At 73.1% G+C, this 57,671-nt stretch carries 38 protein-coding genes and 1 pseudogene (1 of these 39 cut by a window edge); 19 read left to right on the top strand and 20 right to left on the bottom strand.

Annotated features, from left to right (window positions below):
• Positions 1-453, bottom strand: the 5' portion of a protein-coding gene (locus ACWCPN_RS04070) for a DUF7544 domain-containing protein (RefSeq protein WP_451202251.1). It extends 933 nt beyond the left edge of the window; only the first 453 of its 1,386 coding nucleotides appear in the window; it begins with the start codon at positions 451-453; its stop codon lies beyond the left edge, outside the window.
• Positions 454-593: 140 nt separating this feature from the next.
• Here ACWCPN_RS04070 and mtnA point away from each other — a divergent pair, with 140 nt between their 5' ends.
• The 7 genes from mtnA to ACWCPN_RS04035 all read left to right on the top strand — a co-directional run bounded on the left by mtnA (position 594) and on the right by ACWCPN_RS04035 (position 9,501).
• Entirely contained in the window at positions 594-1,736 is a 1,143-nt protein-coding gene (gene mtnA / locus ACWCPN_RS04065; RefSeq protein WP_451202250.1) for an S-methyl-5-thioribose-1-phosphate isomerase, read from the top strand.
• A 215-nt stretch (positions 1,737-1,951) separates the two neighbouring features.
• A complete protein-coding gene (gene mtrA, locus ACWCPN_RS04060) occupies positions 1,952-2,641 on the top strand; it encodes a two-component system response regulator MtrA (RefSeq protein WP_199210776.1) in 690 nt (229 codons plus the stop codon).
• A 1-nt stretch (position 2,642) separates the two neighbouring features.
• On the top strand, positions 2,643-4,739 hold the full coding sequence (mtrB, locus tag ACWCPN_RS04055; RefSeq protein WP_451202248.1) for an MtrAB system histidine kinase MtrB: 2,097 nt from the start codon (positions 2,643-2,645) through the stop codon (positions 4,737-4,739).
• A complete protein-coding gene (locus ACWCPN_RS04050; RefSeq protein ID WP_451202247.1) occupies positions 4,729-6,573 on the top strand; it encodes an LpqB family beta-propeller domain-containing protein in 1,845 nt (614 codons plus the stop codon). Before mtrB ends, ACWCPN_RS04050 begins: the two co-directional genes overlap by 11 nt.
• Positions 6,574-6,674: 101 nt before the next feature.
• Positions 6,675-7,544, top strand: a complete 870-nt coding sequence (locus tag ACWCPN_RS04045; RefSeq protein ID WP_451202245.1) for a ComF family protein — start codon at positions 6,675-6,677, stop codon at positions 7,542-7,544.
• Positions 7,545-7,857: 313 nt separating this feature from the next.
• Complete coding sequence (gene hpf, locus ACWCPN_RS04040; RefSeq protein ID WP_143638300.1) at positions 7,858-8,550, top strand: ribosome hibernation-promoting factor, HPF/YfiA family; 693 nt, start codon at positions 7,858-7,860, stop codon at positions 8,548-8,550.
• Between the two features lie 204 nt (positions 8,551-8,754).
• Positions 8,755-9,501, top strand: coding sequence for a response regulator (locus ACWCPN_RS04035; RefSeq protein ID WP_199210773.1), 747 nt, complete (start codon positions 8,755-8,757; stop codon positions 9,499-9,501).
• Between the two features lie 6 nt (positions 9,502-9,507).
• On the opposite strand, the gene ACWCPN_RS04030 is transcribed toward ACWCPN_RS04035, so the two are convergent.
• Positions 9,508-10,707, bottom strand: coding sequence for a winged helix-turn-helix domain-containing protein (locus ACWCPN_RS04030; RefSeq protein ID WP_451202243.1), 1,200 nt, complete (start codon positions 10,705-10,707; stop codon positions 9,508-9,510).
• Positions 10,708-10,770: 63 nt separating this feature from the next.
• Positions 10,771-11,343, bottom strand: a complete 573-nt coding sequence (locus ACWCPN_RS04025; RefSeq protein ID WP_451202241.1) for a GNAT family N-acetyltransferase — start codon at positions 11,341-11,343, stop codon at positions 10,771-10,773.
• A gap of 253 nt (positions 11,344-11,596) precedes the next feature.
• On the opposite strand from ACWCPN_RS04025, the gene secA reads away from it, so the two are divergent.
• Positions 11,597-14,410, top strand: coding sequence for a preprotein translocase subunit SecA (secA, locus tag ACWCPN_RS04020; RefSeq protein WP_199210770.1), 2,814 nt, complete (start codon positions 11,597-11,599; stop codon positions 14,408-14,410).
• A gap of 315 nt (positions 14,411-14,725) precedes the next feature.
• Here secA and ACWCPN_RS04015 read toward each other — a convergent pair whose 3' ends face one another.
• Complete coding sequence (locus ACWCPN_RS04015) at positions 14,726-15,211, bottom strand: Rv3235 family protein (protein ID WP_451202239.1); 486 nt, start codon at positions 15,209-15,211, stop codon at positions 14,726-14,728.
• A 290-nt stretch (positions 15,212-15,501) separates the two neighbouring features.
• On the opposite strand from ACWCPN_RS04015, the gene ACWCPN_RS04010 reads away from it, so the two are divergent.
• The gene (locus ACWCPN_RS04010) at positions 15,502-16,014 is read left to right on the top strand and encodes a DUF6912 family protein (RefSeq protein WP_451202238.1); all 513 of its coding nucleotides are present in this window, start codon (positions 15,502-15,504) and stop codon (positions 16,012-16,014) included.
• A 43-nt stretch (positions 16,015-16,057) separates the two neighbouring features.
• Complete coding sequence (locus tag ACWCPN_RS04005; RefSeq protein WP_199210767.1) at positions 16,058-16,723, top strand: HAD family hydrolase; 666 nt, start codon at positions 16,058-16,060, stop codon at positions 16,721-16,723.
• 46 nt (positions 16,724-16,769) lie between these two features.
• On the opposite strand, the gene ACWCPN_RS04000 is transcribed toward ACWCPN_RS04005, so the two are convergent.
• A complete protein-coding gene (locus tag ACWCPN_RS04000) occupies positions 16,770-17,336 on the bottom strand; it encodes a DJ-1/PfpI family protein (protein ID WP_199210766.1) in 567 nt (188 codons plus the stop codon).
• Between the two features lie 643 nt (positions 17,337-17,979).
• On the opposite strand from ACWCPN_RS04000, the gene ACWCPN_RS03995 reads away from it, so the two are divergent.
• The gene (locus ACWCPN_RS03995) at positions 17,980-22,929 is read left to right on the top strand and encodes an NAD-glutamate dehydrogenase (protein ID WP_451202236.1); all 4,950 of its coding nucleotides are present in this window, start codon (positions 17,980-17,982) and stop codon (positions 22,927-22,929) included.
• A 251-nt stretch (positions 22,930-23,180) separates the two neighbouring features.
• The gene (locus ACWCPN_RS03990; protein ID WP_451202290.1) at positions 23,181-24,578 is read left to right on the top strand and encodes a hypothetical protein; all 1,398 of its coding nucleotides are present in this window, start codon (positions 23,181-23,183) and stop codon (positions 24,576-24,578) included.
• 91 nt (positions 24,579-24,669) lie between these two features.
• Here ACWCPN_RS03990 and ACWCPN_RS03985 read toward each other — a convergent pair whose 3' ends face one another.
• The 4 genes from ACWCPN_RS03985 to ACWCPN_RS03970 all read right to left on the bottom strand — a co-directional run bounded on the left by ACWCPN_RS03985 (position 24,670) and on the right by ACWCPN_RS03970 (position 30,439).
• Complete coding sequence (locus tag ACWCPN_RS03985; RefSeq protein WP_451202235.1) at positions 24,670-26,334, bottom strand: glycosyltransferase family 2 protein; 1,665 nt, start codon at positions 26,332-26,334, stop codon at positions 24,670-24,672.
• Positions 26,331-28,526, bottom strand: a complete 2,196-nt coding sequence (locus ACWCPN_RS03980) for a CDP-glycerol glycerophosphotransferase family protein (protein WP_451202234.1) — start codon at positions 28,524-28,526, stop codon at positions 26,331-26,333. The genes ACWCPN_RS03985 and ACWCPN_RS03980 overlap by 4 nt, the downstream gene beginning before the upstream one ends.
• Before the next feature lie 151 nt (positions 28,527-28,677).
• Positions 28,678-29,538 (bottom strand): ABC transporter ATP-binding protein, encoded by an 861-nt coding sequence (locus ACWCPN_RS03975; RefSeq protein WP_199210764.1) that lies wholly within the window; start codon positions 29,536-29,538, stop codon positions 28,678-28,680.
• Positions 29,531-30,439: an ABC transporter permease gene (locus ACWCPN_RS03970; protein ID WP_365126779.1), complete on the bottom strand. Its 909-nt coding sequence runs from the start codon at positions 30,437-30,439 to the stop codon at positions 29,531-29,533. The genes ACWCPN_RS03975 and ACWCPN_RS03970 overlap by 8 nt, the downstream gene beginning before the upstream one ends.
• Before the next feature lie 201 nt (positions 30,440-30,640).
• Between ACWCPN_RS03970 and ACWCPN_RS03965 the strand changes: the two genes are divergently transcribed.
• On the top strand, positions 30,641-31,267 hold the full coding sequence (locus ACWCPN_RS03965) for a TetR/AcrR family transcriptional regulator (RefSeq protein WP_365126781.1): 627 nt from the start codon (positions 30,641-30,643) through the stop codon (positions 31,265-31,267).
• A 79-nt stretch (positions 31,268-31,346) separates the two neighbouring features.
• On the opposite strand, the gene galE is transcribed toward ACWCPN_RS03965, so the two are convergent.
• From galE to ACWCPN_RS03950, 3 genes are all read right to left on the bottom strand, one after another.
• Complete coding sequence (galE, locus tag ACWCPN_RS03960; RefSeq protein WP_451202232.1) at positions 31,347-32,327, bottom strand: UDP-glucose 4-epimerase GalE; 981 nt, start codon at positions 32,325-32,327, stop codon at positions 31,347-31,349.
• A gap of 62 nt (positions 32,328-32,389) precedes the next feature.
• Complete coding sequence (locus tag ACWCPN_RS03955; protein ID WP_451202231.1) at positions 32,390-34,000, bottom strand: glycosyltransferase; 1,611 nt, start codon at positions 33,998-34,000, stop codon at positions 32,390-32,392.
• Positions 34,001-34,043: 43 nt separating this feature from the next.
• On the bottom strand, positions 34,044-35,315 hold the full coding sequence (locus ACWCPN_RS03950) for a glycosyltransferase 87 family protein (protein WP_451202230.1): 1,272 nt from the start codon (positions 35,313-35,315) through the stop codon (positions 34,044-34,046).
• A 91-nt stretch (positions 35,316-35,406) separates the two neighbouring features.
• Between ACWCPN_RS03950 and ACWCPN_RS03945 the strand changes: the two genes are divergently transcribed.
• Positions 35,407-37,005, top strand: coding sequence for a glycosyltransferase family 39 protein (locus ACWCPN_RS03945; protein WP_451202229.1), 1,599 nt, complete (start codon positions 35,407-35,409; stop codon positions 37,003-37,005).
• Here the strand turns inward: ACWCPN_RS03945 and ACWCPN_RS03940 are convergent.
• A complete protein-coding gene (locus ACWCPN_RS03940) occupies positions 36,953-37,462 on the bottom strand; it encodes a MarR family winged helix-turn-helix transcriptional regulator (protein WP_365126790.1) in 510 nt (169 codons plus the stop codon). The genes ACWCPN_RS03945 and ACWCPN_RS03940 overlap by 53 nt on opposite strands.
• 126 nt (positions 37,463-37,588) lie before the next feature.
• Between ACWCPN_RS03940 and ACWCPN_RS03935 the strand changes: the two genes are divergently transcribed.
• Positions 37,589-38,002 (top strand): organic hydroperoxide resistance protein, encoded by a 414-nt coding sequence (locus ACWCPN_RS03935; protein WP_199210759.1) that lies wholly within the window; start codon positions 37,589-37,591, stop codon positions 38,000-38,002.
• Between the two features lie 9 nt (positions 38,003-38,011).
• Here ACWCPN_RS03935 and ACWCPN_RS03930 read toward each other — a convergent pair whose 3' ends face one another.
• The 7 genes from ACWCPN_RS03930 to ACWCPN_RS03900 form a co-directional block, all read right to left on the bottom strand.
• Positions 38,012-40,252 (bottom strand): bifunctional glycosyltransferase/CDP-glycerol:glycerophosphate glycerophosphotransferase, encoded by a 2,241-nt coding sequence (locus tag ACWCPN_RS03930; protein WP_451202227.1) that lies wholly within the window; start codon positions 40,250-40,252, stop codon positions 38,012-38,014.
• A gap of 3 nt (positions 40,253-40,255) precedes the next feature.
• On the bottom strand, positions 40,256-42,457 hold the full coding sequence (locus ACWCPN_RS03925; RefSeq protein ID WP_451202225.1) for a bifunctional glycosyltransferase/CDP-glycerol:glycerophosphate glycerophosphotransferase: 2,202 nt from the start codon (positions 42,455-42,457) through the stop codon (positions 40,256-40,258).
• A gap of 161 nt (positions 42,458-42,618) precedes the next feature.
• A complete protein-coding gene (locus tag ACWCPN_RS03920) occupies positions 42,619-44,874 on the bottom strand; it encodes a bifunctional glycosyltransferase/CDP-glycerol:glycerophosphate glycerophosphotransferase (RefSeq protein WP_451202224.1) in 2,256 nt (751 codons plus the stop codon).
• Positions 44,875-45,039: 165 nt separating this feature from the next.
• On the bottom strand, positions 45,040-45,951 hold the full coding sequence (locus ACWCPN_RS03915; protein ID WP_451202223.1) for a carbohydrate ABC transporter permease: 912 nt from the start codon (positions 45,949-45,951) through the stop codon (positions 45,040-45,042).
• Positions 45,948-47,291, bottom strand: a complete 1,344-nt coding sequence (locus ACWCPN_RS03910; protein ID WP_365126802.1) for a carbohydrate ABC transporter permease — start codon at positions 47,289-47,291, stop codon at positions 45,948-45,950. The genes ACWCPN_RS03915 and ACWCPN_RS03910 overlap by 4 nt, the downstream gene beginning before the upstream one ends.
• A gap of 7 nt (positions 47,292-47,298) precedes the next feature.
• Positions 47,299-48,678, bottom strand: coding sequence for an ABC transporter substrate-binding protein (locus tag ACWCPN_RS03905; protein ID WP_451202221.1), 1,380 nt, complete (start codon positions 48,676-48,678; stop codon positions 47,299-47,301).
• Between the two features lie 184 nt (positions 48,679-48,862).
• On the bottom strand, positions 48,863-52,471 hold the full coding sequence (locus tag ACWCPN_RS03900; protein ID WP_451202220.1) for an FHA domain-containing protein: 3,609 nt from the start codon (positions 52,469-52,471) through the stop codon (positions 48,863-48,865).
• A 395-nt stretch (positions 52,472-52,866) separates the two neighbouring features.
• Here ACWCPN_RS03900 and ACWCPN_RS03895 point away from each other — a divergent pair, with 395 nt between their 5' ends.
• The 4 genes and pseudogenes from ACWCPN_RS03895 to ACWCPN_RS03880 form a co-directional block, all read left to right on the top strand.
• A complete protein-coding gene (locus tag ACWCPN_RS03895) occupies positions 52,867-54,552 on the top strand; it encodes a serine/threonine-protein kinase (RefSeq protein ID WP_451202219.1) in 1,686 nt (561 codons plus the stop codon).
• A 174-nt stretch (positions 54,553-54,726) separates the two neighbouring features.
• Positions 54,727-55,953: a serine/threonine-protein kinase gene (locus ACWCPN_RS03890; RefSeq protein WP_451202218.1), complete on the top strand. Its 1,227-nt coding sequence runs from the start codon at positions 54,727-54,729 to the stop codon at positions 55,951-55,953.
• 88 nt (positions 55,954-56,041) lie between these two features.
• Positions 56,042-57,148 (top strand): peptide chain release factor 2, encoded by a 1,107-nt coding sequence (gene prfB / locus ACWCPN_RS03885; RefSeq protein WP_451202216.1) that lies wholly within the window; start codon positions 56,042-56,044, stop codon positions 57,146-57,148.
• 290 nt (positions 57,149-57,438) lie between these two features.
• Positions 57,439-57,671: pseudogene (locus ACWCPN_RS03880) on the top strand (hypothetical protein); the annotation flags it as partial.

Raw genomic sequence — 57,671 nt, 5'->3', positions numbered from 1 at the left:
GGCGCCGTCGAGGATCTCGCCGACGCCGAGCGGGCGCAGCGGGATCACGCCGGGCTTGGCGGCGGGCGGAGGGCCGCCCCAGCCGCCGCCCCAGGGCGCGCCGTATCCGCCGGGGGCGCCGTGACCGCCGTATCCGCCGGGCGGGCCGCCGTAGGGGCCTCCCCCGGGGCCGCCGGACGGGCCGCCGCCCCAGCCCGTGCCGGGCGGCGGGGGCGGCGGTGCCTGGCCGGGGCTCGGCGCGCCCGTGGGCGCGGACCACTGGCCGGGCGGGGGCTGCTCGTCGGACCACTTCGCGCCGGGCGCCTGCGCGTCCGGGCCCGGCTGCGCGGCGGGCCCGGTGGGCTCGGCGGGGCCAGGGCGGTCGGCGGGTTCGGCGGGGCCGGACGCGCCGGGTTCGCGCCCGTCGGACGACGGGGCGGATCCGGGCGAGGCCCAGCCCGGAGTGTCAGTCATCGAAGCTCCTTCACGGTGCCCGTCCGCGGACGCGGCGGCAGGTTGGCAGACATCGTGCCATGGGGTGGTCATCGGATGACCTGCCGCGGTAGGCGCTGGACTCCTTCAATTGTCCGCCGGTTCCGGGGCAGACTGACCGCATGGCTGATCAGTACGCGCAATCCGGCGAGGACAAGCGGCCGGCCGAGATACCTGCGATCCGATGGGAGGAACCGCCTGAAGGCCCCGTGCTGGTCCTCCTCGACCAGACGAGGCTGCCGGCCGAGGAGGTCGAGCTGGTGTGCACGGACGCTCCGGCGCTGGTGGAGGCGATCCGCTCGCTCGCCGTGCGCGGGGCACCACTGCTGGGCATCGCCGGGGCGTACGGTGTCGCGCTCGCCGCCGCGCGGGGGTTCGACGTCGAGGAGGCCGCGGCGGCGCTGGAGAGCGCCCGGCCCACCGCCGTGAACCTCTCCCTCGGGGTGCACAGGGCGGCGGCCGCTCATCGCGAGGCGCTCGCCGGCACCGGTGACCCGACGGCGGCCGCGGTGGCGGCGCTGGCCGCTGCGCGGACCGTGCACCAGGAGGACGCCGAGGCCAGCGGGCGGATGGCGGTGCACGGGCTGGCGCTGCTGGACGAGCTGCTGCCGGGCGGCGGGCACCGCGTCCTGACCCACTGCAACACCGGGTCGCTGGTCTCGGGCGGGGAGGGGACGGCGTTCGCGGTGGCCCTCGCCGCGCACCGGGAGGGGCGGCTGCGCCGGCTGTGGGTGGACGAGACGCGTCCGCTGCTGCAGGGCGCGCGCCTGACGGCGTACGAGGCGGCGCGCCGCGGCATGGCGTACACGCTGCTCACCGACAACGCGGCGGGGTCGCTGTTCGCGGCGGGTGAGGTGGACGCGGTGCTGGTCGGCGCGGACCGGATCGCGGCCGACGGCTCGGTGGCCAACAAGGTGGGGAGCTATCCGCTCGCGGTGCTCGCCCGGTACCACCACGTTCCCTTCATCGTGGTGGCGCCGGTGACGACGGTGGACCCCGGCACTCCGGACGGGGCGTCCATCGAGGTCGAGCAGCGCCCCGGGTACGAGGTGACCGACGTCCTGGCCCCGCAGATGCCGGTGGCCGGGGCCGGCGGCGGTATCGCGGTGGCGCCCCTGGGAACCCAGGCGTACAACCCGGCGTTCGACGTGACACCGCCCGAGCTGGTGACGGCGATCGTCACCGAGGAGGGCGTGGTCTCCCCCGTGACGGCGGAGGCGCTCGCGGATCTGTGCGCCCGGTCGTCCCAGGTGACGTCCGGCTGAGAGGCGGAGCGACCACGGCGGCGGCCCTCCGCCCGCGCCACGCCGCAGGGCGGAGGGGCCGCGTTCGGAGGGGCCGCGGGGCGCGGGAGGCCCCGGCGAAGGCGTGATCGGCGGGCCTGGCGGCGCCGGGGGCAGACAGTGACGGCTCGGTACGACTATCGTCACAGGCCAGTGAGCTGCCTCACCTGCGCCTCTGTCGTCGTTACGAGAATGGGATGATGTCGTTTATGAAGGGACGAGTCCTTGTCGTCGACGACGACACCGCACTGGCCGAGATGCTCGGCATTGTGCTGCGTGGTGAAGGTTTTGAGCCGTCTTTCGTAGCCGACGGCGACAAGGCACTGGCCGCTTTCCGTGAGTCCAAGCCCGACCTGGTGCTGCTCGACCTGATGCTGCCCGGCCGGGACGGCATCGAGGTGTGCCGCCTGATCCGGGCCGAGTCCGGCGTGCCGATCGTGATGCTCACGGCCAAGAGCGACACCGTGGACGTCGTGGTGGGCCTGGAGTCGGGCGCCGACGACTACATCGTGAAGCCGTTCAAGCCGAAGGAGCTGGTGGCCCGCATCCGGGCGCGCCTGCGGAGGTCGGAGGAGCCGGCGCCGGAGCAGCTCACCATCGGTGACCTGGTGATCGACGTCGCCGGGCACTCGGTGAAGCGCGAGGGGCAGTCGATCGCGCTGACCCCGCTGGAGTTCGATCTGCTGGTCGCGCTCGCCCGCAAGCCGTGGCAGGTGTTCACCCGCGAGGTGCTGCTCGAGCAGGTGTGGGGCTACCGGCACGCCGCGGACACGCGGCTCGTCAACGTGCACGTCCAGCGGCTGCGCTCCAAGGTCGAGAAGGACCCGGAGCGGCCGGAGATCGTGGTGACCGTCCGTGGTGTCGGATACAAGGCCGGACCGAGCTGACATGTCCGAGGACAGTGCCGCTTCGGCCCCCGGCCGCTCCGGGGCCCGTCCGGAGCGGCCTGTCGGCCGTGGGACGGCGGGTTCGCGCTGGGGGCGCCTCTTCGAGGGCGGGTTGCTGCAGGGCGGGGTCCAGGGCAGCCCGGTGCTCCGTCTGTTCATGCGCTGGATACGACGTCCGCTGCTGCCCGTCATGCGGCTGTGGCGACGCAACATCCAGCTCAGGGTCGTCGCCACGACCCTGCTGATGTCGCTGGGCGTCGTCCTGCTGCTGGGCTTCGTCGTCATCGGGCAGGTGCGCAACGGTCTGCTGGACGCCAAGGTCAAGGCGTCGCAGAGCCAGGCCGGCGGCGGATTCGCCGTGGCCAAGCAGAAGGCGGACGAGGCCGCCGGAGGCACCGGCACGGCCCCGGTGTCCGGTGACGACACCGAGACCACCGACGGACGGCAGTCCCAGAACGTCATCCAGTGGATGAGCGACCTCGTGGAGTCCCTGGCCAGCGGCGGCGCCGGCGCGTTCGACGTCGTGACGCTGCCCGTGGGCGACGACAGCGGAGGCGGGCGCAGCCCGCGTGGCTCCGGGTACGTCAACCCGTCCTCCAGCGTGCCCGCCGAGCTGCGCGACCGCGTCAACAGCAGTACGACGGCCGCCCAGAGCTACACCCGGATCGTCTACTCCACAGCCAAGGAGTCCCAGCCGGCGCTGGTCATCGGCAAGCAGGTCAACGACCCCAACGGGCGCCCCTACGAGCTGTACTACCTCTTCCCGCTCACGCAGGAGGAGAAGTCCCTGAGCCTGGTCAAGGGCACGCTCGCGACCGCGGGACTCTTCGTCGTCGTACTCCTCGGGGCGATCGCCTGGCTGGTGGTGCGACAGGTGGTCACGCCGGTGCGGATGGCGGCCGGGATCGCGGAGCGGCTGTCCGCGGGGCGGCTGCAGGAGCGGATGAAGGTCACCGGCGAGGACGACATCGCCCGCCTCGGCGAGGCCTTCAACAAGATGGCGCAGAACCTGCAGGTGAAGATCCAGCAGATGGAGGACCTGTCGCGGATGCAGCGGCGGTTCGTCTCCGACGTCTCGCACGAGCTGCGCACACCGCTGACGACCGTGCGGATGGCGGCCGACGTCATCCACGAGGCGCGGGAGGACTTCGACCCGGTGACCGCCCGGTCGGCCGAGCTGCTCGCCGACCAGCTCGACCGGTTCGAGTCGCTGCTCGCGGACCTGCTGGAGATCAGCCGCTTCGACGCGGGTGCGGCGGCGCTGGAGGCCGAGCCGATAGACCTGCGGGACGTGGTGCGCCGGGTGGTCGGCGGTGCCGAGCCGCTCGCCGAGCGCAAGGGCACCCGCATCCGCGTGAAGGGCGACCAGCAGCCCGTCGTCGCCGAGGCCGACGCCCGGCGGGTGGAGCGCGTCCTGCGCAACCTCGTCGTCAACGCCGTCGAGCACGGCGAGGGCAGGGACGTCGTCGTCCGGCTGGCCGCCGCGGGCGGCGCCGTCGCCGTCGCGGTGCGCGACTACGGCGTGGGCCTCAAGCCCGGTGAGGCGACCCGGGTCTTCAGCCGCTTCTGGCGCGCCGACCCGGCACGCGCGCGTACCACCGGCGGTACCGGCCTCGGCCTGTCGATCGCCCTGGAGGACGCGCGTCTGCACGGCGGCTGGCTGCAGGCCTGGGGCGAGCCGGGCGGCGGCTCCCAGTTCCGGCTGACGCTGCCGCGCACCGCGGACGAACCCCTGCGGGGCTCGCCGATACCGCTGGAGCCGAAGGACTCGCGGCGCAACCGCGGACTCGACGACGCGGGCCTGTCCCGCGGGAGCGAGGAGAAGCGGGCGACCGTTCCGGTGCAGCCGGGCGGCGGCCAGGTGCCACCGCTGCCCGCGCGTGCCTCGGGCCTCGCCACGGTGACGCCCGCGGTCGACCCGAGCGCGCTGCCCGGCAACGGCAACGGCGCGCGCGTGGTGCCCCGGCCGGCCGGCGGCGCACGGCGTCCCGAGGACAGGCGTGGCCCGCAGCGGGCCGCCGACACAGACGCGGGCCGTCCGGAACCGGCCGGACCCGAGGACGCGACCGAGCCAGGGGAGGCATTTCGTGGGCGATGACCGCGAGGGGGGCGCCCGGCACCGTCCGGGACGCGCGGTGGCCTACGCAGTCTGCGGGGCCGTTCTGCTGTCCGGATGCGCGTCGATGCCCGACAGCGGGGACCTGCGGGACGTCGAGTCCACGCCGCGGCAGGACACCGCCGTCCGCGTGTTCGCCATGCCGCCCGCCGAGGACGCCGAGCCCAGCGAGATCATGCAGGGTTTCCTCGAGGCCCTGACCAGTGACGAGCCGCAGTACGACACCGCGCGCAAGTACCTGACGGCCGACGCCGCGCGCACCTGGCGGCCGGAGCGGTCGGCCACGGTCCTGGCGAACGGGCCGAGCGTCGTGCCCGACCACCAGCCGGCCGGCCGGGAGGCGCCCGACACGCTGACCTACGTCCTCGCGGGCACCCGGGTCGCCACCGTCGACGCACAGCAGGCCTACGCGCCCGCCGACGGGTCCTACCGCAACCGGGTGCACCTCGCGAAGGACGCCAAGAGCGGGCAGTGGCGCATCGACTCGCTGCCCCAGGGCGTCGTCATGGGCAAGACGGACTTCCAGCGCAACTACACGTCGGTCAGTAAGTACTACTTCGCCTCCAGCACGACGGTCAGGACGACCGGGCAGCCGGTCGCGGTCGCCGACCCGGTGTTCGTCCGCAGCAAGGTGGACCCGATGACCCAGGTGGTCCGGTCCCTGGTGGCCGGGCCCACCAGTTGGCTCAGGCCGGTGGTCAGGTCCAGCTTCCCGACCGGTACGGCGCTGCGGAAGGGCGTGTCGGGGCTCGTCCCGGACGATCAGAACAGGCTGACGGTGCCGCTGAACGCCAAGGCCTCCCGGGTCGGGTCCGCCCGGTGCACGGAGATGGCGACCCAGCTCCTCTTCACCCTGCGGAACCTGACGCCGACGCTGGAGTCGGTCGAGCTGGAGGGGCCCGGCGGCCACCGGCTGTGCGAACTGAACGAGGAGGGGGCCGAGGCGGCCGCCTGGCACGCCTCGGCACAACGCCCCGACAACCTGTACTTCCTCGACGGCAAGCACCGGCTGGTGCGGCTGCCCACCGGCAGCGCCGGCAGCACCGGGACCACCGCCCTGCCGGTGCCCGGCCCGCTGGGCCAGGGCGAGCGGCAGCTGCAATCGATGGCCGTCTCGCGGGACGAGCGCACCGTCGCCGGGATCGGGGCCGACGGCAGGAACCTGTACGTGTCCTCGCTGGAGCCGGACGGTTCGCTCGGGGGCCCGGTGGTCAGCAGCCAGGGAGTGGGCGTGGACGACCGGCTCACCACGCCGAGCTGGGACGCGGGCGGCAACCTGTGGGTGGCCGACCGGGACCCGCGCGATCCCAAGCTGTACGTCGTGGACCAGGGCGTCGGCAAACCCGTCCGGGTCACCGTCCCCGGGCTGCCCGGGCTGATCAGGGACGTGCGGGTGGCCGCCGACGGGGCGCGGGTCGCGCTGGTCGTGGAGAAGGACGGCAAGCAGTCGCTGCTCATCGGCCGGATCGCGCGCGACGAGGACTCCGGGGAGAGCCCCGCGGTCGTCGAACTGCGCCCCGCCGCGCCCGACCTGGAACAGATCACCGCCATGTCCTGGGCGGGGGACAGCCGGCTGGTCGCCGTCGGCCTCGAACAGGGCGGGGTGCACCAGATGCGGTACGTGCAGGTCGACGGCTCCACTCTGGACGGGCCCGCGCCGGCCGCGCTGTCCGGTGTGATGGCGATCGCCGCGTCCGAGGACGAGCGGGTGCCGCTGGTGGCCTACTCGGAGGACGACGGGGTCGTGCGGCTGCCGGCGGGGGCGCAGTGGCAGAAGGTGGACAAGGACGGTACGGCGCCGGTCTACCCGGGCTGACAGGGGCGCCGGGCCCGGGCCGGTCCTGGCCGGCCCGGGTTGTCCACAGGGCGTCGTCCACAGGGGTGGCGGAGCCTCCGGGACCTCGTCACAGTGGACGCATGCGGGGGTGGTGGCGGGACCTCACCGACCTGGTGCTGCCGACCGAGTGCGCGGGCTGCGGGGCACCTCGTACGCCGCTGTGCGCGCGCTGCCGGGCCGTCCTGGAGGCGGCCTCGCCACGCCGGGTGCGGCCGCTGCCGGAGCCGCCCGGGCTGCCCGTGGTGCACGCGGCCGCGCCCTACGGGGGAGCGGTACGGGAGTTGCTCCTCGCCCACAAGGAACGGGGCGCGCTGGCGCTCGCGGGAGTCCTGGGCGCCGCTCTGGCGGACGTCGTGCGCGCGGGTCTCGGACCGGCCGGTCCCCGCGCCGGGCCGTCGGTACGGCGCCGGCCGGGGACCGTGCTGCTCGTGCCCGTGCCCTCCGCCCGCTGGGCCGTGCGGGCACGGGGGCACGATCCGGTGCGGCGGATGGCGCTCGCGGCCGCCGGGGAGCTGCGACGGTCGGGGACACCGGCCCGGGTCGCCGCCGTGCTGCGGCAGCGGCGGGCGGTGGCGGACCAGTCGCGACTCGACGCGCGCGGGCGCCTGGAGAACCTCGCGGGCGCACTGGAGGTCGCGGCGGGCGGGGCGCCGCTGCTGTCCGGAGGCCGGTTGGTGCTCGTCGACGACCTGGTCACGACCGGAGCGAGTCTCGCGGAGGCGGCGCGGGCCCTGCGGGAGGTGGCCGTAATCCACCGCGATGGCGCAACCGCTGTGTACGCGGCCGCAACCCGGGAAGGAAGGGAGGAACGACGGATCGGAGCACGACCGGAGAAGGGGCAATGGGTGCATGGTGCACCGGAAAATGCGGTGCGGAACGCCGCCGGAGAGACGCTCCGGGCAGCCGTGATCGCCGCTCCTCAGGATTCTTTCGGAATAAGCAGGAACTGACCGCGAAGTTGCATCGTTGCAGGTAGTAACGGGGTTAATTCACCTGAACGGAGGTACGCCGCAGTAGAGGGTGACGACATCCGTCCGGGCGAGATATGTTCGGTTGTGAGGAAAGGCGCAGGCCACACCTCTTCAATCGGAATGCCGTGCAGCGGGTTTTCGCATTGACCCGCGCCGGTTGGGTGGAGATCTTGCCCATGGGGGAGGAGGAGGTGGAAGTCACCGAGTCCGAGGTTCCGGTGCTCACCGGGACCTGGTGCAAAAGGGAGATGCTCCGCCGATGGAGCGGAGCGATCCGGGAACGGAGTTCTGCGTGGACATCGTCGTCAAGGGCCGCAAGACCGAGGTGCCCGAGCGGTTCCGCAAGCACGTGGCCGAGAAGCTGAAGCTGGAGAAGATCCAGAAGCTCGATGGCAAGGTGATCAGCCTCGACGTCGAGGTGTCCAAGGAGCCCAACCCTCGTCAGGCCGACCGCTGCGACCGAGTGGAGATCACGCTCCGCTCCCGTGGTCCGGTGATCCGGGCGGAGGCAGCGGCCAGTGACCCCTATGCGGCACTCGATCTGGCGGCGGAGAAACTGGACGCGAGGCTGCGCAAGCAGCACGACAAGCGGTTCTCGCGCCGTGGCGCGCGCCGCATCCCGGCGGCCGAGGTCGCCGACCACGTCCCGGGCGCGGCGACGCTCAACGGCAACGGCATGCCCGTCCATGAGGAAGACACGGACGGAGTGCCGACGAAGAAGATCGGCTCGCTCGAGGTCAAGGGCGAAGGCCCCCTCGTCGTCCGCGAGAAGACCCACGTCGCCTCCCCGATGAGCCTCGACCAGGCCCTCTACGAGATGGAACTGGTCGGCCACGACTTCTACTTGTTCGTCGACTCCGAGACGAAGGAGCCGAGCGTCGTCTACCGGCGACACGCCTACGACTACGGCGTCATCCACCTCAGCACGGACCCGATGGTGGCTGAGGCCCAACCGCCCGCGGCGGGCGGCACGCTGGGTGGCTGATCCACCCGGCACAAGCTGAGCCGGTGCCCCTGGAAGCGCGCGTGCGCCCCCAGGGGCACCGGTGTGCGCCCACTGGGCGCCCCGGTCGTCCCCTCGGTGACGTCCGGGCATGGAATCATGGCCGCACCGGCCCAACCGGTGGGCCGCTGCCTTGGGTTGGCGATGGCACAGGACCACAGGCCACAGCCTTCAGGGGGAGGAACGATGGCGGACACCTTCGGACCGATGCGAGACGCGGACGCCCGCGACGGTGTCATCGGAACGGACCAGGACACGGACGCTCCACGCAAGGAACCGATCAGAGTCCTGGTGGTGGACGACCACGCCCTCTTCCGCCGTGGCCTGGAGATCGTGCTCGCGGCCGAGGAGGACATCCAGGTCGTCGGTGAGGCGGGCGACGGCGCCGAGGCCGTGGACAAGGCCGCGGATCTGCTCCCCGACATCGTGCTGATGGACGTGCGGATGCCCAAGCGCGGCGGGATCGAGGCCTGCACCTCCATCAAGGAGGTCGCTCCCAGCGCGAAGATCATCATGCTGACGATCAGCGACGAGGAGGCCGACCTCTACGAAGCGATCAAGGCGGGCGCGACCGGATATCTCCTCAAGGAGATCTCGACGGACGAGGTGGCCACCGCCATCCGCGCGGTGGCCGACGGCCAGTCGCAGATCAGCCCGTCCATGGCCTCCAAGCTCCTCACCGAGTTCAAGTCGATGATCCAGCGCACCGACGAACGCCGGCTGGTGCCGGCGCCGCGGCTGACCGACCGTGAGCTGGAGGTCCTCAAGCTCGTCGCCACCGGGATGAACAACCGCGACATCGCCAAGCAGCTGTTCATCTCCGAGAACACCGTGAAGAACCACGTGCGCAACATCCTGGAGAAGCTCCAGCTGCACTCCCGGATGGAAGCCGTGGTCTACGCGATGCGGGAGAAGATCCTCGAGATCCGCTAGACGGCCTCAGCCGAGCAGGACGGCGAGCTCCCGGGAGAGGGGCTCACGCAGCTCGGGCGCGTCCACGCGCTCCACCCGGACGTCCTCGCAGCCCACCCAGCTCGCGGCCTCGACCAGCGCCTGGGCCACCGCCGGGACCGCCCTCGCCCCGTCCAGGGTGACCTGCCGGGCCACCAGCGTGCGCCCCTCGCGGGCCGGGTCGACACGGCCGACCAGCCGCCCGCCCGCCAGCACCGGCATCGCGAAGTAGCCGTGGACCCGCTTCTGCTTGGGGACGTAGGCCTCCAGGCGGTGGGTGAAGCCGAAGATCCGCTCCGTGCGCGCACGCTCCCAGATCAGCGAATCGAACGGGGAGAGCAGGGTGGTGCGGTGCCGTCCGCGCGGCGGCGTGGCGAGAGCGGCCGGATCCGCCCAGGCCGGCTTGGACCAGCCCGCCACCTCGACCGGCACCAGACCCGAGTCGGCGATCACCGCGTCGACCTGCTCGCCCTTGAGACGGTGGTAGTCGGCGATGTCCGCGCGCGTGCCGACGCCCAGCGCCTCACCGGCCAGCCGGACCAGACGGCGCACGCACTCGGTGTCGTCCAGCCCGTCGTGCAACAGCGCGTCCGGGATCGCCCGTTCGGCCAGGTCGTACACCCGCTTCCAGCCGCGGCGCTCGACGCACACCACCTCGCCGTACATCAGGGCGCGTTCCACCGCGACCTTGGTGCCGGACCAGTCCCACCAGTCGCTGGTCTTCTTCGCGCCGCCCAGCTCCGTGGCGGTGAGCGGGCCCTCCGCGCGCAGCTGCTTGACGACCTGGTCGTAGACACCCTCGGGCAACTGGTGGTTCCAGTGCGGGCGGTTGCGGTAGGCGCGCCGGCGGAACGCGAAGTGGGGCCACTCCTCGACCGGGAGGATGCACGCGGCGTGCGACCAGTACTCGAAGGCGTGCGGGGCGCCCGCCTCGCCCGTCGCGGGTGCCTTCCAGTAGGCCGCCTCCACGGTCCGGCGGCCGACCGCGCCCAGGCGCGCGTACGGGATCAGTTCGTGCGAACGGGCGAGCACCGAGATGGTGTCGAGCTGCACCGCGCCGAGGTGGCGGAGCACCCCGCGGACTCCGGCGCGCCGGTCGGGCGCGCCGAGGAAGCCCTGGGCCCGCAGGGCGATACGGCGGGCGTCGTCCGCGGTGAGGGAGGTGGCGGGGCGCGGCGGGGTCGTCATGGACCGGACGATAGAGGCCGCCACTGACAACAGGTCGTGAGCTGCGGTTTCGCCGGAGCGCGGTCAGCCGCGGGCGGGCAGGTACGGCGCCGTGGACGGCAGGCCCAGGTCCGAGGGGAGCAGGGAGCCGACCCAGCAGTCACGGCGCACCCCCTTGTTGTTGACGCCCGAGCGCAGGGTGCCCTCGACCGTGAAGCCGGCGCGTTCGGCCACCGCGCGCGATGCCGCGTTGCCGACCTCCGCGCGCCACTCCAGACGGTCGACGGACAGGGTGGTGAAGGCCCAGCGGGCGGCGGCGAGCGTGGCCTCGGTGACGTATCCGCGGCCGCGGTGCTCCCGTACGGCCCAGAACCCGACCTCGCCGACGCCCAGCGCGCGCATCGTGATGCCCAGCATGCCCGTCAGCTCTTCTCCGGGGAGGAAGAGGCCGAAGGTGTACGTCGAGTCGCGGGCCCAGCCGTCGGGCACCATCTGCCCGGTGAAAGCCTCGGCGTGCTCACGCAGGTACGGCGAGGGGAACTGCGAGATCCAGCGCTGCATGACCGGATCCTGCGCGGCCCGGTACACCGCCTCGGTGTCGTCGGGACCGACACTGCGCAGCAGGAGACGGTCGGTGGTGAGCGTGACGGGTTCCATCGGCCGATTCTCAGCGGGCGGCATGCGCCGCGCCAGGGCTTTTCGCCGTGCGTGAGCGGGTGATCACATTTCGCGCAAATCCCTGCCGCGGAGCGGCACTATCGGCGGTGGCCGTCCGTTGTCCAGGGTGAAGCAGCCGTCGCGCCGCCAGGCCTCCCGGCGCAGCCGGGTCCTCGCATACGATGGCCGTTGCTCAGTACGTCACAAGGAAACCCGACCGTCCCAGGCCCGACCGGCAAGGAGACCAGCCCCCGTGTCCGTCCTCTCGAAGATCATGCGTGCAGGCGAAGGCAAGATCCTGCGCAAGCTGCACCGCATCGCGGACCAGGTCAACTCCATCGAAGAGGACTTCGTCGACCTCTCCGACGCCGAGCTGCGTGGCCTCACCGAGGAGTACAAGCAGCGGTACGCCGATGGTGAGAGCCTGGACGACCTCCTCCCGGAGGCGTTCGCCACCGTCCGCGAGGCGGCCAAGCGCGTCCTCGGCCAGCGGCACTACGACGTGCAGCTGATGGGCGGCGCCGCGCTCCACCTCGGCTATGTGGCGGAGATGAAGACCGGTGAGGGCAAGACCCTCGTCGGCACGCTGCCCGCCTACCTGAACGCCCTGTCCGGCGAGGGCGTCCACCTCATCACGGTCAACGACTACCTGGCCGAGCGCGACTCCGAGATGATGGGCCGCGTCCACAAGTTCCTCGGTCTCGAGGTCGGCTGCATCCTCGCCAACATGACGCCGGCCCAGCGCCGCGAGCAGTACGCGTGCGACATCACCTACGGCACGAACAACGAGTTCGGCTTCGACTACCTGCGCGACAACATGGCGTGGTCCCAGGACGAGCTCGTCCAGCGCGGTCACAACTTCGCCATCGTCGACGAGGTCGACTCCATCCTCGTCGACGAGGCCCGTACGCCGCTGATCATCTCCGGCCCGGCCGACCAGGCCACCAAGTGGTACGGCGACTTCGCCAAGCTCGTCATGCGCCTCAAGCGCGGCGAGGCGGGCAACCCGCTCAAGGGCATGGAGGAGACCGGCGACTACGACGTCGACGAGAAGAAGCGCACGGTCGCCATCCACGAGTCCGGTGTCAGCAAGGTCGAGGACTGGCTGGGCATCGACAACCTCTACGAGTCGGTGAACACCCCGCTCGTGGGCTACCTGAACAACGCCATCAAGGCCAAGGAACTCTTCAAGAAGGACAAGGACTACGTCGTCATCGACGGCGAAGTCATGATCGTCGACGAGCACACCGGCCGTATCCTCGCCGGCCGCCGCTACAACGAGGGCATGCACCAGGCGATCGAGGCGAAGGAAGGGGTGGACATCAAGGACGAGAACCAGACGCTCGCCACGATCACCCTGCAGAACTTCTTCCGCCTCTACAACAAGCTCTCCGGCATGACCGGTACGGCGATGACCGAGGCCGCCGAGTTCCACCAGATCTACAAGCTCGGCGTCGTCCCGATCCCGACCAACAAGCCGATGGTCCGCAAGGACCAGTCCGACCTGATCTACCGCACCGAGGTGGCCAAGTTCGAGGCGGTCGTCGACGACATCGCCGAGAAGCACGAGAAGGGCCAGCCGATCCTCGTCGGCACGACGTCCGTCGAGAAGTCGGAGTACCTCTCCCAGCAGCTCAGCAAGCGCGGCATCCAGCACGAGGTGCTGAACGCCAAGCACCACGAGCGTGAGGCGTCGATCGTCGCCCAGGCCGGCCGCCGGGGCGCCGTGACCGTGGCCACCAACATGGCCGGCCGCGGTACGGACATCAAGCTCGGCGGCAACCCCGAGGACCTCGCCGAGGCGGAGCTGCGGCAGCGCGGCCTCGACCCCGAGGAGCACATCGAGGAGTGGGCGCACGCGCTGCCCGCCGCCCTGGAGAAGGCCGAGCAGGCGGTCAGGGCCGAGAAGGAAGAGGTCGAGGACCTCGGCGGCCTGTACGTGCTGGGCACCGAGCGGCACGAGTCGCGCCGTATCGACAACCAGCTGCGCGGCCGTTCCGGCCGTCAGGGCGACCCCGGCGAGTCCCGCTTCTACCTCTCCCTCGGTGACGACCTGATGCGCCTGTTCAAGGCCCAGATGGTCGAGCGCGTGATGTCGATGGCGAACGTGCCGGACGACGTGCCGATCGAGAACAAGATGGTGACGCGCGCGATCGCGTCCGCGCAGTCGCAGGTCGAGCAGCAGAACTTCGAGACCCGTAAGAACGTCCTGAAGTACGACGAGGTGCTCAACCGGCAGCGCGAGGTCATCTACGGCGAGCGCCGCCGCGTCCTGGAGGGCGAGGACCTGCAGGAGCAGATCCAGCACTTCATGGACGACACGATCGACGCGTACGTCGCCGCGGAGACCGCCGAGGGCTTCCCCGAGGACTGGGACCTGGACCGGCTGTGGGGCGCCTTCAAGCAGCTGTACCCGGTGAAGATCACCGTCGAGGAGCTGGAGGACGCGGCGGGTGACCGGGCCGGTCTGACCGCCGAGTTCATCTCCGAGTCCATCAAGGACGACATCCACGATCAGTACGCGTCCCGTGAGACGCAGCTCGGCTCCGAGATCATGCGTGAGCTGGAGCGGCGGGTCGTGCTGTCGGTCCTCGACCGCAAGTGGCGCGAGCACCTCTACGAGATGGACTACCTCCAGGAGGGCATCGGCCTGCGCGCGATGGCGCAGAAGGACCCCCTGGTCGAGTACCAGCGCGAGGGCTTCGACATGTTCACCGCCATGATGGAGGGCATCAAGGAGGAGTCCGTCGGCTACCTGTTCAACCTGGAGGTCCAGGTCGAGCAGCAGGTCGAGGAGGTGCCGGTCGAGGAGGCCGAGCCGGCCGTCGAGGGTGTCCAGGACCATGTGCCGGCCCAGGCGGGCGCGCGTCCGGAGATCCGGGCCAAGGGACTGGACGTTCCGCAGCGGCGGGATCTGCACTTCTCCGCGCCCACCGTGGACGGTGAGGGCGGCATCCTGGAGCGGGACCTCGAGGACGACGAGCCCGTTCGTTCCGAGTCCGACGGGCTGACGCGGGCGGAGCGGCGTCGGCAGGCCAAGGGCGGCGGCCGGCGTCGCAAGAAGTAGTCCTGCCGGGGCTTCAGCCGGTTACTTGGGGCCAGGTTCCTTCGGGAGCCTGGCCCCTTCGGTTTGTGTCCGCGTGTCCGTGTGTCCGTGTAACCGCGTGTCCGCGTGCCTGAGGCCGGGCGGTGTTTCTGCGTGCCCGGCGCCGGAGCTGGGCGCAGGGCGTTTCGCTCACCCGCGCTCGCAGGGTGCCTCCCCCACTCTCGGCTTCGCTTGAGCGGGGGGACCCCCATCGCCCACCCGTGCCGCCCCTGGCGGCGCGCATGCCCGCAGCTGTGCCGGTCGGTGCTCGCGGCCGCGCGGTCGATGTGGTGCGGGTCAGGCGTTCGAGGGTTGTCGGGGCCTGGGGCCGAGTTCCACGGCCGTGCAGCGCCAGCGGTGGTCCGGGCCCTGTTCCAGACGGAAGGCCATGGCGCGCAGGTGGTCGCCGGCGGCGATGCGGGCGAAGACCTCGAGGGCGCCGGCGCGGGGGACGTAGTAGCCGATGTCGCGGACGACGGGACGGGTGCCGCGGGTGCGCAGCGGTCCCCGCTCGGCCAGCAGGGCGAGCTCGTCGTAGGCGCGTCCCGCGGTGTGCCGGAGCATCCAGTGGACGGGCCGCTGGCCGCTGAGGACGGCCAGCAGACGGTCGGCGAAGAGGTCGGTGGGGCGGGGCCCCGCCGCGGCCGCCACGGACGCTGTGGCGGCTCGGTCGCGGACCGGCGTGCGGGGCGGCGCGCCGCCCGGGCGACGGGAGTCGTGGCGGGTCGGAGGGCGGTGGCGCGGGCGGGGCTGAGCGGTGCCGCGGCTCATGACCTTGTTCATGGGTGTCCCCGTTCTGCGGGCCCGGAACGTACCGGGCGGTAACTCGCTGGTGGGGATCTTGTACGGGGGCCGGGGCCGGCATCGCAAGGAACGTGGAGCGCGTGGCGGGGGCCGCGGAGGTTCACTTATCCGAGTGGCGCGGACCCCCGGAAATGCCGGGATCAGGCGGTGCGACCGGGTGAGGTGCGAGGCGCCGCGTGGACGCCGCGGGGGGTGTGGGCGGGGACTCGAAAGGGGACGGGCGCACGTATCCTGAAGGCCCGTCGACGACCAGGAAAGTGCGGCCAGCCATGCGCGTCTACGTCCCCCTGACCCTCCCCGGTCTCGCCGAGGCGCACAAGACGGGTGAGCTGGGGAGCGGCCCCCTCGTCGCCTACGGCGTCACGCCCGCGCTGCGCGAGTGGTACGTCTCCGACGACGTCGAGGAGCTGGAGTACGCGGCGCTCGGCCGGGCCGCGTTTGCCTCGCTGCGGCTGCTGGCGGGCGACTCCGGTGCCGACCGGCGCCGGGTCGTGGTCGCCGTCGACGTGGCCGACGGTGTCGTCACGGCGGACGCCGGCCAGGGGCCCGGACCGGCCGCGCTCGGCGAGGTGACGGTGACCGGCGCCGTGCCGCTGGCCAAGGCGGCCGCGGTGCACGTCGACGCCGGTGACGCGGAGGAGGACGTGGCGGCGGCCGCGGCGGCGCTGGAGGCGGCCGACGGCGGGGACGACGACGCGCAGTTCGTCGTCGACGGGGCCGAGGACCACGAGCTGCTCTGGTACGCCACCCAGGAGATTCCCGGCCTGGTGGACCGGGCCTAGGTGCCCCGCCTTGACTGTCAGTGGGTGCGGGTACGGTCTTTCCATGGGGATGCACGCAAGCGCGCACATCGTCTGGGACTGGAACGGAACCCTCTTCCACGACAATGACGCGATCATCGGGGCGACGAACGCGGCCTTCGCCGAGCTGGGGCTGGCGCCGATCACGCTGGAGCAGTACCGGGCGCTGTACTGCGTGCCGGTGCCGAAGTTCTACGAGCGGCTGCTCGGAAGGCTGCCCACGGACGCCGAGTGGGAGCTGATGGACGGCGTCTTCCACCGGTACTACACGGAGCACCGGGTGCGGTGCGGCCTCACCGAGGGCGCGGCCGAGCTGCTCGCCGGCTGGCGGTCCGACGGCAACAGCCAGTCGCTGCTGAGCATGTACGGCCACGAGGAGCTGGTGCCCCTGGTGCGGGGCCTCGGCATCGAGGCGCACTTCGTGCGGGTGGACGGGCGCACCGGACCGTCCGGCGGCAGCAAGGCCGAGCACATGGTGCGGCACCTGGAGGCGCTGACCGGGGTGCGGGCCGCGCGGACCGTGGTGATCGGCGACGCGGCGGACGACGCGGTGGCCGCGCGGCACGTGGGGGCCCGGGCGGTGCTGTACACCGGCGGGTCGCACAGCAGGGCCAGCCTGGAGGCAGTCGGCGTGCCGGTGGTGGACACGCTGGCCGAGGCGGTCGCGGAGGCGCAGCGAATAGCCGCGTGAGCGCGGCCGGCAGCGCCGGCGCCCCGCGCCCGCGGCCGGGCGGGCCTCACGTCACCGGGGCCTTGGTCCTCAGCACCGTCAGGAACTCCCGCATCCAGGCCGGGTGGTCCGGCCAGGCGCGGGCCGAGACCAGGGTGCCGTCGACCACCGTCTCGGTGTCCTCGAAATGGGCTCCGGCGGCCTGCATGTCGAGTTCCAGGGCGGGATAGGCGGTGACCCTCCGGCCGCTGAGACTGTCGACGGCGGCGGTGAGCAGAGGTCCGTGGCAGATCTGCGCGACCGGCTTGTCCGCGTCGAAGAACGCCTTGAGGATCTTGCGCAGCTCGGGATCGTTGCGCAGGTACTCGGGAGCGCGGCCGCCGGGGATCACGAGGGCCGCGTACTGGCCGGGGTCGACCTCGGCGAAGGCCAGGTCGGCGGGCCAGGTGTAACCGGGTTTCTCGGTGTAGGTGTCGAAGCCGGGCTCGAAGTCGTGGACCACGAAGCGGAGCGTCTTGCGGGTGGGAGCCGCGATGTGGACGTCGTAGCCTTCCTCGCGCAGGCGCTGGTACGGGTAGAGGACCTCCAGGGACTCCGCGGCGTCGCCGGTGATGATGAGGATCTTCGCGGGCATGTCGGCTCCTCCTGGGCGGGCACGGCCCCCCTGCACGGGGACGGGCGCTGTCCTGGGCAAGGTGCCCGTACCCGGCGCGCTTGCCAAGAGGGCCCGTCGCTTTCAGGGTGCGGCCCACCGCACCCCGACGCGACCCGGTACCCCCGCCCGGCGGTCTCGCGGCCCGGTGCCCGCACCGCGCCCGTGGCCGGATACGCCACTCGCCGTCGCCCCACCCCTGTGCAGAACGTCAAACTTCACCCCCCGGTTTTGTACACATACGGCTCATGACGACCCCCGGGTGAGGAGCGATAGCCTTGTGGCGTGATCAGCGCGATAGCTCGCGGGGGCAATGCCGCCCCTGCCCCGCGCCCGGGTTGCACGGAGCACCTCCGTGACCGGGCGGCGGTCGCTGGTCCTCGCGGGCGGGCCGGGGGCGCCGAAGCCCCCGGGATGCCGAGGACGGCCCAGGAGCCGGCGGCGCCGAGACCGGCGTCACATCCGGCGGGCGTGTCGAAAATGGCCGAATACCCCCCGCTCTTCTCACCTCGCGGCATAGCGTCGGATCGGACCGGACATCCCGGGCCGTGGCGTCGAGCCGGAGGGAAAGAGACCGTATTTCCTTCTACGTCACGCAACGGCGCGCGACAGGAGCCAGAGGACAATGCAGACCAAGCTGGACGAAGCCAAGGCCGAGCTGCTCGAACGAGCGGCCCGGGTAGCTGAGAACAGCCCGGTCGGGGGGCACCTACCGACCGGGACGACGGCGACGGGCAAGGGCACGGCCGGCACCCCCGACAGCGAGGCCGCGCACGCGTTCCTCCAGCGCTACTACCTGCACACCGCCCCGGAGGACCTGTCCGTCCGCGATCCGGACGACGTCTTCGGCGCCGCGGTGTCGCACCACCGGCTCGCCGAGAACCGGCCGCAGGGCACCGCCAACGTCCGCGTGCACACCCCGACGGTGGAGGAGAACGGCTGGACCTGCAGCCACACCGTCGTGGAGGTCGTCACCGACGACATGCCCTTCCTCGTCGACTCGGTCACCAACGAGCTGACCCGGCAGGGCCGCGGCATCCACGTCGTCATCCACCCGCAGTTCGTCGTCCGGCGCGACGTCACCGGCAAGCTGATCGAGGTCCTGCCGACCGCGCCCACCGGCGACCTCCCGCACGACGCGCACATCGAGTCCTGGATCCACGTCGAGATCGACCGGGAGACCGACCGCGCCGACCTGAAGCAGATCACCGCCGACCTGCTGCGCGTCCTGTCCGACGTCCGGGAGGCCGTCGAGGACTGGGAGAAGATGCGCGACGCGGCAGGCCGGATCGCCGACGGCCTGGAGAGCGAGCCGCTGCCGGGCGACCTGCCGCCCGCCGAGGCCGAGGAGGCCCGCGAGCTGCTGCGCTGGCTCTCCGCCGACCACTTCACCTTCCTCGGGTACCGCGAGTACGAGCTGCGCGGCGACGACTGCCTGGCCGCCGTGCCCGGCACCGGTCTCGGCATACTGCGCGCTGACCCGCACCACTCCGAGGACGACCAGCACCCCGTCAGCCCCTCCTTCGAGCGGCTGCCCGCCGACGCCCGCGCCAAGGCCCGCGAGCACAAGCTGCTCGTGCTGACCAAGGCCAACAGCCGCGCCACCGTGCACCGGCCGTCGTACCTGGACTACATCGGCGTCAAGAAGTTCGACGCGGACGGCAACGTCGTCGGCGAGCGCCGTTTCCTCGGCCTGTTCTCGTCCGCCGCCTACACCGAGTCGGTCCGCCGGGTCCCGGTCATCCGGCGCAAGGTCGACGAGGTCCTGCAGCGCGCCGGCTTCTCGCCGGAGAGCCACGACGGCCGCGACCTGCTCCAGATCCTGGAGACCTACCCGCGCGACGAGCTGTTCCAGACCCCGGTCGCCGAGCTGCAGTCCATCGCGACGAGCGTCCTGTACCTGCAGGAGCGCCGCCGGCTGCGGCTGTACCTGCGGCAGGACGAGTACGGCCGCTACTACTCCGCCCTGGTCTACCTCCCGCGCGACCGCTACACCACCGGCGTCCGGCTGCGGATCATCGACATCCTGAAGGAGGAGCTCGGCGGCATCAGCGTCGACTTCACCGCCTGGAACACCGAGTCGATCCTGTCCCGGCTGCACTTCGTCGTCCGGGTCCCGGCCGGCACCGAGCTGCCCCAGCTCTCGGACGCGGACAAGGAGCGCATCGAGGCCCGGCTGGTCGAGGCCGCACGCTCCTGGGCCGACGCGTTCGCCGAGGCGCTCAACGCCGAGCTGGGCGAGGAGCACGCCGCCGAACTGCTGCGCCGCTACAACAACGCCTTCACCGAGGGCTACAAGGCCGACCACAGCCCGCGCGCGGCCGTCGCCGACCTGGTCCACCTGGAGCGGCTCAGCGAGGAGAAGGGCCACAACTTCTCCCTCAGCCTGTACGAGCCGGTCGGCGCCGCCCCCGACGAGCGCCGCTTCAAGATCTACCGCAAGGGTGACTCGGTCTCCCTGTCCGCGGTCCTGCCGGTGCTCCAGCGGCTCGGCGTGGAGGTCGTGGACGAGCGGCCGTACGAGCTGCGCTGCGCGGACCGCACCACCGCCTGGATCTATGACTTCGGCCTGCGCATGCCGAAGTCGCCGACCGGTACCGACCACTTCGGTGACGACGCCCGCGAGCGCGTCCAGGAGGCCTTCGCCGCCACCTGGACCGGCAAGGCGGAGAACGACGGCTTCAACGCCCTCGTGCTGAGCGCCGGGCTGACCTGGCGGCAGGCCATGGTGCTGCGCGCGTACGCGAAGTACCTGCGGCAGGCCGGCTCCACCTTCAGCCAGGACTACATGGAGGACACCCTCCGCGACAACGTCCACACCACCCGGCTGCTCGTCTCCCTCTTCGAGGCGCGGATGTCCCCGGACCGGCAGAAGGCCGGTTCGGAGATCACCGACGCCCTGCTGGAGGAGCTGGACGCGGCCCTGGATCAGGTGGCGAGCCTCGACGAGGACCGCATCCTGCGTTCCTTCCTGACCGTCATCAAGGCCACCCTGCGCACGAACTTCTTCCAGGAGGCGCGGAGCGGGGAGCCGCACGACTACGTCTCCATGAAGTTCGACCCGCAGGCCATCCCGGACCTGCCCGCGCCGCGCCCGGCCTACGAGATCTGGGTGTACTCGCCGCGGGTGGAGGGCGTGCACCTGCGCTTCGGCAAGGTCGCCCGAGGTGGCCTGCGCTGGTCCGACCGCCGTGAGGACTTCCGCACCGAGATCCTCGGCCTGGTCAAGGCGCAGATGGTGAAGAACACCGTCATCGTGCCGGTCGGCGCCAAGGGCGGCTTCGTCGCCAAGCAGCTCCCGGACCCGAGCGTGGACCGGGACGCGTGGCTGGCCGAGGGCATCGCCAGCTACAAGACGTTCATCTCGGCGCTCCTCGACATCACCGACAACATGGTGGCCGGCGAGGTCGTCCCGCCGCAGGACGTCGTGCGGCACGACGGCGACGACACCTACCTGGTGGTCGCGGCCGACAAGGGCACGGCGACCTTCTCGGACATCGCCAACGAGGTCGCCGAGAAGTACCACTTCTGGCTCGGCGACGCCTTCGCCTCCGGCGGCTCGGCCGGTTACGACCACAAGGGCATGGGCATCACCGCGCGCGGTGCCTGGGAGTCCGTGAAGCGGCACTTCCGCGAGCTGGGCGTGGACACGCAGAGCGAGGACTTCACGGTCGTCGGCATCGGCGACATGTCCGGTGACGTGTTCGGCAACGGCATGCTGCTCTCCGAGCACATCCGCCTGATCGCCGCCTTCGACCACCGGCACATCTTCATCGACCCGAACCCGGACACGGCCGCCTCCTACGCCGAGCGCCGCCGCCTGTTCGACCTGCCCCGCTCGAGCTGGGCCGACTACAACACCGAGCTGCTGTCGGCGGGCGGCGGGATCTTCCCGCGCACCGCGAAGGCGATCACGCTCAACGCGCACATCCGGCAGGCCCTGGGCATCGAGGAGAAGATCTCCAAGATGACGCCGGCCGACCTGATGAAGGCGATCCTGCACAGCCCGGTGGACCTGCTGTGGAACGGCGGCATCGGCACGTACGTGAAGTCGTCGGCGGAGTCGAACGCCGACGTCGGCGACAAGGCCAACGACGCCATCCGCGTCGACGGCAGCGACCTGCGGGTCAAGGTCGTCGGCGAGGGCGGCAACCTGGGCCTGACCCAGCTCGGCCGCATCGAGTTCGCGCTGCACGGCGGCCGGATCAACACCGACGCGATCGACAACAGCGCCGGCGTGGACACCTCCGACCACGAGGTGAACATCAAGATCCTGCTCAACGGGCTGGTCACGGACGGCGACATGACCGTCAAGCAGCGCAACAAGCTACTCGCCGAGATGACCGACGAGGTCGGCAGCCTGGTGCTGCGCAACAACTACGCGCAGAACACGGCGATCGCCAACGCCCTCGCCCAGTCCAAGGACATGCTGCACGCGCAGCAGCGGTTCATCCGCCACATGGTCCGCGAGGGCCACCTCGACCGGGCGCTGGAGTTCCTGCCCACCGACCGCCAGATCCGCGAACGCCTCACCCAGGGTCAGGGCCTCACCGGCCCGGAGACGGCCGTGCTGCTGGCGTACACGAAGATCACGGTCGCCGAGGAGCTGCTGCACACCTCGCTGCCGGATGACCCGTACCTGCGCACCCTGCTGCACGCCTACTTCCCGACGGCGCTGCGCGAGCGGTTCCCGGACGGCATCGACGGCCACCCGCTGCACCGCGAGATCACCACCACCGTGCTGGTCAACGACACGGTCAACACGGGCGGTACGACGTATCTGCACCGGCTGCGCGAGGAGACCGGGGCCTCGCTGGAGGAGATCGTCCGCGCCCAGACCGCGGCCCGCGCGATCTTCTGCTCGGCGCCGGTGTGGGACGCGGTGGAGGAGCTGGACAACAAGGTCGAGGCCGCCGTCCAGACCCGCATCCGGCTGCACTCGCGCCGCCTGGTGGAGCGCGGCACCCGCTGGCTGCTCAACAACCGGCCGCAGCCGCTGCAGCTCGCCGAGACGGTGGACTTCTTCGCCGAGCGGGTCGAGCAGGTCTGGCAGCAGCTCCCGAAGCTGGTGCGGGGCGCGGACCAGGAGTGGTACCAGCACGTGTTCGACGAGCTGTCCGCCGCCGGTGTCCCGGACGAGCTGGCCACCCGCGTGGCCGGGTTCTCCTCCGCCTTCCCGGCGCTCGACATCGTCTCGGTGGCCGACCGTATGGGCAAGGAGCCGCTGGACGTCGCGGAGGTGTACTACGACCTCGGCGACCGGCTCGGCATCACCCAACTCATGGACCGCATCATCGAGCTGCCCCGCAACGACCGCTGGCAGTCCATGGCCCGCGCGGCGATCCGCGAGGACCTGTACGCGGCACACGCCGCGCTGACCGCCGACGTCCTGGCCGTCGGCGACGGCACCTCAACGCCGGAGCAGCGCTTCGAGCTGTGGGAGCAGAAGAACGCCGCCCTGCTCGCCCGCGCGCGCACCACCCTGGTGGAGATCCGCGGTTCCGACGAGTTCGACCTCGCCAACCTGTCGGTGGCGATGCGGACGATGCGGACGCTGCTGCGCTCGCACTCGTAGTCAGGCGGCGGCCGTACGGCCGCAGCGGGCGCCCCGGGCCGGTAGAGGCCCGGGGCGCCCGCTTTCCGCCCCTCGGCCGAATGCGTAGGTTTCGGGCGTTCAGGACATTTCCGATAGGGTCTGGGACTGTGACAGCGACCTCACCGAGAAACGCCCGGCTGCGGTCGCGCGGGTTGCGGGCCGCGCCGAACGGCGCCGCACGGACCGGGCGGGCGCTGCCACCGGTCCTCGCCGCGCTCGTGCTGGTCCTGATGCTCCTGGTGATCGTCCGTCTGCCCTGGGCGGGCGATCTCGGCATGCACGCGGCGACCGTGCAACGGCTGCGGCACAGCCCGCTGCACCCGGGGAACCCGCTGGTCGACGCCGACACGCCCAGCCCGTACTACTCGCCCTGGATGCTGCTGCTGGGCTGTCTCGCCCGGGTGACCGGCCTGTCGGTGTTCAACGTGCTGCGGGTCGGCGCGCTCGTCGGACTGGGGCTGCTGGCCACCGGGGTGTGGCGCTACGTCCGTACCCTCAGCGCGCACCGCGCGGCGCCCGCCCTGGCGTTCCTGTGCCTGGTCCTGCTGTGGGGTCCGCTCCTGTTCAACTGGAGCGGCTTCCTCGGGCTCAACTCCCTCGCGCTGACGGTGGCGTACCCGAGCGTCCTCGCCCTCGGGCTGTCGTTCCACTTCTGGGCGTGGCTCACCCGGGCGCTGCGCGCCGGGGCCGGCTGGGGCGGGTGGCTCGGCCTGGGCGCGCTCTGGGCGCTGATCCTGCTGTGCCACCAGTTCACCGGGGTGGTGGCGTCCCTCGGGGCGCTGGCCACGGTGATCGCCGCACGGCCGGGCCGCGCCGGGCTGCCCCGGCTCGGCGCGGCGGTCGCCCTCGGCCTGGTGCTGCTGTGGGCATGGCCGTACTACGACTTCTTCGCGCTGTTCTCCGCGGGCACCGGTCTGGAGGCGATCCACCGGTCGCTGTACGGGCACCTGGCCGGGCGGTTCGGGCTGGTCCTGCTCGGGGTGGCGGCCCTCGGGGCGCGGTGGCGCCGGGACCGCCGCGATCCCCTGGTGCTGTTCTTCGCGCTCGGCGCGCTGGTGTTCGCGGCGGGCGGCCTGACCGGGCACTACTCGTGGGGACGGGCGCTGCCCGCCGCGCTGATCCCGGCCCAGCTCGCGGCCGCGCTGGAAGCGGTGTCGGCGGGGCGGCGGGCGGTGCGGGCCGGGTGGGCCGGTGCGCTGGGCGCCGCGCTGCTGGTGGGGGCGTGGACGCAGGTGGGGACGCTCGGGTACGTGGCCGGCCGGGACGCGCTGCCGGGCCCGGTCGCGGCGAGGTACCGGACGCCCTGGGCCGGATACCACTGGGTCACGCCCTGGGTGCGGTACGGGGACGTGGTGATGGCGCGCACGACGGCCTCGCGGCAGCTTCCGGCGTACGGCGCGTACACCGTGGCTCCCGGCTATCCGGATGTGTTCCTGCCGTCGGCGGGGGCGCGGGAGGCCGCCGAGCGGCGGTACTTCTCGACGGGGACGGCTGCCTCCGTACGGCGGGGTGTGCTGCGGGAGTACGGCGTGCGGTGGGTGGTCGGAGTCCGGGGGGACGCCGAGCCGTGGCTGCGGAGGGTCGCCGGCGGGCCCGGGGGACAGGTGTTGTACGAGGTGCCGCGGTGAGCGGTGTCGTCCGGGTGCGCGGTGCCGGTGGCCGGGCGGGGGGGGTGCCGCTTGCCCCGCCCGCGGGGCGCGGGCGGGGGCATCGCGTCGGCTACCGCATGAGGCTCGCCGCCAAGCGGGCCGCGTTGCGGAGTCTGGGGTGGGCGAGCCTGCGGGTCAGGGGGCGGATCACGTGGGCCGTCAGGGACCGCGGGCGCCAGCGGATCTGCAGGCGGCCGGGGTTGCGGCCCTCGGGTTCGATGGTCAGTTCGTGGGCCGTGAGACCGGCACGGTGGTCGACCCGGGCCCGCGCCGAGGGGAAGTCCAGGGGCGCCAGGAGCAGGCCCGAGTTGGCCAGCCCCTGTTGTGACAGGCGGAGCAGCGGGTGGCGTACGCCGTCGAAGCCCTGTACGGGCAGCGGTGCCGTCGCCAGGTCCAGCCGGGCCCGGCCCTCGAAGACACCCGGACGCACCGGGTCGAGCCGGAACGGGACCGTCAGACGGCGCCGGCCGGGGCTCAGCACCAGGCTCGCGCGCTGCGGTCCCACCGGGAGCCGCAGGCCGGGGTCGAACGTGCGGATGGTGAGGTCGAGACAGGCGCCGGGGCCCCGGGTCAGCTCGGTGATCTCGTGGCGGAACTGGGCGCTGGTGAACGGCCTGGTGTCCAGCTCCAGGTCGGAGACGTCCAGTTCGCGGCGGCCCCGGTCGGTCGCGGGGAGCGTGCCGCCCCAGTAGGTGCCGCCGGAGGCGTCGGCGGTGACCTGCCGCGGGGCCACGTTGTGGCCGAGGCCGCGCGCCGCGAGCCGGACGTCGGACAGCCGGCCGGCGCGCAGCAGCTCGAGCACCACCCGTTCCGGGCGGGGCAGGCGGACGAAGGCGCCGTCCGCGAGCGTGTCCAGATACGGGTTCATGATCTCCGCGAACTCCCCGAGCCACGCGTCGTCCCGGTACGGCAGGTCGCCCGCGTACATCCGGAAGTCGTGCTTGAGGAACTTGTAGTCCTTGTCCTCGCGGAGCACCGCGTGCCCGCTCTCCACGAGGAAGTCGTCGATCAGGCGCTGGACGTGCACCCGGTCGCGGACGTTGGAGATCTTGTGACGCTGGTTGGAGATGGACGCCGCCGCCTGCGCGGCGAACGGCTCGATGTACCAGACGTACACCGGGTCCGGGATGATCGTGAACGCCTTGGCCAGGCAGTAGGCCTGGGCCGAGAACAGCTGGTCCTCGTAGTGGATGCCCTCGGGGAAGCGGAGCCCGTGGCGGTCCAGGAACGCCCGGGAGTACATCTTGCTCGTCGACAGGTGCTCGAACAGCAGCCGCGGGTCGGCCTCGATGCCGTCCAGCGTGCGGCGTTCGGCGACCAGGTGCGGCATCCAGGTCGAGCGGCGCCCGTTGTCCACCCGTACCCGCCGCACCGCGCCCATGGCGAAGTCCACCTCGCGCTCGCGGTGCGCGGCGAGCAGCGACTCAACGGCGCGGGGCGGGAGTTCGTCGTCGCTGTCCAGGAACATCAGGTACGGCGCCCGGGCGATCTCGATGGCCCGGTTGCGCGGCGCGCTGCAACCGCCGCTGTTCCGCGGCAGGCGGAGGTAGCGGATGCGGTGGTCCCGCGCGGCCAGCTCCCGTGCCACGGCGGGCGTGTCGTCGGTGGAGTGGTCGTCGCTGATGACGATCTCGATGTTGGCGTGGGTCTGGGCGCGCAGGGAGGCGACCGCGCGGGGGAGACGGGCCGCGTCGTTGAAGACGATGACGGTGACCGTGACGTCGGGGAGCGTCATGCGCCGGCCTCCTCGGGGCTGGGGGCGGGGGTTCGTCTCTCCAGTGGGATCACCGGGGGCAGCGCCTCCTCGGGTTCGCCGAGGAAGACCCGCCGTACGACCCGCTCGGCGGCGTGTCCGTCGTCGTACTCGCAGAACCGGCGCCGGAAGGCGGCCCGCGCCTTCGCCGCGCTCTCGTCGCGCCAGGCGCCCGAGGTGAGGATCTCGGTCAGCTCCTCCTGGGTGCGGGCGACCTGGCCCGGGTGGTCCGCCATCAGGTCGAAGTAGACGCCCCGGGTGGTGCGGTACGTCTCCCAGTCGTCGGCGTGGATCACGATCGGCCGGTCCAGGTTGGCGTAGTCGAACATGATCGACGAGTAGTCCGTGACCAGTGCGTCGGCGGCCAGGCACAGCTCCTCGACCGGGTCGTAGGAGGAGACGTCGATGATCCGGCCGGACCGGCGCAGCCCGGTGAGCGGGGAGGCGGCGCCGCCGTAGAAGTAGTGCGCGCGGACCAGCAGGACCGTGTCGTCGCCGAGCCGGTCGGCCAGGGCGGCGAGGTCGAGCCGGGGGGTGAAGCCGGCCTCGTAGTCGCGGTGGGTGGGGGCGTAGAGGACGGCGGTCGCGCCGGGGGCGATACCGAGCCGCTCGCGGGCGGCGCGGACCTCGGCGGCCCCGCTCGTGTAGAAGACGTCGTTGCGCGGATAGCCGTGGTCCAGCGAGGTGTAGCGGGCCGGGTACGCGCGCTCCCACATTCGGGTGGAGTGGCTGTTGGCGCTGACGCTGTAGTCCCACTTGTCGACGCGGGCCAGCAGGGCGGCGAAGTCCAGGCCCTTGGCGGCGGCCGGGTGGTCGCGCTGGTCCAGGCCCATGCGCTTGAGCGGGGTGCCGTGGTGGGTCTGGAGATGGATCGCCTCGGGACGCTTGACCACCGCGTTGGGGAAGTTGACGTTGTTCGTCAGGTACTTGGCGGTGGCCAGCGTCTCCCAGTAGCGGCGGGTGCCGGGGACCACGTGGTCGGTGCCGGGCGGCAGCAGGGCCGCGTTCTCCTTGTTCACCACCCACACCCGGCGGACGTGCGGAGCGAGTTCGGCGAGCCGGGCGGCGATCGCGGCCGGGTTGCAGGCGACCCCGCGCTCCCAGTAGGCGGCGAACACGGCCAGTTCCGGGTCGACCGGGCGGTTCAGCGCCCTGCGGTACTGCTGCTCGCGGAGTCTCGTGCCCAGCTGCCGCTTGCGGTCGCGTACCGTCTTCCGGGCCGCGCGCCGGGTGCGGTTGGCGGCCTGGAAGGCGCGGTACCGCGTGTACGCGCCGTCCTCCAGCAGCGTGTGCCGGACGCCCTCCAGGCCCGCCGGGCGGCGGTGGTTCTCGGGGCGCCAGCGGACCGCGGCCAGCGAGGCCCGGCGGAAGAACTCGCGGGCCACCGGCTCGGGCAGGTCCTCCCGGGCGAAGGTGCGCAGCAGGTCGCGGACCATCAGGTCGTACAGCACCGCGCGGGCCGCGCGACGGTCCCGGGTGAGCGGGAGCAGGGACTCGTAGCGGTCGATGAGCGCGTACCGGTCCTCGGGGGCGAGGGGCGGCAGACTCTCGGGGCGCAGCCGGCGGTCGTCGTACGCGACCTGGTTCAGGCAGGCGACGCGGCCGGCGCGCAGCAGGGCCGCGAGGGCCGCGTACGGCTCGTCGTCCCCTGTGAGCAGGTCCTGGTGCGCCCGCCAGAACCCGGCGCGCAGGGCGCGGGTGCCGAGCAGCGGGGCGAGGCGGAGCAGGTCGGCCGCGTCGTCCAGGGCCAGATCGGCGCGGCCGGCGGCGGCGAGGTGGCGGCCGCCGGCGGACGGGGCCGCGGCGGTCCGCCAGGTGGTGGTGACGTGGTCGAAGAGGAGTACGTCGACCGTGTCGTCCAGCTCCGCGGCGCGCTCGGCGACCATCCGGGACGCCCCGGCGGGCAGACCGTCCTTGGCGTGCACGAAGTGCAGCCAGCGGCCGGACGCGCGGGCCGCCCCGGCCGCCCGGGCCGCCCCGTCACCGGTGCCCTCCGGCAGCGGCACCACGACCGTCTCCGGGGCGTACTCCTCGGCCGTCTCCCGGGCCCAGTCGCCGACCGCCGCGACGATCACCTCGATGTCCGGGAGTGGACGGGTCTCCAGCGCGGCCAGCAGCTCCGTCAGATGCCCCTGGGTGTTCGGCCCGTGGACGATGACGCTGAGGTGAGGCATCGCGGAGGCTCCTTGGCTCGCCGTCTCTGTGGGCACCTTTCATAACATACTGTCACTAGCTGTATGAAAAGGATAACCACGCCCGGGGCAAGAGCGGCCGCGGAGCGCGGGCCCACAGGAAGAACGAGCCTCCGGCGGCCGGGTTGCGGCCTTACGGCGTCGCGGCGGGCGCCTTGGGCGCCGCCTTCTTCGCCGGCTTCCGGGCCGGCTTGTCGCTCTTGTCGCCGGTGAAGGCCTCGTACTCCTTGAGGACGTCCTCCGTGGCGCCGTCCATTCGCAGCTCACCGCGCTCCAGCCACAGCACCCGCTCGCAGGTGTCCCGGATCGACTTGTTGTTGTGGCTGACCAGGAAGACCGTGCCCGCGTGCTTGCGCAGCTCGCGGATGCGGGCTTCGGAGCGCTTCTGGAAGGAGCGGTCGCCGGTCGCCAGGGCCTCGTCGATCAGCAGGACGTCGTGGTCCTTGGCGGCGGCGATGGAGAAGCGCAGCCGGGCCGCCATGCCGGAGGAATAGGTCCGCATCGGAAGGGTGATGAAGTCGCCCTTCTCGTTGATCCCGGAGAATTCGACGATCTCCTGGTAGCGCTGCCTGACCTCCTCCCGGGACATGCCCATGGCCAGTCCGCCGAGGTGGACGTTGCGCTCGCCGGTCAGGTCGTTCATCAGCGCCGCGTTGACGCCGAGGAGCGAGGGCTGTCCGTCGGTGTAGATGTGCCCGTTCTCCACGGGCAGCAGGCCGGCGACCGCCTTCAGCAGCGTCGACTTGCCGGAGCCGTTGGTGCCGATGAGGCCGATCGCCTCACCCTTGTAGGCGACGAACGACACCTTCTTGACCGCGTGCACCTTGCGCACGCCCGCCGCCTTCTCGGTCTGCCGCCGCCGCATGATGCGGTTGAGGGCGGCGGTCGCCGTGCCGCGCCCCGCGCCGGTGCCGTTGACCCGGTAGACGATGTCGACCCGGTCGGCGACGACGGTGGGGATCTGCTCGCTGGTGGTCCCGGTCTGCTCAGCCACGGCCGTAGGTCTCCTCAGCCTTCCAGAAGTAGATGAAGCCGCCGACCCCGGCGAGCAGGGCCCAGCCCGTCGCGACCGCCCACACGTGCGGCGGCAGGGTGTGGAAGCTGTCGATCAGCGCGAACCGCATCAGGTCGATGTAGACGGCGGCCGGGTTCAGCTCCAGCAGCAGCTTGACGACGTGCGGCAGGTGATCGTTCTTGTCGATCTTGTCGATGCTCCACATCACGCCGGACACGTACATCCAGGTCCGCAGCACGAACGGCATGAGCTGCGCGATGTCGGGGGTCTTCGCGCCCAGGCGGGCCACGGCCATCGACACGCCGGCGTTGAAGGTGAACTGGAGCACCAGGGCGGGGAGCGCGAGCACCCAGGAGGCGGCGACCGGGACGCCGAAGCAGAGCAGGATGACGACCAGCGCGGCCATCGAGAACAGCAGCTGCTGCAGCTGCTGGAGCGCGAAGGAGATCGGCAGCGCGGCGCGCGGGAAGTGCAGGGCGCGTACCAGGCCGAGGTTGCCCGCGATGGCCCGGGTGCCCGCCATGATCGAGCTCTGCGTGAACGTCCAGATGAACACGCCCGTGACCAGGAACGGCACGTAGTCGGGCACGTTGTGCTTGGTGCCGAGCAGTACGCCGAAGATGAAGTAGTAGACCGCCGCGTTCAGCAGCGGGGTCATGACCTGCCAGACCTGGCCGAGCTTCGCCTGGCTGTACTGGGCGGTGAGCTTGGCGGTGGCGAAGGCGGTGATGAAGTGGCGGCGCGCCCACAGCTGGCGTACGTACACCGGCAGGGAGGGGCGGGCGCCGCTGACCGACAGGCCGTGCCGGGCGGCGAGCGCCGCGAGATCGTCCTCGGCCGGGACCTGGGTCGGGGGCGGTGTGTGGAGGACCTGACTCACATCCGCTGCTTTCGCTCGGGGGAGGGGGGTGCGTCCGGCGGTCGCCGGGCCTGGGTGGTCCCCGTCCGTCGTCCGCCGTTTCCTTACGCTTCTCTTCACGTTCTCTTACGTCGGGACGGGACCGTATCGTCGCAACGTGAGAGTAGAACCATCGAACGTCGGAACGCAACCGTTTCGTCGTAACGCCCTATGCTGGTCCGTATGACGACGAACGCCGACGAGACCCCGAAGCGTCCGCGCCGCCGGGCCCCCGCCGGGGCCGCCGTGCTCCGGGAGGACGTGACCGAGGCCATCCGGGCGGCCGTCTTCGAGGAGCTGGCGGCCGTCGGGTACGCCAGGATGTCCATCGAGGGGATCGCGCGGCGCGCGGGCGTCGGCAAGACGGCGGTGTACCGCAGGTGGCGTTCCAAGCTGCACCTGGTGCTGGACGTGGTCTCGGCGCTGGCCGTGCTGGGACTCCCGGTCCCGGACACCGGCTCGCTGGAGGGCGACCTCCGCCTGCTCTACGGCATCACGTCCCGTGCCCTGCGCCACCCCGTGGCCTCGCAGATCATCCCGGACCTCCAGGCGGAGGCGGCCCGCAGTCCGGAGATCGCCGAGGCGCTGCAGAAGGCGGTGCGGGACGGCCAGGACTCGGTGGCCAGCAAGATCGTGGCCGCGGCGGAGCGGCGCGGGGAGGTGCGGTCCGGAGTGGACACCGACCTCGCCCTGGACCTGATCTCCGGGCCCCTCTACTGGCGCTCGGTGGTCATCCGTTCCCCCAGGCTCCCGAAGAACTACCTGGACACCCTGGCCCGCGCCACCGCGGCGGCCCTCGCCGCACTGTGACGGGGCCGCCGGGCGACGGCCGGACGTACGGGGCCGAGGAGGCCGGCGGGCGCCGGAACCCCGGGCGCACAGCAGCGTTCTAGGAGCGCGCCGCCTCCGGGTGCAGGTGCGTCCAGCCCTCCCAGGCCGAGGCGATCATGTCCTGGACGTCGCGCTTGGCCCGCCAGCCCAGTTCGGTGCCGATGCGGTCGGCGGAGCCCACCACGCGGGCCGGGTCGCCGGGGCGGCGGACGGTGACGGTCGGGGGGCGGTCGTAGCCGGTGACCGCGTTGACGCGGTCGATCACCTCCCGGACGGACACGCCCTCCCCGCGGCCGATGTTGAGGGTCAGGTCGCGGCCCGGGTCGGAGCGCAGGGCGCGGGCGACCGTCACATGGGCCTCGGCCAGGTCGGACACGTGGATGTAGTCGCGGACGCAGGTGCCGTCGGGGGTCGGGTAGTCGTCGCCGAAGATCCGCGGGGGCGCGCCCTCGGTGAGCTTCTCGAAGATCATGGGGACGAGGTTGGAGACGCTCGCGTCGGCCAGGGCGGGGGCGGCCGCGCCCGCCACGTTGAAGTAGCGCAGGGAGGCGGTCGCGAGACCGGTGGCCCGTCCCGTCGCGCGGACCAGCCACTCGCCGGCGAGCTTGGTCTCGCCGTAGGGGGAGAGCGGGAGGCAGGGGGTCTCCTCCGTGACCAGGTCCACGTCCGGCATGCCGTACACCGCGGCGGACGACGAGAACACGAAGGCCGCCACCTCGGCCGCGACCGCCGCCTCCAGCAGGACGCGCAGGCCCTCCACGTTCTCCCGGTAGTACCGCAGCGGGTGCTCCACCGACTCGCCCACCTGCTTCTTGGCCGCCAGGTGGACGACGCCGGTGACCTCGTGCGCGGCGAGCGTACGGGCCACGGTCCCGCCGTCCAGGATCGAACCCCGTACCAGGGGTACGTCGTCCGGCACGCGCTCCGCCATCCCGGTGGACAGGTCGTCGTAGACCACCGTCCGCTCGCCCGCCTCGGCCATCGCGCGGACGACGTGCGCCCCGATGTAACCGGCGCCGCCGGTGATCAGCCAGGTCATTGCGGCCGTCCCCTCGTCAGTGGCCGGCCGGTGGCGGCCGGCGGCTCTTGGTCCCGTGGTGGTCAGTGAAGCAGGCGGCGCAGCCGGTTGCGGGCCACCGCCATGACTCCGTGTGCGCCGGTCGCCACGCGCAGTGCCAGGGCGCCGGAGTGGGTGGCGTACGGCTGGACCAGCAGCACGCCGTGCCGGGCGCTCGGGACGACGCGCCGGCGCAGCCGGCCGGCGCCCGCGAGGGCGTGCGCGGTGACCTCGCGGTCCGTGCCGTCCGCGAACCGCACGGTCAGGCGCAGGTCCCAGGTGCCGGCCCCGAGCGCGGCCGGGTCGGCGGGCACCTCGGCCGTCCAGCGCGCCGCCCCCGCGGGCGCCAGGGACGTCGTGACGCGCTGGGCCGTGTGCCCGTCCTGCCGGGACCGCCACTCCACGTCCAGCTCCCGCGGTCCGGCCGCGGCCAGCCGTCCGTACAGCTCGTGCAGCCGCAGACGCAGCCGGGTGTCCCGCGCGCGCGGGCGCAGCTCCGCGTCCAGCGCGAGGGGCAGGACACCGGCGGGCCGGGTGAGGAGAGGCGCGAGGGTGACCTGCGGCAGTTCGGGGGACCAGACGGGTGTGCCGTCGGCCGAGCGGGCGTAGGGCGGGAGCAGCCGGGCCGGGCGGGCGGCGAGTTCCCTCAGACGGGGCAGGTCGCACGGCTCGGGCGACTCCAGGACGACCCGGCCGAGGAGCCGTCCGGGGGCCGCCGGGTTGAGCTCCCAGTCGGCCGCGTCGTAGCGCGCCAGGTACTCGCGGGTGTGCGCCCACCACGCGCGCCGGTAGTGCGCGTCGCGCAAGCCCAGTTCGCGCGCGTACATGCGCAGCTCGTGGTCGAGGAACTTGGCCCGCGCGGCGCGCGCCAGCACCTTCTGCCCGGCGCTCAGCAGGATGTCGTACGCCAGCGCGCACGCCTCCGTGCGCGCCCGCCAGTTGCCGATGTCCTCACGGGCGAGGGAGAGCGAGAGCCGCTCGGCCGACCGGCGCACGTGCCACACGTACACGCGGTCCGGCACGAGCGCGACGCGCGGCGCGGCGGCCAGCACGCGGGCGGTGAAGACGAAGTCCTCGTAGAGGAAGCGGCCTTCGGGGAAGCGGACGCCGTGCTCGCGCAGGAAGCCGGTCCGGTACAGCTTGTTGACGCACAGGGTGTCGTGGACGAGACGGGGGCGCTGGGAGGGGCGCGCGAGGACGGCGGGCGCCGTGTAGAGCGCCGCCTGCCACGGCTGTTCGCGCCCCGAGGGCAGCTCCCGGCGCACGCAGAGCCCGCCCGCGACCTCGGCGCGCGCCTCGGTGGCGGCCGTCAGCAGCGCGTCCACCGCACCGGGCGGCAGCACGTCGTCGCTGTCGAGGAACATCACGTACGGCATCGTCACCGCGTCGATCCCGGCGTTGCGCGGGCTGCCGCAGCCGCCGCTGTTCGCGCTCCGGCGCACCACCCGCAGCCGTGGCTCCCCGGCGGCCAGTCTCTCCAGCAGTTCGCCGCTGCCGTCCGTCGAGCAGTCGTCCACGGCGATCACCTCGCCGACGGCCGGCCCCTGGTCGAGCGCCGAGCGCACGGCGTCGCCGACGTGGGCGGCGTCGTCGTAGCCGATGACGACGACACCGACCTGGGGTGGCGGGTGCGGTTCTCGCGGTTCAGTACTCATGGGATCCACGGGCTGGAAACGTAGGAAAGTCTGTATTACCCCGTTACAGGCCGCTCAGTGCTCGATCGGGGAGGCGGTCGGAATCCGGGCGGAGCCGTACCGGGGGAGCGGGCTCTCCGGCGGGCGGCCGGGCCGAGCGCCACAGCCGGACGAAGGACAGCACGGCCGCCGCCGCCAGCAGCGCGTTGCGGGCCAGCATCAGCAGACAGCCGGTCCAGGTGCCGCCCACCACCTCGCGGTAGAGCATCGGGTAGGCCAGCGAACTGAGCGCGCTCGCCGCGAGCAGCAGCACGGCCACCGGGCGCTGGCTGGTGTGCCGGGAGGCCAGGCACACGGCGGCCAGGCCCAGCAGCCAGATCAGGTACTGCGGGCTGATGACCCGGCTGGTCACGGTGAACAGCAGCACCGCGGCGAGCGCGGCGTCGTACGGGGTGGCCGGGCTCCAGTGCCGCGCCCGCAGCCGCCACAGCACCAGCAGCCCGAACGCGGCCGCCGTGAGCGCGAGGGAGACCGTGGCCACGGCGTGCACATACGGGCCGACCAGCTCGATCGCGCCGTACTGGTAGCGGGTCCGGCCGGGCCAGCCGGCGTGGCGCGCCAGGTTGAGCGCGGTGCCGCCGAGCGACTCGATCTGCACGCCCCGCCCGCCCTGTCCCCGCAGGAACGCCAGCGGATCGCTGAACGAGGCGGCGAGAAGGGCGAACCCCAGTCCGCCGCCGGCCGCCGCCCACCCCCACGCCCGGCGGGTCGCGTCCCCCCGGGGCATGCCCAGCAGCACCAGCGCCGGCCACACCTTCACCAGCGCGCCCAGCGCCCCGAGGAAACCGCCCGCGCGCGGCGAGCGACCCGACGCCAGCAGGGCGGCCACCGCGAGCGCGGTCACCTGCACGTCGTACCGGGCGAGCGGGATGTGCAGCAGCAGCGGCAGCCCGCAGGTCCACAGGGACGCTCCCAGCAGGCTCCCGCCGGGCCGCGCCGCCGCCCGGACCAGGGCCGCCGCGATGAGCGCGTCCGCGGCCAGCGCCAGTGCCACGAACGACTGGAAGTACGTGAGCCACGGCAGCGCACCCGGCGCCAGCAGCACCACGCCCGCGCCCGGCGGGTACTGCCAGGTGCTGTCGTGGGCCGGGAAGGCGCCGTGCGACAGCACGCCGTACCAGTGGAAGTACAGACGCCACACCTCGCGCGGCACGGCGCCCCCGCCCAGCAGGGGCGAGCTGTCGTGCGTGAGCAGCCACGACATCAGGGCGCGGGTGACGAGCCAGACGGCGGTGAGAGCGAGGACCGGGCCGGGGGTGACACGGAGACGGTTCATCACGCGGGAGCCTAATCCGGGCGGATGGTGTATTCCTGCCGATACGCCGTCATTCCCCGGCAAAGGTTGGCTAATCGCAAAAGATCTAGCCGTGGTGAACCTCGGGTCCCCCCTGAAGCCGAAACCGCAGCTGCACGGGGCGGCGGCGTCCGCCGGGCCGGTCGCCGCCCGGACGGGCCGGCGGGAGCGTTTCCGGCGGGCCGCCGCCGTGTGCGTGCCCGCGCTGGTGATGGCCGCGCTCGGCTGCTGGCGGCTCGACCGGGGCGGGATGTGGCGCGACGAGGCCGTCACCTTCCAGGTGGCCCGCCGCACGGTGCCGCAGATCTGGCGGCTGCTGCACGGCGTGGACGCGGTGCACGGCCTGTACTACCTCCTCATGCACGCCGTCCTGGCCGTCCACCCCGGCGAGGTCGTCCTCAGGCTGCCGTCCGTGTGCGCGGCGGCGCTGACCGCCGGCCTGGTCGCCGCACTCGGCACCCGGCTGGCGCGCCCGCGCGTCGGGCTCTGGGCCGGGCTGCTGTACGCCGTCTCGCCGATGGCCGGTCACTACGCCCAGGAGGGCCGCTCCTACGCGCTGGTCGCGGCCGGCGCCACGGCGGCGACGCTGCTGCTCGTGCGGGCCCTGCGCGGCGGTACCTGGTGGGCCTACGGCACGGTCGTCGCCCTCACCTGCTGGCTGCACGAGTTCGCGGTGCTGCTGCTCCCCGCCCACGCGCTGTCGCTGGCCCTGACCCGGGTGGGGCCCCGGGTGTGGCGGGGCTGGGGGTGCGCGGCCGCCGTGACGGGGCTCGGGCTGCTGCCGCTGGTGCTCGCGTCCAGGGCCCAGTCGGCGCAGGTGGCGTGGCTGCGACCGCCGACGCCCGCGACGGCGCGGGGGCTGCTGCGCACGTTCCTCGGGCCGACGGACGGGGTGTTCTGGGTGTGCCTGGGCCTGGCCCTGGTGGGACTCCTGGCACGGGCCGGGCGGCGGGGCGGGCCGACGTGCGCGGGTGTCGCCGCGCCGCTGGCCGTGGTGCCGCCGGCCGCGCTGATGCTGGTGTCGCAGATGTCGCCGCTGTACGTCGACCGGTACGTGCTCTACGCCCTGTCGGGCGCGCCGCTGCTGGTGGCGGCGGGGGCCGACCGGCTGCTGTCGTTCCGCGTGCACGCCCCCCTCGCCACCCTGGCCGGTGCCGTGGCGGTCCTGCTGGCGCTGACCCACCAGTTCCCCCTGCTCCGCGCCGACCGCGACCCGGCCCGCCGCCCCGACGACCTCGCCGCCGTCGCCCGCGCCGCCGACCGGGAACTGCGGCCGGGGGACTCCGTGCTGTTCCTGCCGGCGCGGACACGGAACGCGGCCCTCACCTACCCGGCGGCCTTCCGCGGCACCCGGGACCTGGCACTGGTGGAGCCGGCCGCCGAGTCCGGGACCCTCTACGGACGGGAAACGGGACCGACGGGCCTGCGTCACCGGCTGGCCCGGCTGGAGCGCGTCTGGGTGGTCGCCGACCGCGATGTGCTGGCCGGACGGTGGACGCCGGGCAGCCCCGTCGAACGGGCCAAAACGGCCGTACTGGCGGGGGAGTTCGCGCCGGCCGAGGAGTCCGTGCGGGGCGAGGTGGCCGTGCGGCTCTACGTCCGCCGGGCCCTCCCCGTCCTCAGCGGGGCTCCGCGGCCTCCGCGAGTGCCGCCGCGTCCAGCGCGCCGGTGAGCCGGTCCAGGCGCTCGCGCAGCTCGCCGATCTCCGCCAGTTCGAAGCCCGTGGCCGCCGCGATGCGGCGCGGCACCTCGAGGGCCCGCTCGCGCAGGGCCGCGCCCTGCCCGGTCAGCCGCACCTGCACCGAGCGCTCGTCGTGCGCGCTGCGCTCACGCGTGACCAGGCCGGCCGTTTCGAGCCGCTTGACCAGCGGCGACAGCGTCCCGGAGTCGAGCCGCAGATGCTCCCCGAGCTTCTTCACCGGCAGATCGCCGTGCTCCCACAGCACGAGCAGCACCAGGTACTGCGGGTAGGTGAGCCCGAGGTCCTTGAGCAGCACGCGGTACACGCCGTTGAAGGCGCGGGACGCCGCGTGCAGCGAGAAGCAGATCTGGCGGTCCAGCCGCAGCCACTCGGAGTCCGGGGCGGCTTCGGCTGCCGGCGGGGGCGGCGGGGTCGGCGAGGCGCTCATGGCTCCAGGGTAGCTCTTTCAGGCCATTTAGTTGTGCACAATTTAATTGTGTGCTCTACTTGTGGCCGTGAGGCGGCCCGACCGGAGCCGCCGGAACACAAACCGACTTCCAGAGGGATGGTCTTCATGGACGCGCTCTACACCGCTGTCGCCACCGCCACCCACGGCCGCGACGGTCGTGCCGTCTCCTCCGACGGCAAGATCGACGTCAAGCTGGCCCCGCCGGTGGAGCTGGGCGGCGACGGCCAGGGCACCAACCCCGAGCAGCTCTTCGCCGCCGGTTACGCCGCCTGCTTCGGCAGCGCCCTCGGCCTCGTCGGCCGGCAGGCGAAGGTCGACGTCACCGACGCGGCGGTGACCGCCGAGGTCGGCATCGGCAAGCAGGGCGAGGGCTTCGGCCTGAAGGTGACGCTGCGCGTGGAGCTGCCCGAGACCGTGGACGAGGCGACCGGCCGCAAGCTGGTCGAGACCGCCCACCAGGTCTGCCCCTACTCCAACGCCACCCGCGGCAACATCGAGGTCGACCTCGTCATCGAGTAGCCGGACCCGTCACCGGCGACCGGCCGGCCTCGCTTCCGGGGCCGCCGGCTCGCCGCCGACCGCCTGGCCGGGGATCCGCACGGACCCCGGCCAGGCCGGCATGGACTCGCCGAGCAGCAGCGTCCGTACGACCCGCTCGGCGGCCCGCCCGTCGTCGAACTCGCAGTACCGGGCCCGGAAGTCCGCCCGCAGCCGCTGCGACTCCTCGTCCCGCCACGCCCCGGACGTGAACTGCCACACCAGCTCGCGGTAGGAGCGGGACACATGGCCCGGCGCCTCCGCGGTGATGTCGAGATAGGCGCCCCGGCTCGCGGAGTACGCGGCCCAGTCGTCGGCGTGCACCACGATCGGCCGGTCCAGGACGGCGTAGTCGAACATCAGCGACGAGTAGTCCGTGACCAGCACGTCCGAGGCCAGCATCACCTCCTCGACGTGCGGCTCGTCCGTCGCGTCGACCACGACCCCGCGCCGGGCCAGTTCGGTCAGACCCATGCCGCGCGCCGGACCGGCCGCCAGTGTCGGGTGCAGCCGGACCACGAGGGTGCTGCCCTCCCCGAGGTCGGCCGCGAACCCGGCCAGGTCGATCCGGTCCACGTGCCCGCCGCGCCGGTAGTCCCGGCGGGTCGGCGCGTACAGCACCACCGTGTGGTCCGCCGGGATGCCGTGCCGCAGCCGGAAGGCGGCGCCCGCGTCGCCGGCCGCGCCGACCAGCACGTCGTTGCGCGGGCTGCCGGTGCGTACCGAGGTGAAGTGGCAGGGGTAGGCCCGCTCCCAGACCAGCTCCGAATGGCGGTTGGCGACCAGGCTGTAGTCCCAGCGGTCGGCCCGGCGCAGCATCTGCGGCACGTCGAAACCCAGCCGGGCGCCGGGCTTGTCCAGCAGGTCGGCGCCCATGTACTTCAGCGGCGTGCCCTGATGGGTGTGGATGTGCACGCTGCCGGGCCGTTTGGCCAGCGCACCGGGCCAGTTGACGTCGTTGACGAAGAACTTGGCGCGCGCGGTGATCTCCAGACAGCGCCGCGAGTCCACGAGCACGTGCTCGACGCCGGCCGGCAGCCGCCCGGCGGCCTCCTCGTCGCGCACCACCCACACCCCGCGCAGCCGCGGGGCGATCTCCAGCGCCTTGCGGTAGACGGCGGCCGGATCGCCCAGCACACCCCGGTGCGAGGACGCCGAGTACACCACCAGGCTCTCGTCCAGCGGCCGGTGCGCGTGCAGAGCGGCCCAGCCGCGCCGGGCCCGGGCGCCGACGGCCCGCCGGGCCGGCGCCGCCCGCCGTACGGCCTCCCGGCCGGCCCGCCCCGCCTGCCGCTTCAGCAGGTACCGCGCGTAGCCGCCCTCCAGCACGGCGACCTCACCGTCCACGAGGGCTCCCTCGGGCCGGTACCGGCGGAACATCCGCGCCGTGCGCCGGAAGAACTCGGCCCGGTCCGCCGGCGGCAGCCGGTCCGGCTTGGCGAGGATGTCCAGGCAGTGCTCACCCATCTTGCGGTGCAGGTAGGGCCGCCAGCCGGCCAGCTCCGGGCGCCCGTCCACGAAGGCGAGGACCCGCTCGTACTGGTCGTGGATGTCGAAGTGCTTGCGGCTGGTGGTGGACAGGATGTTGCCCTGCCGGCGCTGCCGGTAGTTCAGGCAGATCCGGTCCAGCGCGGCGATCCGCCGGGCGCTGAGCATGACCGGGAAGGTCCACGGGGTGTCCTCGTAGTACCCGGGCGGGAACTCGAAGCCGTTCTCCTCGACGAAGTCGCGCCGGTAGACCTTGTTCCACACCACCATCAGCAGATCGAGGATCTCCGGCCGGCCGGCGGCCGTGAAGGTCTCGGCGCCGGCCTCGGCGAGCACGTGCGCCAGGGCGTTGCGCCGGGTGCCGCCCCACCAGTAGGTGCGCGCGTAGTCGAAGACCAGCACGTCCGGGTCGTCGGCCTCCGTCAGCCGGTCGGCCATGGCGCGCAGCGCGCCCGGGGTGAGCGTGTCGTCGCTGTCCAGGAAGAACAGGTAGTCGCCGGTGGCGTGCGGCAGCCCGGCGTTGCGGGCCCGGCCGAGACCGGCGTTCTCCGGCAGGTGCAGCACCTCCACCCGCGGGTCGCGGGCGGCGTACTCGTCCAGGATCGCGCCGCAGCCGTCCGGGGAGCGGTCGTCCACGGCGATCAGCTCGAAGTCGCCGAAGGACTGCCGCAGCACCGAGTCCAGGCACTCGCGCAGGAAGCCCTGCACCTTGAAACAGGGGACGATGAGACTGAAGCGGGGCACGGGTCAGCTCCTCACGAGGGTCGCGGCGGCGGGGGCGGGGACGCGTTCCGCGAGCGGGATCACCGGCGGGATCGCCTCGGGCGGCTCCCCGAGCAGCACCCGCCGTACGACGCGTTCGGCGGCCAGCCCGTCGTCGAACAGACAGAACCGCTCCCGGAACGCGGCTCGCAGCGCCGTGGACTCCGGCCCCGCCCAGGAGCCGTCGGCGAAGATCCGGGCCAGCTCACCGGCGGTCCGGGCGACCGGCCCCGGCGGCTCCGCCGGCAGGTCGAAGTAGACGCCCCGCGTCTCCCGGTAGACCTCCCAGTCGTCGGCGTACACCACGATCGGCCGGTCCAGGTCGGCGTAGTCGAACATGATCGAGGAGTAGTCCGTGACCAGCGCGTCCGCCGCCAGGCACACGTCCTCCGAGGAGCGGTGCGCGGTGACGTCGATGACCCGGCCGGAACCCGCCGGGCGCCCCCGGTCGTAGAAGTAGTGGGCGCGCAGCAGTACGACGACGTCCTCGCCGGCCGCCTCGCAGAACGCCTCCAGGTCCAGGCCGGGTTCGAACCCGGTGTGGTGGTCGCGGTGGGTCGGCGCGTACAGCACGGCCGTCGCTCCCTCGGGCACGCCCAGTTCGCGGCGGACCCGGGCGACGTCCTCGGCGGTCGCCGTGAAGTAGACGTCGTTGCGCGGATAGCCGTACTCCAGGTGCTCGTACGAGCCGGGGAAGGCGCGCTCCCACATCTGCGTGGAGTGGCTGTTGGACGACAGGTTGAAGTCCCAGCGGTCCACCCGGCCCAGCAGCTTCGTGAAGCTGCCGGACCGCGCCGCCACCACCGGGTACGTCGACTGGTCCACCCCCATCGTCTTCAGCGGCGTGCCGTGCTGGGTCTGCAGGTGCACGCTGCCCGGCCGCTTCACCACGCCCTCGGCGAAGTTGGCGTTGTTGACCAGGTACGTGGCGCGGGCCAGCACCTCCCAGTAGCGGCGGGAGCCGATCACGGCGTACTCGACGCCCTCCGGCATCGCATGGGCCTGGTCCGCCTCGACCAGGAACACCGAGCGGATGTGCGGGGCGAGTTCCCGTGCCTTGGCGTGGATCGCGGCCGGGTTGCAGGCGTATCCGCGGCCCCAGTACGCGCAGAACACCGCGAGCCGGGGATCCAGGGGACGGCGCAGCTCACGGGCGTAGCGCAGCCGGGTGCGCAGCATGCGCGGGCGCGGCAGCCGCTCGGCGGTCCGGGACGCCACCCGGTTGGCGCCCCGCAGTGCCCGGAACGCGGTGTACGCGCCCGTCGCCAGGAGCCGGTGCTGCACCCCCAGGCTGCCGGCGGGTGCGTGGTACCCGCCCGGCCGGTGCTTGCGGTGGAGCCGCCCGGCCCGGCGGAAGAACGCGCGGTGCCCGGAGGGCAGCCGCTCCGGGCGGGACGCCGTCCGCAGCACGTGCGCGAAGAGCTGGTCGAACAGGGCCCGCGCCCGCTCGGCGGACACCCCTGCCACGGCCGCCCGGGTCAGCACCAGCTCCACCTGGTCCAGCAGCGTGTGCTGGTGCGGCCCGGGCAGGTTGAGCCGGCTGCCCTGGCGGCGCGAGCGGTGCCGTACGACGGCCCGGCGCAGCACCGCGATGCGCTCGGCGGCGACGCCGGCCAGCCCGCTCCAGCCGACGTCGGTGAAGTGGCCCTCGGGGAAGAGGAGTCCGTGCTCGGTGAGGAAGGTCCGGCGGTAGGCGGTGCCCCACACCGGGAGCCGCAGGCCGGTCAGCTCCGGGAACCGGTCCGGGGCGAAGGCCCCCTTCGGCGCCTTCGCCAGCAGCGTCCCGGCCGGGTTGGCCGGCTCGCCCTCCCACCAGGGGGTCCGCTCGTGCTCGGTGTACAGCACGTCCACGCCCGCGGTCTCGGTCAGCCGCGCGTCCAGGGCCGCCAGCGCACCCGGCAGCAGCAGGTCGTCGCCGTCGAGGAACAGTACGTAGGCGCCGCCCGCCGCCCGCATCCCGGCGTTGCGCGCCCCGCTCAGACCGGCGGACGGCGGCGAGTGGACCGGGGTCACCCGGGAGTCCCGCTCGGCGAGCGCGGCGGCGACCGCGGCGGCCGGGGAGTCCGGTCCGTCGCAGACCGGGATCAGCTCGAGGTCGCCGAGGGACTGGCCCAGGACGGAGTCCAGCGCCTGGGACAGCCGGCCGGCGACCCCGTGGGACGGGACGATGATGCTGAAGCGGGGCATTCTGCTCTTTCCGTTGTCTTACCGGCGCGCGTTGTCCTGCCGGCCCGCGTCGTCCTGCCGAAGCGGCCCGGCCGTCCGGCGGGACGCCAGGTGGACGGGCGGACCGGAGTGGGCCGCGTCGTACTGAGGGGCATCGGGACTCCCGGCAGGACCAACGCTGTTCAGCGGCTCTCGGTGACGGGGCGCGGGCCGGAAGGTTGCGGCACGCTGGCGAGCGGGGAACGGGCGAGCGCCGCGGCGGCCGACGGCACCGGCCTGCGCTCGGCGAGCGGGACGAACGCAGGCAGCCGCTCCGTCTCGCCCAGTACGACCCGCCGTACGACCCGCTCGGCGGCGTGCCCGTCGTCGTACGGGCAGAACCGCTCCCGGAAGGCCGCCCGCAGCCGGCCGGAGCCGGAGTCGCGCCACCGGCCGGAGGCGAAGACGTCGATCAGCTCTTCCTCACCGGCGGCGACCGCGCCCGGCGGGAAGGCGCGCAGGTCGAAGTAGACCCCCCTTGTCGCCGCGTAGACGTCCCAGTCCCCGGTGTGCACGACGATCGGCCGGTCCAGGCACGCGTAGTCGAACATCAGGGACGAGCAGTCGGTGAGCAGCGCGTCCGAGGCCAGGCAGAGGGACGCCACGTCCGGGTGTCCGGAGACGTCGACGATGTGGCCGCCCTCCTCCGGGGAGCCGCCCCGCGGGGCGGGGGAGCGGTCGAGGACGACGAAGCGCGGTCCGAGCCGGCGCTGGATCCGCTCCAGGTCGAGCAGTGGGAGCTGGGTGCGGCGGTGGTCGCGGTGGGCGGGCGCGTACAGGACGGCGACCGCGCCCTCCGGCACGCCCAGCGACTCGCGCAGCCGGGCCACGTCCGCCGGGGTGGCCCGCTGGAAGACGTCGTTGCGCGGCGAGCCGTACTCCAGCGTGGTGTAGCGGCCCGGGTACACGCGCTCCCAGGTCAGGGTGGTGTGCCGGTTGCCGGACAGCACGTGGTCCCACTGGTCGACGGCCCGCAGAAGTTGCTCGAAGTCGGTGCCCCCGGCGGCCGCCGGACGCTCCTGCAGGTCCAGGCCCCGGTGCCCGAGCGGGGTGCCCTGCTCGGTCTGGACGAAGACCTGGCCCGGGCGCTTGCGCAGTCCGGGACCGAAGTGGCCGTCGTGCACGAGGTACTTGGAGCGGGCCAGCGCCGTCCAGTGACCGGCCGTGCCCGGGAGCAGCCGGCGCGGTCCGGGCGGAACCGCGTGCTGGTGCTCCGGGCGGACGATCCAGGCGGTGCGGATGTGCGGGGCGTGCGTGCGGAACGCCTCCTCCAGCGCGCCCGGCCCCCCGCCGGGCCCTTCCTGGGAGGCGAACACCGCGCGGTCGGCGCGCAGCGGAAGGCGGAGCTGGATCCGGTAGTGCAGCCGGAGCGCGCCGGCCCGCAGGCCGCGGGTGAGCCTCCGCGCGTGCGTCAGCGAGCGGCGCCGGAGGGCCGCGGCCAGTCGCAGGGCGCCGAAGGTGCGGTGCAGGCCGAAGCGGACCAGGGTGTGCCGCAGCCGGGAGCGGGCCGGCACCCCGGCGCCGGGGACGCGGTAACGGCGGTGGTGGGCCCGGGCCCGGCGCATGAACTCGGCGCGGCTGCCGCGCGGCAGCCGGTCCCGGCGGCTGAGGACCGTGACGAAGTGGTCGATCATCCGGCCGAACAGCTCCGGACGCCAGCGATCGAGTTCGGGATGCCGCTCGACGTAGGCGAACACCCGGTCGTACTGCTCGAAGACGTCGAAGTGCCTGCGGCTGGTGGTGCCCAGGATGTTGCCCCGCCGGCGCTGCCGGTAGTGCACGCACACCCGGTCCAGGGTGGCGATCGACTCCGCCGCCATCAGGGCCGGGAAGGTCCAGGGAGTGTCCTCGTAGTAGCCGGGCGGGAACGCGAAGCCCCGCTCCGTCACGAACTCCCGCCGGTACGCCTTGTTCCAGGCGACCATCAGCACCCGCAGCAGCCCCGGGCGGTCCTCCAGGCGGAACGGCGCCGGGCCCCGCTCGGTGAGGTGGGCGGCCACCTGGTTGCGGACCGTCCCGCCGTCCCAGAAGGTGCGCGCGTAGTCGAAGACCAGGACGTCCGGCTCGTCGGTCTCCTTGATCCGGTCGGCGATCGCGCGCAGCGCGTCCGGGGTGAGCGTGTCGTCGCTGTCCAGGAAGAGCAGGTAGTCGCCCGTGGCCCGGGCCATGCCCGTGTTGCGGGCGGGGCCGAGACCCTGGTTCTCCTGGAGGTGCACGACCTGCACCCGGGCGTCGCGGGACGCGTACTCGTCGGCGATGGCGCCGCAGGCGTCCGGGGAGCAGTCGTCCACCACGATCAGTTCGAGATCGGGGTAGGACTGGGAGAGCACCGAGTCCAGACACTCGGACAGATACGCCTGGACCTGGTACGCGGGGACAATCACAGTGAACCTGGGCACGGGACATCCATGGGTCGGTCGGCACGGGCGTCTGGCCCGGGAACGGCCGATGGAGTGAATTGGTTACGGCGCGTACGGCGTTCGGGGGACAGCACGAACACCTCGGCTACACGCCGAGGGGCGGGCCCCGGCGGGCCCGCCCCACGAAGTCCGTCCCAAGCGCCGCTACTTGACCGCGCCGGCCATCACCCCGGAGACGAACTGCCGCTGGAACGCGAAGAACACGGCCAGCGGGATCACCATCGAGATGAACGCGCCGGGCGCCAGCACGTCGATGTTGTTGCCGAACTGCCGTACCTGCGTCTGCAGGGCGACCGTGATCGGCTGCGAGCCGGACTTGGTGAACACCAGCGCGACCAGCATGTCGTTCCACACCCACAGGAACTGGAAGATGCCGAGGCTCGCGATCGCGGGCCCGCCGAGCGGCATCACCACCCGTGTGAACACACGCAGTTCACCCGCGCCGTCCAGACGGGCCGCCTCGAGGAGTTCCCTGGGGATCTCCGCGAAGAAGTTGCGCAGCAGGAACACCGCGAACGGCAGGCCGAAGCCGACGTGGAACAGGATCACCCCGAGAATGGTCCCGAACAGGCCGATCTCGCCGAACAGTTCGGCGATCGGGATCAGTGCCACCTGCACCGGCACCACCAGCAGGCTGACCACGCCGAGGAACCACCAGTCCCGGCCCGGGAACTCCATCCAGGCGAACGCGTAACCGGCGAGCGAGCCGATCACCACGACCAGGACGGTCGCCGGGACCGTGATCAGCACGGTGTTCACCAGGGAGTTGGTGATGTCGCCGTTCTCCAGCAGCTTCTGGTAGCTGTCGAAGGTCAGCTGGGACGGCTTGGCGAACACCTGCCACCAGCCGCTCGCGCTCATGTCCTCCGGCGCGCGCAGCGAGGAGATGAGCAGGCCGACGGTCGGCACCAGCCAGAACAGGCCCACGAGGAGCAGGAAGAAGCGGACCAGCCCGCCGCCGAGCCGCCCGGTGATCCGCGCGGCCCACGACTGCGGGGCCCGCACGGCCGTGTCGGTGGGTTTCACCTTCCCGATCCTTCCGGCAGTCGCGGTCATCGCCGCACCTCCCGCCTGAGCCGGCGGATGTTGAACAGCATCACCGGGATGACCAGCAGCAGCAGGAACACCGCGATCGCGCTGGCGATGCCCGGCTGGCCCTCCGCGAAGCCCTTGCGGTACAGCTCGAGGGCCAGCACGTTGGCGTCGTCCTGGGAGGAGCCGGGGGCGATGATGTAGACGAGGTCGAAGACCTTCAGCACGTTGATCATCAGCGTGACCACGACCACCGCGAGGACCGGCGCGAGCAGCGGCACGGTGACCTTGCGGAACACCTGCCACTCGGTGGCGCCGTCCACGCGCGCCGCCTCCAGCAGTTCCCGGGGGACGCCCGCGAGCCCCGCCGCGATCAGCACCATCGCGAAGCCCGCCCACATCCACACGTACGACCCGATCACGGCCGGGGTGACCAGCGCCGGGCCGAGCCAGTCGACGCCGTTGTACGGCTCCTTGAAGTTGCTCGCAGGCAGCCGGAGCAGCGCCCCGTCGGCCGACGCGGGCAGCGTGAAGGTGCCGTCGCCGGCGGCCTCCGCGGAGGCCACCACCTTGCCGTCCTTCACCGCCTCGATCCGCATTCCGGCGTAACCGAGTTCGGAGGGGTCGGGCGAGCCCAGCCGGCCGACGCCCTTGCCGCGCGTGAAGTCCTGCCAGGTGGTGCCGGTGATCCTCCCCGGCTCGGCCCCGGCGGCCACGGCCTTCTTCGCGCCGTCCGGCATCTGGTCCGGGGCCACCCCGACGAGCGGGAGCGCGACCGGCTGCCCGGCGTGCACGGGGGCCGAGGTGACGAACCCGCCCGCGTCCGCCTTCAGCGGCGACTCACGGCCCGGGTGCGCCTTCGGGAACGCCGACGACTGGGCGAAGGTGTCGTGCACCCCCACCCACACCGCGTTGGCGACCCCCTTGTCCGGGTCCTGGTCGTACACCAGCCGGAAGATGATCCCGGCCGCCAGCATCGAGATCGCCATCGGCATGAAGACGACCAGCTTGAACGCCGTTCCCCAGCGCACCCGTTCGGTCAGCACCGCGAAGATCAGGCCGAGCGCGGTGGAGACCGTGGGCGCGAACACCACCCAGATGATGTTGTTCTTCAGGGCCGTGCGGATGCCGTCGTCCGTGAACAGCGCCTTGTAGTTGTCGAACCCGGCGAAGCCGTCGCCGGAGGCGTTGTAGAAGCTGCGGACGACCGAGTACCCGATCGGGTAGACCACGAGCGCGCCGAGCAGCACCAGGGCGGGCAGCAGGAACAGGGCTGCCACGGTCCGGCGGGTGCCGGTCACGCTCTTGCGGCTCTTGGGCGCGGCCGGGCCCGGTGGGGCCCCGGCCGCCGCTGCCGACGCCATGGCCGGATCAGCTCCCGTTCCCGTACGCGGCCGCCGCGTCCTTCTCGAGCTGTGCCTGGGCGCCCGCCACGTCCTTCGGGTTCTTCAGGAAGTCCTGCAGGTCCTTCCACTCGCCCTTGCCGGGGGTGCCGCCGAACGCCTGCGGGGCCTGGTCGGACATGTCGAAGCGGAAGTCGTCGCCGGAGGCGATCAGCGACTTGGCGATGGTGCGCTGCACCTCGTTCGGGTACGCCGACTCCGGCACGTTCCTGTTCGGCGAGAGGTAGCCGCCGAGCCTGGCCTGGATGGTCGCCGCGTCCGGGGAGGCCAGGAAGGTGGCCAGGGCCTGGGCCGCCTTGGAGTCCTTCAGCACGACGGCCGCGTCACCGCCGGAGACCACCGGCGCGTCGGAACCCACGGCCGGGAACGGGAACACCTTCGCGTCCGTGCCCACCTTCGCCTTGGTGTCGCCGATGTTGACCTGCGCGAAGTCGCCCTCGTAGACCATGGCGGCCTTCGGCTGGTCGCCGCCGGTGAAGGTCTGGGTCACGGAGGCCGGGAACTCGGTCTGCAGCGCGCCGTCCGCGCCGCCCGCCACGTAGTCCTTCTTGCCCCAGATCTGGGCGAGCGTGGTGAGCGCCTGCTTCACCGACGGGTCGGTCCACTTGATCTTGTGCTGGGCGAGCTGGTCGTACTTCTCCGGGCCGGCCTGGGACAGATAGACGTTCTCGAACCAGTCCGTCAGCGTCCAGCCGTCGGCGCCGCCGACCGAGAACGGGGTGACCCCGGAGTCGTACACCGCCTGCGCGGTGGTCAGCAGGTCCTGCCAGTTCTTGGGTTCCTTGGCGCCCGCGTTCTCGAACGCCTTGGCGTTGTACCAGATCAGCGACTTGTTGGCGGCCTTGTAGTAGACGCCGTAGCTCTTGCCGTCGACCTTGCCGATGTCCTGCCAGCCCTGCGAGTAGTTCTTCCGCAGCTCCTTGAGCGCGTCCGCGCCGAGCGGCTTCGCCCAGCCCTTCTGCACGGCCTGCTTGATCGCGCCCGGCTGCGGCAGCAGCGCCACGTCCGGCGGCTGACCGCCCGCGATCTTGGAGCCGAGGAAGTTGATGATCGGGTCCTGCGCGGGGACGAACGTCACCTTCGCGCCGGTGCGCTTCTCGAACTCGGCGAGGACCTTCTTGAAGTTCGCCTGTTCGGTGCCGGTCCAGACGGCGGCGACCTCCAGCTTCGCGCCGTTCAGCTTCGGCAGGTCGAGGGTGGAGCCGGTGGCCTCGCCGCCCGTGTCGCCGTCGCCCTTCTTGTCGCTGTCGCCGCCGGAGCAGGCGGTCAGCGCGAGGGCTCCCGCGAGCAGTGCGGCGAGCGTGGTGACGGCCCTGTGTGTCCGGATGGTGCCGCTGTTGCTGCGCATCACTTCCCCGTTCGTCGTTCTCCGTTGAACGTCAGAACTCTGTCCCGTCGGGTCCGGTCTACGCCGGGCCGGACGCAGGCGGCAAGAGCGCCTGCGCCGTCCAGCGGTCCATCGTGACCGGCTCGTGATCGGCGGGGTATGCGTGGCGTTGCGGGACGGTCCGCCGGAGCGGCGAGGGCATCCGTCAGAGCAGCGAGGGCACCTGGGCCGCGGCGACCTCGCGGGCCGCCCGCTGCACCGCGCTGGCCAGCAGGGCCAGGTCGGTCGGGCCGTTGCCCAGCTCCCGCACCGGCCGACGGGCCGGCGGATCGCCCATGCGCTGCCACTCCAGCGGCACCACCGTGGGCCGCTGGGTCGCGGTGCGCGGGATACGGCCGGTCACCCGGCCGCCCTGGAAGCCGACCGCCCGTCCGTCCGGGTACGTCAGCCGGCCGCGCCCCGGCGCCGGTTCCCCGCCTGGCTCGCCGCCCCGCTCGGCCGCGATCGCGCCGGTGCGCCCGGCGGCGGGCGCGTCCAGCGCGATGCGCAGGGTGGCGCGCCTGGCCGGTTCCGTCTCCGCCGTACGGCCGCCCGCGCCGGCTGTCGCCACCAGGTGCACCCCGAGCCGCTCGCCCTCCCGGGCCACCGCCTCCAGCGCCCGCAGCACCGACCCGGCGGCGGGCCGGCCCGGCGAGCCGAGCGCGGGGGAGACCAGCGCGTCCAGGTCGTCGACGACCACCACGAGCCGGGGCAGCGGCGGCGCGGCCTCGGCGCGCTGCCGTGAGGCGCCACCGGGCCGCAGCCGCAGCGTGGAACTGGGCGGCGCCTCTATGTCCCCGGTCGGATCCGCCGGGCCGGCGGCTGGTCGGGAGCCGGCGGGGCGGCCGTTCGCGGTGCGCTGCGCGACGATCCGGCCCTGCGTCTCGTGCCCGCTGTGCCACTGGGCGAAGTCCGTCAGCCCCAGCAGCTCCGCGCGCCGCTTCAGCTCCGCCGTCAGCGACTGCGCGAACTCCCGCATGCGTACGGGGTCGTTGGCCACGAGGTGGGTCGTCACATGGGGTATGTCCGTGCAGACGCGCAGCCCTTCGCCGTGTCCCGCGCCGGTGCCGACGCCGTCCCGGCCGTCGATCAGCACCATGCCCAGCCGGTCGGGCCGCTCGGCCGCGGCGAGCGAGGCGGCCACCGTTCGCAGCAGCTCGGTACGGCCGCTGCCGGCCGGCCCCTCGATCAGCAGATGCGGCCCGTCGGCGACCAGGTCGACGGTGAGCGGTCCGTGCGGTCCGGCTCCCAGCACCGCCCTGGCCCGGCCGGCCGGGGACGCCGTGTCGTCGGCCGCGTCCGCCCAGCGGGCCATCAGCGAGGCGGGGGTGGCCCGGGCCAGCCCCAGCTCGTCCAGCAGCCGCGCGGAGGCCGGCAGCGGCACGGCCACGCGCGCGTGCGGCTCGGCGAGCGGGCCGTCCGGCCGCAGCGGCGCCAGGGCCCGCGCGAACCGCTCGGCCCAGGCGGGGGAGACGGCGTCGACGGTGGCGAGGGTGCCCGGGCCGACCGGCCCGGTGGGTGCCACCCGCATCAGATGGAGCGCGCCGGCGACGTCACCGCCGAGCAGGGCGACGGCCCCGCAGTGCCGGAAGGTGGGCGTTGCCTCGCAGGCCGCCTCGTAGGTCCGGGTCACGGGCGAGGCGGGGGAGGCGGGCTCGGTCTCGGCGAGGCACACCACGTGGATCCCGGCCCGCGGCCCGGCCACGGCCAGCCGCGCCAGGGACTCCCGCAGGGCCGCGCCCCCGGGGTCCCCGTCCACGACGACGACCGTGTACGGCCCCGGGAAACCGCCGGTCCCGGCCGGCCCGGCGTCCTCCCTGGCCCACGAGGGGCGGCGCGCCGCCGCCTCGGACCGGGCGTCCGCGGGACCGGGAGCGGGCGGCGGGGCCGGGGCGACGTCGCGTGCCCCGCCCGGTCCGGCGTGACCGCCCGCCGGGGAGGTGAGAGGGGCCGCAGTGCCGAACGCCGTGCCGGTGGCGGAGTCCGGTCCGCCGGGGAAGGCCGGGTCCGGGTGGATGGCGTGGGCCGCCGGGTCCGGGTGGGCGCGGTGGCCCGGGTCCCTGTGGGCGTCGTGCTGCCTCGGACCCGGTACGGAGGCGGTGGCGGTGTGCGCGGTGCCAGCGGTCCCGGGGGCGCCGCGCCCGTCCGGGGCCGTCCGGGGCTGGGCCGCGCCCCGGCCCGTCGCCGCGTACTCCTCGACCCGGCGCAGCAGTTCCTCCGTGCGCGCCGCCGCCTGTTCACGGTCGTGGGCGAGCAGCAGGCGGCAGTCCTGGCCGTGGCCGGGACGGACGTGCGGCAGCCAGCCGAGCCAGGACCACTCGGCCGTGCGCTCCGCCACCGGGCGGGCGCGGTCCGCGCTGATCAGCACGATCTCCAGCAGGTCGGGGGAGTGCAGCGCGGCGAGCTGGGCCAGCACCGCGCGGGCCAGCCCGGACAGCCTGGGGCGCGGCCCCGCCAGGCCCAGCGCGCCCGCCTCGCGCAGCGCGGCGGTCACCGGGACGGCGGGCAGCACGCCCGAGCCGTCCGGCGCGCCCCGGTCGGCCGTGCCGAGCCGCACGGTCAGCGCCTCCGGATGCCCCGGCCCCCGCTCCCACAGCCGGGGGCCCGGCCCCAGCGCGGTCAGCAGCAGCGCGGCCGGGTCCGGCCAGGTCTCGGGCCGCTGGGCGGCGCCGGTGCTCCCGGCGGAGATCCCGCCCGGCACCGTGCCGTACTCCTCGGGACCGGCGGGCGACTGCTCCCCGCGTCCGCCCGCCAGCCGGCGCGCCCACGCGCCGAGCCCGCCGCGCCGCCGCACCCCCGGCGGGACGCCGGTGCCCCGCGGCGGTGAGCCCTCGGGGGTGCCGCGGCCGGTGTCCTCGGCGAACGCGGTACGGGAGTGGGCGTCGACGCCGTGCGGCCCGGCGTGCGTGTCCCCGCCGCCGGCGCCGTACGGAGCGCCGAGGCTCTCCGCGCCCGGGGCCCCGGCCTGCCCGGGTACCAGGGGCGCCACGCGGTCGTGGCCGGCGCCGTGGTCCGCCGAGCCGTACGTGTGCCGGGTGGGCCCGGCCGGGTCCGTACCGCCCCCGGCGGCCGGCGGCTCCACGCGCGCGTGCCCCGGTTCCCGGGGGAGCACCCGCAGGCACCCCTCCCCGTCCGGCACCGTCGCCGTGCGTGCCCCCGGTCCCCCGGACGGCGTAACCCGCAGGGCGGACTCGCCGATCCGCAGCAGCGCGCCCGCGGGGAACCGCACCGCGCGCTCCCCGACGCGCGTGCCGTCCAGGGCGGTGCCGTTCGTGGAGCCGAGGTCGGTGACCGAGACGCTGCCGTCGGCGCCGACCGTGACCGCGCAGTGCAGCCGGGAGACGTCCGGGTCGTCCAGCGGTACGTCGGCGTCGGCGGAACGGCCGACGGTGATCCGGCCGCCGTGCAGCAGATGGACCCCGCCCGCGTCCGGCCCGGCGACCACGTGCAACTGGGTCGGGGCGTCGTCCAGCTCGGGATGCGGCTCGGGGGCCGCTGGAGCGCCCAGGGACAGCACGGCGCCGTCGACCAGCGGGGGCTCGCCCAGGACGCGGCGGCGCGCGTCCAGCCGCTCCGCGCCCGCGTACAGCACCACCGGGGCGCCGCCGGTGTCCCGGCCCGCGCCGCCCTCTCCGGCGACCGCCGTGGCCAGTCCCGACGCCACCGCGGCCAGATCCGTGCCCGCGGGGGCCGTCACCAGCACGTCGCGGCTCACGGCACGGCCCCGCTGCGGGGACGGGCCCAGCGGATCTACGACGGTCAGCCGGATCTGCATCGCCGTCAGCGGTCCCTTCTGCCCGGGCGCGGACTACCCCACCCCCCGCACGAGCACGTCGGCCAGTACTGCACGCATCCTCGCACCTGTCACTGACAACGTGCCCACGACCCGGTGCCAAGTGATCTTGATTGGTCAGCTCTGCCCCCAAAAGTGCCTGACCAGTGGTGCGCCGATGATCAGTTGAGATCGGTCACGTACGGCACCTGGCAACCGGGGGACCGGAGCGAGCGTCTTCCCTTCGAACCGGAACCCCTGGAGCCACGGCCCGACGGGCGGGGTCCGGGCGGACCGGCGAACATCGTCGGGAACGCTTACGTAGTGCCCTGTGGACCGGCACTACAGTGGGTCGGAACACCAGAACACCGGCAAGCAAGCAGCAGGGAGCGCGTGACGTGCGGCCAGTCGGCAGCAAGTACCTGCTCGAGGAGCCGCTCGGACGCGGCGCCACGGGCACCGTCTGGCGTGCCCGCCAGCGCGAGACGGCAGGCGCCGAGGCGGCCGTGCCCGGCCAGCCGGGCGAGACGGTCGCGATCAAGGTCCTCAAGGAGGAGCTGGCGAGCGACCCGGACATCGTGATGCGCTTCCTGCGCGAGCGCTCCGTCCTGCTCAGGCTCACCCACCCGAACATCGTGCGGGTCCGCGACCTGGTCGTCGAGGGCGATCTGCTGGCCCTCGTCATGGACCTCGTCGACGGTCCCGACCTGCACCGCTATCTGCGCGAGAACGGCCCCTTCACGCCGGTCGCCGCCGCGCTGATGACCGCGCAGATCGCCGACGCCCTCGCCGCGAGCCACGCCGACGGCGTCGTGCACCGGGACCTGAAGCCCGCCAACGTGCTGCTCCAGCAGTACGAGGGCCGGATGCACCCGATGCTGACCGACTTCGGCATCGCCCGCCTCGCCGACTCCCCGGGCCTGACCCGCACCCACGAGTTCGTCGGCACGCCCGCGTACGTCGCGCCGGAGTCCGCCGAGGGCCGCCCGCAGACCTCCGCGGTCGACGTGTACGGCGCCGGCATCCTGCTGTACGAGCTGGTCACCGGCCGCCCGCCGTTCTCCGGCGGCAGCGCCCTCGAAGTGCTGCACCAGCACCTGAGCGCCGAGCCGCGCCGCCCCTCCACCGTCCCGGACCCGCTGTGGACGGTCATGGAGCGCTGCCTGCGCAAGAACCCCGACGAGCGGCCCAGCGCGGAGAACCTCGCCCGCGGGCTGCGGGTCGTCGCCGAGGGCGTCGGCGTGCACGCGAACTCCGCGCAGATCGCCGCCGCCGAGGGCGTGGGCGCCCTGCTCGCCCCCGACCCGGCCCCGGCCGCCGTCCCGGGGGTGCCCGGCGCCGCCGACCCCACCCAGGTACTGCCGACGAACGCGCCCCAGGGCGGGTACGACCCCAACTCCGCGACCAGCGTCCTGCCGCACACCGGCGGCCCGGCCGGGGCCGCCGACCCCACCGCCGTCCTGCCGAACACCGGCGCGGCGGACCCGACGGCGGTGCTGCCGAACACCGGCCCGCAGGGACAGCAGCCCGACCAGCCGCACCCCTGGCAGAACCAGCTCCGCGCCGCCCGGGACCGCAACGAGCAGACGCAGGTCCAGTACATCGACCCCGACGAGGACCCGCTGCGCCGCCGTCCTCAGCGCCAGGTCGCCCGGCCGCAGCAGCAGCGCCAGGCCCAGCAGGGACGCCCGCAGCAGCCGCAGCCGCGCGGCAGGCAGCAGCCGCACGCCGGATACGGCTACCCGGACCAGCAGCCCCAGCAGTACGCCCCGCAGCGCCGGCCGCAACGCCAGCCGCAGCGGTACGCGCCCCCCGCCCCGGAGCCGCAGCGCCCCGCGCGCGAGCCCCGGGCGCCGCGGCAGCGCAGCGCCAACCCGATGAAGATCCCCGGACTCGGCTGCCTCAAGGGCTGCCTGTTCACGATCGTCATCCTGGTCGTCGCGAGCTGGCTGGTCTGGGAGCTGACCCCGCTGCACACCTGGGTCGGCCAGGGCCGGGGCTACTGGTCCCAGCTCAGCGACTGGGCCGGCAAGGTGGGCGACTGGATCAAGCAGCTCGACAGTTCCTCCAACAGCGGCAACTGAACGCCAGTTAGGGAATTTGTCGACTTCCGGCGGGTGATTTCCGCCTCGGCGGTGAAGGTTGGCTCACTCGACGCGTAGTTTTGTCGCCCAGGGGTCCTGGTCCGCCGGCCAGGAGTCCGGGGGTCGCCCTCCGGGATGACGCAGCGGCGACAACACGCGTCGGTAGGAGCAGTCTTGGCACGGAAGATCGGCAGCCGGTACACCGCGAACCAGATCCTGGGGCGGGGCAGTGCCGGCACGGTGTGGCTGGGCGAGGGACCGGAGGGGCCCGTCGCGATCAAGCTGCTGCGTGAGGACCTCGCGTCCGACCAGGAACTCGTCGGGCGCTTCGTGCAGGAGCGCACCGCGCTGCTCGGCCTGGAGCACCCGCACATCGTCTCCGTGCGCGACCTGGTGGTCGACGGCAACGACCTCGCCCTGGTCATGGACCTGGTGCGCGGCACCGACCTGCGCACCCGCCTGGAGCGCGAGCGGCGGCTCTCGCCGGAGTCGGCCGTGGCGATCGTCGCGGACGTCGCCGACGGGCTCGCGGCCGCCCACGCGGCCGGCGTCGTCCACCGGGACGTGAAGCCCGAGAACATCCTGCTCGACATGCAGGGCCCGCTCGGCCCCGGCGGGTCCCACCCGGCGCTGCTCACCGACTTCGGCGTGGCCAAGCTGATCGACTCCCCGAAGCGGACCCTGGCCACGAAGATCATCGGCACCCCGGACTACCTGGCCCCGGAGATCGTCGAGGGCCTGCCGCCGCGCGCCGCCGTGGACATCTACGCGCTGGCCACGGTGCTCTACGAACTCCTCGCGGGCTTCACGCCGTTCGGCGGCGGCCACCCCGGCGCGGTGCTGCGCAGGCACGTCACCGAGACCGTCGTACCGCTGCCCGGCATCCCCGAGGAGCTGTGGGCGCTGCTCGTGCAGTGTCTGGCCAAGGCGCCCGCCTCCCGGCTGCGCGCCTCGGAGCTGGCGGCACGGCTGCGGGAGCAGCTGCCCCTGCTGGCCGGCATGCCCCCGCTGGACGTGGACGAGCCGGACGCGGAGTCCGCCGACGACGCCGAGGACCAGCCGGCGCGGGACGCGGCCGGGGACGAACCGGTACGGCGGCGGGGCGCGGTCTCCCTGGTGCCCGGCGCCAGACCCGACTCCAACCGGGACACCCACACCTCGATGCGGGTCCCGGCCCCGGACGAGCTGGCGGGCGGGGCCCACGGCACGGCCCGGGCGCCGCGCGCGGCGGGAGCGCCCCGGCCGGGCTCGGCCCGGCACCGGGCCGCGGTGCGGCGGCGCCGGATCACGCTGGGCGTGGCGGGGGTGGTGCTGGCCGCCGCCGTCGGGGTGGGGGCCTGGGCGGCGGCGTCGGGCGACGACGAACCCCCGGCGGACACCCACAGCACGTCGACACCGTGACGCGGCGGACGGGGGCGGCACCGGTCGCCCACAGGTTCGGCCGAGCCGCCCTGCCCTGGCCGCTCGGCGGAGCCGTTACGCTGGATGCGTGGCAGTCGTCGATGTATCCGAAGAGCTGAAGTCCCTCTCCTCGACCATGGAGTCGATCGAGGCCGTCCTGGACCTCGACAGGATGAGGGCAGACATCGCCGTGCTCGAGGAGCAGGCGGCCGCGCCGTCCCTGTGGGACAACCCGGACGAGGCGCAGAAGATCACCAGCAAGCTCTCCCACCTCCAGGCCGAGGTCAGGAAGGCGGAGGGGCTGCGCGGCCGGATCGACGATCTCGCCGTCCTCTTCGAGATGGCCGAGGAGGAGGAGGACCCGGACACCCGCGCCGAGGCCGAGTCCGAGCTGGTCCTCGTCCGCAAGGCGCTGGACGAGATGGAGGTCCGGACGCTGCTCAGCGGTGAGTACGACGCCCGTGAGGCGCTCGTCAACATCCGCGCCGAGGCCGGTGGCGTCGACGCCGCCGACTTCGCCGAGAAGCTCCAGCGCATGTACCTGCGCTGGGCCGAGCAGCGCGGCTACAAGACCGAGGTCTACGAGACGTCGTACGCGGAGGAGGCGGGCATCAAGTCCACCACCTTCGCCGTGCAGGCGCCGTACGCCTACGGCACCCTCTCCGTCGAGCAGGGCACCCACCGCCTGGTGCGCATCTCGCCCTACGACAACCAGGGACGCCGCCAGACCTCCTTCGCGGGCGTGGAGATCCTCCCCGTGGTCGAGCAGACCGACCACGTCGAGATCGACGAGTCGGACCTCCGGGTGGACGTCTACCGGTCCTCCGGGCCCGGCGGCCAGGGCGTGAACACCACCGACTCCGCGGTGCGCCTCACCCACATCCCCACCGGCATCGTCGTCTCCTGCCAGAACGAGCGGTCGCAGATCCAGAACAAGGCGACCGCGATGAACGTCCTCCAGGCCAAGCTGCTGGAGCGGCGCCGCCAGGAGGAGCAGGCCAAGATGGACGCCCTCAAGGGCGACGGCGGCAACTCCTGGGGCAACCAGATGCGTTCCTACGTGCTGCACCCCTACCAGATGGTCAAGGACCTGCGTACCGAGCACGAGGTGGGCAACCCCGAGGCCGTCTTCAACGGCGAGATCGACGGGTTCCTGGAGGCCGGCATTCGCTGGCGCAAGCAGCAGGAGAAGTAACTTTGTCGACATGACAACTGCCGCCCTTGGGGCGGCAGTTGTCGTTTGTCTGGGTTTTACATCACACTCACAGGTTCCAAGTCGCGGCAAACGCCGCTCCGTCGGACATTGCGCCCGCAACGGCCTTGACGATGCTCAGAAAAGTCGGAAGGGTGAAGCGTGGCATGCGTATCTCTGGGGCGCATGTGAACCGGGGGAATTGACGCAGATCTCGTCACGGCTGCCCCCGTCGATCACGGCAAGCCCCACGCGCCGCCTCATCGACGACAGCTACTGGGGGTAGCAACCACATGACGAAGAAGACGCGGATCCGGGTCGCGCGGATAGCCGCCGGCGCCGTGATCGCGGCCGGCGCCTCGCTCACCGCGGCGGGCGCCGCCTCGGCCCTGGACCTCGGCGTCCAGGCCGGGCCGATCACTCTGGGTGTGAGCACGGAGGGCGGAGAGGACGACGGCGGGACCGGCTGCGACCCGATCGGTGTCTGCGACACCACTGGTGGCGACAGCAGCTCCGGCGGTGACAG

This window comes from Streptomyces sp. NPDC002386 (assembly GCF_053593175.1).
Note: the sequence above shows the minus strand (reverse complement) of the source record. Positions and strands in the feature narration are given on the sequence as shown.

Coding starts and splice junctions, on each gene's coding strand:
- mtnA (WP_451202250.1), top strand. CDS start 594: ATGGCTGATCAGTACGCGCAATCCGGCGAGGACAAGCGGCCGGCCGAG.
- mtrA (WP_199210776.1), top strand. CDS start 1,952: ATGATGTCGTTTATGAAGGGACGAGTCCTTGTCGTCGACGACGACACC.
- mtrB (WP_451202248.1), top strand. CDS start 2,643: ATGTCCGAGGACAGTGCCGCTTCGGCCCCCGGCCGCTCCGGGGCCCGT.
- ACWCPN_RS04045 (WP_451202245.1), top strand. CDS start 6,675: ATGCGGGGGTGGTGGCGGGACCTCACCGACCTGGTGCTGCCGACCGAG.
- ACWCPN_RS04035 (WP_199210773.1), top strand. CDS start 8,755: ATGGCGGACACCTTCGGACCGATGCGAGACGCGGACGCCCGCGACGGT.
- ACWCPN_RS04030 (WP_451202243.1), bottom strand. CDS start 10,707: ATGACGACCCCGCCGCGCCCCGCCACCTCCCTCACCGCGGACGACGCC.
- ACWCPN_RS04025 (WP_451202241.1), bottom strand. CDS start 11,343: ATGGAACCCGTCACGCTCACCACCGACCGTCTCCTGCTGCGCAGTGTC.
- ACWCPN_RS04015 (WP_451202239.1), bottom strand. CDS start 15,211: ATGAACAAGGTCATGAGCCGCGGCACCGCTCAGCCCCGCCCGCGCCAC.
- ACWCPN_RS04010 (WP_451202238.1), top strand. CDS start 15,502: ATGCGCGTCTACGTCCCCCTGACCCTCCCCGGTCTCGCCGAGGCGCAC.
- ACWCPN_RS04005 (WP_199210767.1), top strand. CDS start 16,058: ATGGGGATGCACGCAAGCGCGCACATCGTCTGGGACTGGAACGGAACC.
- ACWCPN_RS04000 (WP_199210766.1), bottom strand. CDS start 17,336: ATGCCCGCGAAGATCCTCATCATCACCGGCGACGCCGCGGAGTCCCTG.
- ACWCPN_RS03995 (WP_451202236.1), top strand. CDS start 17,980: ATGCAGACCAAGCTGGACGAAGCCAAGGCCGAGCTGCTCGAACGAGCG.
- ACWCPN_RS03990 (WP_451202290.1), top strand. CDS start 23,181: ATGCTCCTGGTGATCGTCCGTCTGCCCTGGGCGGGCGATCTCGGCATG.
- ACWCPN_RS03985 (WP_451202235.1), bottom strand. CDS start 26,334: ATGACGCTCCCCGACGTCACGGTCACCGTCATCGTCTTCAACGACGCG.
- ACWCPN_RS03980 (WP_451202234.1), bottom strand. CDS start 28,526: ATGCCTCACCTCAGCGTCATCGTCCACGGGCCGAACACCCAGGGGCAT.
- ACWCPN_RS03965 (WP_365126781.1), top strand. CDS start 30,641: ATGACGACGAACGCCGACGAGACCCCGAAGCGTCCGCGCCGCCGGGCC.
- galE (WP_451202232.1), bottom strand. CDS start 32,327: ATGACCTGGCTGATCACCGGCGGCGCCGGTTACATCGGGGCGCACGTC.
- ACWCPN_RS03955 (WP_451202231.1), bottom strand. CDS start 34,000: ATGAGTACTGAACCGCGAGAACCGCACCCGCCACCCCAGGTCGGTGTC.
- ACWCPN_RS03950 (WP_451202230.1), bottom strand. CDS start 35,315: ATGAACCGTCTCCGTGTCACCCCCGGCCCGGTCCTCGCTCTCACCGCC.
- ACWCPN_RS03940 (WP_365126790.1), bottom strand. CDS start 37,462: ATGAGCGCCTCGCCGACCCCGCCGCCCCCGCCGGCAGCCGAAGCCGCC.
- ACWCPN_RS03935 (WP_199210759.1), top strand. CDS start 37,589: ATGGACGCGCTCTACACCGCTGTCGCCACCGCCACCCACGGCCGCGAC.
- ACWCPN_RS03925 (WP_451202225.1), bottom strand. CDS start 42,457: ATGCCCCGCTTCAGCATCATCGTCCCGTCCCACGGGGTCGCCGGCCGG.
- ACWCPN_RS03915 (WP_451202223.1), bottom strand. CDS start 45,951: ATGACCGCGACTGCCGGAAGGATCGGGAAGGTGAAACCCACCGACACG.
- ACWCPN_RS03910 (WP_365126802.1), bottom strand. CDS start 47,291: ATGGCGTCGGCAGCGGCGGCCGGGGCCCCACCGGGCCCGGCCGCGCCC.
- ACWCPN_RS03905 (WP_451202221.1), bottom strand. CDS start 48,678: ATGCGCAGCAACAGCGGCACCATCCGGACACACAGGGCCGTCACCACG.
- ACWCPN_RS03900 (WP_451202220.1), bottom strand. CDS start 52,471: ATGCAGATCCGGCTGACCGTCGTAGATCCGCTGGGCCCGTCCCCGCAG.